Annotated in this window: 54 protein-coding genes and 1 pseudogene (2 of these 55 running past the window's edge); 30 read left to right on the top strand and 25 right to left on the bottom strand. The window is 51.6% G+C overall.

The window, feature by feature from the left end; genetic code table 11:
- Positions 1-833, top strand: the 3' portion of a protein-coding gene (lipA, locus tag HEM79_RS05985; RefSeq protein WP_038355248.1) for a lipoyl synthase. 133 nt of this gene lie to the left of the window's left edge; the window shows 833 of its 966 coding nt (coding positions 134-966); its start codon lies off the left edge, out of view; its stop codon occupies positions 831-833.
- 98 nt (positions 834-931) lie between these two features.
- Here lipA and tatE read toward each other — a convergent pair whose 3' ends face one another.
- Complete coding sequence (gene tatE / locus HEM79_RS05980; protein ID WP_000503931.1) at positions 932-1,135, bottom strand: twin-arginine translocase subunit TatE; 204 nt, start codon at positions 1,133-1,135, stop codon at positions 932-934.
- A 128-nt stretch (positions 1,136-1,263) separates the two neighbouring features.
- Positions 1,264-2,052: a deaminated glutathione amidase gene (locus HEM79_RS05975; protein ID WP_176242975.1), complete on the bottom strand. Its 789-nt coding sequence runs from the start codon at positions 2,050-2,052 to the stop codon at positions 1,264-1,266.
- A gap of 92 nt (positions 2,053-2,144) precedes the next feature.
- On the opposite strand from HEM79_RS05975, the gene crcB reads away from it, so the two are divergent.
- The gene (gene crcB, locus HEM79_RS05970) at positions 2,145-2,528 is read left to right on the top strand and encodes a fluoride efflux transporter CrcB (RefSeq protein ID WP_000939749.1); all 384 of its coding nucleotides are present in this window, start codon (positions 2,145-2,147) and stop codon (positions 2,526-2,528) included.
- A 53-nt stretch (positions 2,529-2,581) separates the two neighbouring features.
- Here crcB and cspE read toward each other — a convergent pair whose 3' ends face one another.
- Positions 2,582-2,791 (bottom strand): transcription antiterminator/RNA stability regulator CspE, encoded by a 210-nt coding sequence (gene cspE / locus HEM79_RS05965; RefSeq protein WP_000034825.1) that lies wholly within the window; start codon positions 2,789-2,791, stop codon positions 2,582-2,584.
- Between the two features lie 146 nt (positions 2,792-2,937).
- Positions 2,938-3,404: pseudogene (gene pagP, locus HEM79_RS05960) on the bottom strand (lipid IV(A) palmitoyltransferase PagP).
- A 564-nt stretch (positions 3,405-3,968) separates the two neighbouring features.
- On the opposite strand from pagP, the gene dcuC reads away from it, so the two are divergent.
- Positions 3,969-5,354 (top strand): anaerobic C4-dicarboxylate transporter DcuC, encoded by a 1,386-nt coding sequence (gene dcuC, locus HEM79_RS05955; protein ID WP_000955045.1) that lies wholly within the window; start codon positions 3,969-3,971, stop codon positions 5,352-5,354.
- 38 nt (positions 5,355-5,392) lie between these two features.
- Here the strand turns inward: dcuC and dpiA are convergent, their stop codons facing one another.
- A complete protein-coding gene (dpiA, locus tag HEM79_RS05950) occupies positions 5,393-6,073 on the bottom strand; it encodes a two-component response regulator DpiA (RefSeq protein ID WP_000126492.1) in 681 nt (226 codons plus the stop codon).
- Positions 6,042-7,700, bottom strand: a complete 1,659-nt coding sequence (dpiB, locus tag HEM79_RS05945) for a sensor histidine kinase DpiB (protein ID WP_021550414.1) — start codon at positions 7,698-7,700, stop codon at positions 6,042-6,044. The genes dpiA and dpiB overlap by 32 nt, the downstream gene beginning before the upstream one ends.
- A 378-nt stretch (positions 7,701-8,078) precedes the next feature.
- Here dpiB and citC point away from each other — a divergent pair, with 378 nt between their 5' ends.
- From citC to uspG, 11 genes are all read left to right on the top strand, one after another.
- Positions 8,079-9,137 carry a [citrate (pro-3S)-lyase] ligase gene (citC, locus tag HEM79_RS05940; protein WP_137325865.1) on the top strand — a complete coding sequence of 353 codons (1,059 nt, stop codon included), beginning with the start codon at positions 8,079-8,081 and terminating at the stop codon, positions 9,135-9,137.
- Positions 9,138-9,151: 14 nt separating this feature from the next.
- Positions 9,152-9,448: a citrate lyase acyl carrier protein gene (citD, locus tag HEM79_RS05935; RefSeq protein WP_000700703.1), complete on the top strand. Its 297-nt coding sequence runs from the start codon at positions 9,152-9,154 to the stop codon at positions 9,446-9,448.
- Entirely contained in the window at positions 9,445-10,353 is a 909-nt protein-coding gene (citE, locus tag HEM79_RS05930) for a citrate (pro-3S)-lyase subunit beta (RefSeq protein WP_000622357.1), read from the top strand. The genes citD and citE overlap by 4 nt, the downstream gene beginning before the upstream one ends.
- A 10-nt stretch (positions 10,354-10,363) precedes the next feature.
- Positions 10,364-11,896 carry a citrate lyase subunit alpha gene (gene citF / locus HEM79_RS05925; protein WP_000192233.1) on the top strand — a complete coding sequence of 511 codons (1,533 nt, stop codon included), beginning with the start codon at positions 10,364-10,366 and terminating at the stop codon, positions 11,894-11,896.
- A gap of 3 nt (positions 11,897-11,899) precedes the next feature.
- Positions 11,900-12,451 (top strand): citrate lyase holo-[acyl-carrier protein] synthase, encoded by a 552-nt coding sequence (gene citX, locus HEM79_RS05920; protein WP_176242976.1) that lies wholly within the window; start codon positions 11,900-11,902, stop codon positions 12,449-12,451.
- A complete protein-coding gene (gene citG, locus HEM79_RS05915; protein ID WP_176242977.1) occupies positions 12,426-13,304 on the top strand; it encodes a triphosphoribosyl-dephospho-CoA synthase CitG in 879 nt (292 codons plus the stop codon). Before citX ends, citG begins: the two co-directional genes overlap by 26 nt.
- Positions 13,305-13,354: 50 nt before the next feature.
- Positions 13,355-14,818, top strand: a complete 1,464-nt coding sequence (citT, locus tag HEM79_RS05910; RefSeq protein WP_000050310.1) for a citrate/succinate antiporter CitT — start codon at positions 13,355-13,357, stop codon at positions 14,816-14,818.
- Between the two features lie 113 nt (positions 14,819-14,931).
- Entirely contained in the window at positions 14,932-15,738 is an 807-nt protein-coding gene (rna, locus tag HEM79_RS05905) for a ribonuclease I (RefSeq protein ID WP_010355769.1), read from the top strand.
- A gap of 229 nt (positions 15,739-15,967) precedes the next feature.
- Positions 15,968-16,378 (top strand): nucleoside diphosphate kinase regulator, encoded by a 411-nt coding sequence (gene rnk / locus HEM79_RS05900; RefSeq protein WP_016159108.1) that lies wholly within the window; start codon positions 15,968-15,970, stop codon positions 16,376-16,378.
- A 142-nt stretch (positions 16,379-16,520) separates the two neighbouring features.
- Positions 16,521-16,610: a small membrane protein YldA gene (yldA, locus tag HEM79_RS22980; RefSeq protein WP_016159109.1), complete on the top strand. Its 90-nt coding sequence runs from the start codon at positions 16,521-16,523 to the stop codon at positions 16,608-16,610.
- A 123-nt stretch (positions 16,611-16,733) separates the two neighbouring features.
- Positions 16,734-17,162, top strand: coding sequence for a universal stress protein UspG (gene uspG, locus HEM79_RS05895; RefSeq protein WP_010352343.1), 429 nt, complete (start codon positions 16,734-16,736; stop codon positions 17,160-17,162).
- Positions 17,163-17,281: 119 nt separating this feature from the next.
- Here uspG and ahpF read toward each other — a convergent pair whose 3' ends face one another.
- Together ahpF and ahpC are read right to left on the bottom strand one after the other, a co-directional pair.
- Positions 17,282-18,847, bottom strand: a complete 1,566-nt coding sequence (gene ahpF, locus HEM79_RS05890; protein ID WP_176242978.1) for an alkyl hydroperoxide reductase subunit F — start codon at positions 18,845-18,847, stop codon at positions 17,282-17,284.
- Positions 18,848-18,975: 128 nt separating this feature from the next.
- Positions 18,976-19,539, bottom strand: coding sequence for an alkyl hydroperoxide reductase subunit C (ahpC, locus tag HEM79_RS05885; RefSeq protein WP_000052804.1), 564 nt, complete (start codon positions 19,537-19,539; stop codon positions 18,976-18,978).
- A 373-nt stretch (positions 19,540-19,912) separates the two neighbouring features.
- Between ahpC and dsbG the strand changes: the two genes are divergently transcribed.
- The 4 genes from dsbG (at position 19,913) to HEM79_RS05865 (ending at position 23,736) form a co-directional block, all read left to right on the top strand.
- Entirely contained in the window at positions 19,913-20,659 is a 747-nt protein-coding gene (gene dsbG / locus HEM79_RS05880) for a thiol:disulfide interchange protein DsbG (protein WP_176242979.1), read from the top strand.
- A 208-nt stretch (positions 20,660-20,867) separates the two neighbouring features.
- A complete protein-coding gene (citR, locus tag HEM79_RS05875; RefSeq protein WP_000002458.1) occupies positions 20,868-21,773 on the top strand; it encodes a DNA-binding transcriptional repressor CitR in 906 nt (301 codons plus the stop codon).
- A 140-nt stretch (positions 21,774-21,913) separates the two neighbouring features.
- Positions 21,914-23,134, top strand: a complete 1,221-nt coding sequence (locus HEM79_RS05870) for a phosphoadenosine phosphosulfate reductase (protein WP_000029786.1) — start codon at positions 21,914-21,916, stop codon at positions 23,132-23,134.
- On the top strand, positions 23,107-23,736 hold the full coding sequence (locus HEM79_RS05865) for an IbrB-like domain-containing protein (protein ID WP_000528560.1): 630 nt from the start codon (positions 23,107-23,109) through the stop codon (positions 23,734-23,736). Before HEM79_RS05870 ends, HEM79_RS05865 begins: the two co-directional genes overlap by 28 nt.
- Here HEM79_RS05865 and ybdL read toward each other — a convergent pair whose 3' ends face one another.
- The gene (ybdL, locus tag HEM79_RS05860; RefSeq protein ID WP_176242980.1) at positions 23,737-24,897 is read right to left on the bottom strand and encodes a methionine-oxo-acid transaminase; all 1,161 of its coding nucleotides are present in this window, start codon (positions 24,895-24,897) and stop codon (positions 23,737-23,739) included.
- A 108-nt stretch (positions 24,898-25,005) separates the two neighbouring features.
- On the opposite strand from ybdL, the gene hcxA reads away from it, so the two are divergent.
- Positions 25,006-26,094, top strand: a complete 1,089-nt coding sequence (gene hcxA / locus HEM79_RS05855; protein ID WP_176242981.1) for a hydroxycarboxylate dehydrogenase HcxA — start codon at positions 25,006-25,008, stop codon at positions 26,092-26,094.
- 9 nt (positions 26,095-26,103) lie between these two features.
- Here hcxA and HEM79_RS05850 read toward each other — a convergent pair whose 3' ends face one another.
- The 7 genes from HEM79_RS05850 to entC all read right to left on the bottom strand — a co-directional run bounded on the left by HEM79_RS05850 (position 26,104) and on the right by entC (position 33,558).
- Complete coding sequence (locus HEM79_RS05850; protein WP_000460431.1) at positions 26,104-26,301, bottom strand: YbdD/YjiX family protein; 198 nt, start codon at positions 26,299-26,301, stop codon at positions 26,104-26,106.
- A gap of 142 nt (positions 26,302-26,443) precedes the next feature.
- Positions 26,444-28,549, bottom strand: coding sequence for a pyruvate/proton symporter CstA (cstA, locus tag HEM79_RS05845; RefSeq protein WP_001043161.1), 2,106 nt, complete (start codon positions 28,547-28,549; stop codon positions 26,444-26,446).
- Between the two features lie 180 nt (positions 28,550-28,729).
- On the bottom strand, positions 28,730-29,143 hold the full coding sequence (entH, locus tag HEM79_RS05840; protein ID WP_000637953.1) for a proofreading thioesterase EntH: 414 nt from the start codon (positions 29,141-29,143) through the stop codon (positions 28,730-28,732).
- Between the two features lie 2 nt (positions 29,144-29,145).
- A complete protein-coding gene (gene entA, locus HEM79_RS05835) occupies positions 29,146-29,892 on the bottom strand; it encodes a 2,3-dihydro-2,3-dihydroxybenzoate dehydrogenase EntA (RefSeq protein ID WP_176242982.1) in 747 nt (248 codons plus the stop codon).
- On the bottom strand, positions 29,892-30,749 hold the full coding sequence (gene entB / locus HEM79_RS05830; RefSeq protein WP_001007144.1) for an enterobactin biosynthesis bifunctional isochorismatase/aryl carrier protein EntB: 858 nt from the start codon (positions 30,747-30,749) through the stop codon (positions 29,892-29,894). Before entB ends, entA begins: the two co-directional genes overlap by 1 nt.
- Positions 30,750-30,762: 13 nt before the next feature.
- Positions 30,763-32,373 (bottom strand): (2,3-dihydroxybenzoyl)adenylate synthase EntE, encoded by a 1,611-nt coding sequence (entE, locus tag HEM79_RS05825; protein ID WP_176242983.1) that lies wholly within the window; start codon positions 32,371-32,373, stop codon positions 30,763-30,765.
- A gap of 9 nt (positions 32,374-32,382) precedes the next feature.
- Positions 32,383-33,558, bottom strand: coding sequence for an isochorismate synthase EntC (entC, locus tag HEM79_RS05820; RefSeq protein WP_176242984.1), 1,176 nt, complete (start codon positions 33,556-33,558; stop codon positions 32,383-32,385).
- Between the two features lie 188 nt (positions 33,559-33,746).
- On the opposite strand from entC, the gene fepB reads away from it, so the two are divergent.
- Positions 33,747-34,712, top strand: coding sequence for a Fe2+-enterobactin ABC transporter substrate-binding protein (fepB, locus tag HEM79_RS05815; RefSeq protein ID WP_176242985.1), 966 nt, complete (start codon positions 33,747-33,749; stop codon positions 34,710-34,712).
- A gap of 74 nt (positions 34,713-34,786) precedes the next feature.
- Here fepB and entS read toward each other — a convergent pair whose 3' ends face one another.
- Positions 34,787-36,037 carry an enterobactin transporter EntS gene (gene entS / locus HEM79_RS05810; RefSeq protein ID WP_176242986.1) on the bottom strand — a complete coding sequence of 417 codons (1,251 nt, stop codon included), beginning with the start codon at positions 36,035-36,037 and terminating at the stop codon, positions 34,787-34,789.
- A gap of 110 nt (positions 36,038-36,147) precedes the next feature.
- On the opposite strand from entS, the gene fepD reads away from it, so the two are divergent.
- Genes fepD through fepC form a run of 3 tightly spaced genes read left to right on the top strand, consistent with a single transcriptional unit; the run spans position 36,148 to position 38,953 of the window.
- Positions 36,148-37,152 (top strand): Fe(3+)-siderophore ABC transporter permease, encoded by a 1,005-nt coding sequence (fepD, locus tag HEM79_RS05805; protein WP_176242987.1) that lies wholly within the window; start codon positions 36,148-36,150, stop codon positions 37,150-37,152.
- A complete protein-coding gene (gene fepG, locus HEM79_RS05800) occupies positions 37,149-38,141 on the top strand; it encodes an iron-enterobactin ABC transporter permease (protein WP_000640922.1) in 993 nt (330 codons plus the stop codon). The genes fepD and fepG overlap by 4 nt, the downstream gene beginning before the upstream one ends.
- Positions 38,138-38,953: an iron-enterobactin ABC transporter ATP-binding protein gene (gene fepC / locus HEM79_RS05795; RefSeq protein ID WP_000140655.1), complete on the top strand. Its 816-nt coding sequence runs from the start codon at positions 38,138-38,140 to the stop codon at positions 38,951-38,953. Before fepG ends, fepC begins: the two co-directional genes overlap by 4 nt.
- Here fepC and wzz(fepE) read toward each other — a convergent pair.
- The 4 genes from wzz(fepE) to fes form a co-directional block, all read right to left on the bottom strand.
- Entirely contained in the window at positions 38,950-40,083 is a 1,134-nt protein-coding gene (gene wzz(fepE) / locus HEM79_RS05790; protein WP_176242988.1) for an LPS O-antigen length regulator Wzz(fepE), read from the bottom strand. The genes fepC and wzz(fepE) overlap by 4 nt on opposite strands.
- Before the next feature lie 214 nt (positions 40,084-40,297).
- A complete protein-coding gene (gene entF / locus HEM79_RS05785) occupies positions 40,298-44,179 on the bottom strand; it encodes an enterobactin non-ribosomal peptide synthetase EntF (RefSeq protein WP_176242989.1) in 3,882 nt (1,293 codons plus the stop codon).
- Positions 44,176-44,394: an MbtH family protein gene (locus tag HEM79_RS05780; protein ID WP_176242990.1), complete on the bottom strand. Its 219-nt coding sequence runs from the start codon at positions 44,392-44,394 to the stop codon at positions 44,176-44,178. Before HEM79_RS05780 ends, entF begins: the two co-directional genes overlap by 4 nt.
- 2 nt (positions 44,395-44,396) lie before the next feature.
- Entirely contained in the window at positions 44,397-45,599 is a 1,203-nt protein-coding gene (fes, locus tag HEM79_RS05775; protein ID WP_176242991.1) for an enterochelin esterase, read from the bottom strand.
- Positions 45,600-45,841: 242 nt separating this feature from the next.
- On the opposite strand from fes, the gene fepA reads away from it, so the two are divergent.
- Together fepA and entD are read left to right on the top strand one after the other, a co-directional pair.
- Entirely contained in the window at positions 45,842-48,082 is a 2,241-nt protein-coding gene (gene fepA / locus HEM79_RS05770) for a siderophore enterobactin receptor FepA (protein ID WP_021550399.1), read from the top strand.
- 174 nt (positions 48,083-48,256) lie between these two features.
- On the top strand, positions 48,257-48,877 hold the full coding sequence (gene entD / locus HEM79_RS05765) for an enterobactin synthase subunit EntD (RefSeq protein WP_176242992.1): 621 nt from the start codon (positions 48,257-48,259) through the stop codon (positions 48,875-48,877).
- Positions 48,878-48,999: 122 nt separating this feature from the next.
- Here the strand turns inward: entD and hokE (HEM79_RS05760) are convergent, their stop codons facing one another.
- The gene (gene hokE / locus HEM79_RS05760; RefSeq protein ID WP_000956467.1) at positions 49,000-49,152 is read right to left on the bottom strand and encodes a type I toxin-antitoxin system toxin HokE; all 153 of its coding nucleotides are present in this window, start codon (positions 49,150-49,152) and stop codon (positions 49,000-49,002) included.
- Positions 49,153-49,503: 351 nt separating this feature from the next.
- On the bottom strand, positions 49,504-49,656 hold the full coding sequence (gene hokE, locus HEM79_RS05755) for a type I toxin-antitoxin system toxin HokE (protein ID WP_000956467.1): 153 nt from the start codon (positions 49,654-49,656) through the stop codon (positions 49,504-49,506).
- A 452-nt stretch (positions 49,657-50,108) separates the two neighbouring features.
- On the opposite strand from hokE (HEM79_RS05755), the gene HEM79_RS05750 reads away from it, so the two are divergent.
- From HEM79_RS05750 to ybdG, 5 genes are all read left to right on the top strand, one after another.
- The gene (locus HEM79_RS05750; protein WP_176242993.1) at positions 50,109-51,227 is read left to right on the top strand and encodes a YbdK family carboxylate-amine ligase; all 1,119 of its coding nucleotides are present in this window, start codon (positions 50,109-50,111) and stop codon (positions 51,225-51,227) included.
- Positions 51,228-51,292: 65 nt separating this feature from the next.
- Positions 51,293-51,541, top strand: a complete 249-nt coding sequence (locus HEM79_RS05745) for a DUF1158 domain-containing protein (protein WP_176242994.1) — start codon at positions 51,293-51,295, stop codon at positions 51,539-51,541.
- Positions 51,542-51,605: 64 nt separating this feature from the next.
- Positions 51,606-51,974, top strand: coding sequence for an MmcQ/YjbR family DNA-binding protein (locus tag HEM79_RS05740; RefSeq protein WP_176242995.1), 369 nt, complete (start codon positions 51,606-51,608; stop codon positions 51,972-51,974).
- Between the two features lie 92 nt (positions 51,975-52,066).
- On the top strand, positions 52,067-52,720 hold the full coding sequence (nfsB, locus tag HEM79_RS05735; protein ID WP_021550396.1) for an oxygen-insensitive NAD(P)H nitroreductase: 654 nt from the start codon (positions 52,067-52,069) through the stop codon (positions 52,718-52,720).
- 111 nt (positions 52,721-52,831) lie between these two features.
- Positions 52,832-54,079, top strand: a complete 1,248-nt coding sequence (ybdG, locus tag HEM79_RS05730) for a mechanosensitive ion channel YbdG (RefSeq protein WP_176242996.1) — start codon at positions 52,832-52,834, stop codon at positions 54,077-54,079.
- Between the two features lie 79 nt (positions 54,080-54,158).
- On the opposite strand, the gene pheP is transcribed toward ybdG, so the two are convergent.
- Positions 54,159-55,535: a phenylalanine transporter gene (gene pheP / locus HEM79_RS05725; protein WP_176242997.1), complete on the bottom strand. Its 1,377-nt coding sequence runs from the start codon at positions 55,533-55,535 to the stop codon at positions 54,159-54,161.
- 101 nt (positions 55,536-55,636) lie between these two features.
- A protein-coding gene (gene cusA / locus HEM79_RS05720) for a Cu(+)/Ag(+) efflux RND transporter permease subunit CusA (RefSeq protein ID WP_176242998.1) crosses the window boundary here: on the bottom strand, positions 55,637-57,671 show its 3' portion. 1,109 nt of this gene lie beyond the right edge of the window; the window shows 2,035 of its 3,144 coding nt (coding positions 1,110-3,144); its start codon lies beyond the right edge, outside the window — the gene reads right to left on this strand; it ends in the stop codon at positions 55,637-55,639.

The following is a 57,671-nucleotide window of genomic DNA, read 5'->3' as shown; positions in this document are numbered from 1 at the left end:
TTCCTGCAGACTCTACACGTATCCAGGGCATCAAAGCCGCAATGCGCAAAAATGGCCTGCATTCTGTCTGCGAGGAAGCCTCCTGCCCTAACCTGGCAGAATGCTTCAACCACGGTACAGCAACGTTTATGATCCTCGGCGCTATTTGTACCCGCCGTTGTCCGTTCTGTGACGTTGCCCACGGTCGCCCGGTAGCTCCGGATGCCAATGAGCCGGTGAAACTGGCGCAGACCATTGCCGATATGGCGCTGCGTTATGTGGTTATCACCTCCGTTGACCGTGACGACCTGCGCGATGGCGGTGCCCAGCACTTTGCGGATTGCATTACTGCCATTCGGGAAAAAAGCCCGGAAATCAAAATTGAAACTCTGGTGCCGGATTTCCGTGGTCGTATGGATCGCGCGCTGGATATTCTGACCACCACGCCGCCAGACGTGTTCAACCACAACCTGGAAAACGTGCCACGTATTTACCGTCAGGTACGTCCGGGCGCGGATTACAACTGGTCGCTGAAACTATTAGAACGCTTTAAAGAAGCTCATCCGGAAATCCCGACCAAATCTGGTTTAATGGTGGGTCTGGGCGAAACCAATGAAGAAATTATTGAAGTGATGCGCGATCTGCGTCGTCATGGTGTGACCATGTTAACGCTGGGGCAATATTTGCAGCCAAGCCGCCATCACCTGCCGGTTCAACGTTACGTTAGCCCGGATGAGTTCGACGAAATGAAAGCCGAGGCACTGGCGATGGGCTTTACCCATGCTGCATGTGGCCCGTTTGTCCGTTCTTCCTACCACGCCGATTTGCAGGCGAAAGGGATGGAAGTTAAGTAATCCTGTAATAATTACTTACATCTGTCTGATAAAAACCCGCTATCTGAAGCGGGTTTTTTTATCGAACAAGATATTGAGGGAGCGTCCTGCTCGCCACGTCACTCTTTATGAGAGAGCTTTTCAGCCTGAAGATCAACGTCTGCGCCTTTCTTCGCCGCAGCATCGTCATCATTCATCGCTTTCTTGAATCCTTTGATAGCCGCTCCAAGGTCTCCGCCCAGCGTACGTAACTTCTTAGTCCCAAACAGCAGAACGACCAGTGCCGCAACTACCAGCAGTTTGGTAATACTAATCTCACCCATAGATACCTTCTTGACATAAAACCGGCAACAGAACGCGCCTTAAAAACCAGAGAATATTAACGGTCATTCGACGCGCGCACACAATAGCAATCTGTAACAAGGTGAATCAAGCGCCGAATAAAAAAACATCATAATAATTGCGGTGGCGCAAACCGTCGGTTGTTTAAGACGGGGAGTTGTGCACGAACCTGACGCACGCGTTCAGGTGTCACTTCCGCCATGATTAAGGCCGGCATTTCTGCCGCCGCCGCAATGGTGACGCCAAAGGGATCGATAATCCGGCTTTGCCCGATATTTTTGTTCCCGCACTCCCCTGCCGCCACCATATAACAGGTGGTATCCAGAGCACGAGCGGCAAGCAACGTTGACCAGTGATGCTCTTTGAGCGGTCCGCGAACCCAGGCTGCCGGAAGGACCAGGATTTCTGCTCCCTGTATGGCCTGTGCCAACGCCAGCTCCGGAAAGCGTAAGTCATAGCAGGTCATCAGCCCAACTTTCATGCCTTCGACCTCCAGTAACGGGGCTATTTCATTACCCGCATCAACATGACGCGACTCCTGAATGGAGAACGCATCATAAAGATGCAATTTGGCATAACGAGCGACAATTTTTCCCGCCTGAAGAACCACCAGCATATTCCATGCGCGCCCCGGCGCAGAGGGAACATGAATCGTCAGAATCGTCGTCATCATGTTACGTTTACTTTCCCGCAATAAACGCCCGATAAATTGGCCTTCCAGCAGCTGCGCTGATTTAACAGATAGATCCGGATCATGATCGTCTCGCGCCAGCAAGGCTTCCGGCAGGACAAACAACGAGACGTCGTTTTCCGCCGCCTGCGCCATCAACGAGGCGCAAATTTCAGCGTTCTTTTCCCACACGGATGTAACAGCAAACTGTCCTGCGGCAACCAGCATTACCACCTCCTGTCAGAGTCGTAAAATTCGCCAACGACGATTATTCGGCGTTACACTTATCACTCATACAAATCAAATAGCAGGATTTTGCAGTGTTACAACTCCTTTTAGCAGTTTTTATTGGCGGTGGTACGGGAAGCGTGGCGAGATGGCTGTTAAGTATGCGATTTAACCCGCTGCATCAGGCGATTCCTTTGGGAACACTGACAGCAAACCTGATCGGCGCATTCATCATAGGTATGGGATTTGCCTGGTTCAGTCGGATGACAAACATTGATCCAGTGTGGAAAGTGTTAATCACCACCGGATTTTGTGGCGGGTTGACAACCTTCTCAACATTTTCAGCAGAAGTGGTGTTTTTATTGCAGGAAGGGCGTTTTGGCTGGGCATTACTGAACGTCTTCGTAAACCTGTTAGGTTCTTTTGCCATGACAGCACTGGCTTTCTGGTTGTTTTCAGCATCAACTGCACACTAAAGACCAAAAAAAACCCGCTGATTAAGCGGGTTTTGAATTCTTGCTGACGTATCTTACAGAGCGATTACGTTTGCAGCAGAAGGGCCTTTGGCACCGTTAGTGATTTCGAACTCTACGCGCTGACCTTCAGCAAGAGTTTTAAAACCATTAGTCTGGATTGCAGAGAAGTGTACGAACACATCTTTGCTGCCGTCTTCCGGAGTAATGAAACCGAATCCTTTGGACTCATTAAACCACTTAACGTTACCTTTAATCTTAGACATCAAAATTACCTTTACATGAAAAATAGACACAAATGCTGTGTCGGTTACCAGTACACCAATTGTGGTACGCTTTGTCCAGTGCAACTTTGCTAAAAAGTGATAAAAGTCGCGTTATTTTTGGTGATACTTGCCTTACACTATGATTTTTAAGGGTTTTGCAAAAACATAACTTGTCTAAAACTGAAACGCATCCAGGCAAAGTAAACATTGCCATTGTCGCAGGTGCCAGGAATACAGGTCATCTGAAAAGTAGCCAGCCCATAGCCTACAGAAACCAATGGCAGTAACACCGGGACAGGTATGTCGTTCCCGTTAGCACGCGCCGTTACGTACAAACCGTACCCGTTACCTTTCTCATCTCAACGCAACTGAGCCAAACCGCTACCCCACGATTTTTCGTTATAGCGATCGTTTTTTCTTTGTCGTAAGCGAAAAGTGAATACCGGGTGATGGCGGGAATATACAATTCATAATGTTCTGGCTGCTGCCAGGTTTTACCGAGACTCTATCTAAATGTGGTAATCCATAGCTCCGTGCCAGCAGAAACTTCGCCAACACGGATTAGCGCAATAAAAACAAGAGGAATTACGGCAATACATTTACTTGCGCCCATTAGTGACCATAAAATATTTATCAAAAATCCACTATCAGCATAGCTAAACTAAAATAAGCAAACCTTAATTACTCCAACCTAAAGAACAAACTTAATATTTAATAGCGTTATAAAAGAAAATATCATCAAATTATTTCGGAGACTTAATCGGTATTTTCCTTTCATATAGCCGCTTAATCAAAAATTTTCGTCCTGACATGGTTCGCAACCAACAAAAAATCTTATTTTTTAATCACATGCAATAATAACCCAGCAAGCCAATATCCATTACACTACCAGCACGCGTATAAAGAAAGTCATTTTCTACGTAAAAAACAATCCTCCACCAAAACAATTAACAAAACCGCATCAATTACTTATCAATTAGCACACATAATCATATTAATAAATACCAGTCATAAAAATGCATTTTGTTATTCAGGTATAAAAAACAAAAACACCAATGTCTTAATGGTAGCTTTTCTTGATTTTAATCAGCATTCGCCCCCCATTTATTCGGCATATTTTCTCTTTAGTCTTAGGAATTTGTTATTATTTATCTTGGAGTCTGGAACAGGAAAAATTATGCTGACATTCATTGAGCTCCTTATTGGAGTTATGGTTATTGTGGGTGTAGCTCGCTACATCATTAAAGGGTATTCCGCCACCGGGGTATTATTTGCAGGTGGTCTGTTATTGCTGATTATCAGTGCCATTATGGGGCACAAAGTTTTACCTGCCAGCCAGACTTCAACGGGCTACAGTGCCACGGATATCGTTGAATACATTAAAATATTGCTGATGAGTCGCGGTGGCGACCTTGGCATGATGATTATGATGCTGTGTGGTTTTGCCGCTTATATGACCCATATCGGCGCAAATGATATGGTCGTCAAGCTGGCGTCAAAACCGCTACAGTACATAAATTCCCCTTACCTGCTGATGATTGCCGCCTATTTTGTTGCCTGCCTGATGTCACTGGCAGTTTCCTCCGCAACGGGCCTGGGCGTTTTACTGATGGCAACGTTGTTCCCGGTCATGGTGAACGTGGGTATTAGTCGCGGCGCGGCAGCTGCCATTTGCGCCTCACCGGCGGCGATTATTCTCGCACCAACTTCCGGTGATGTGGTGCTGGCGGCGCAGGCTTCCGAAATGCCGTTAATTGACTTCGCCTTCAAAACGACGCTGCCTATCTCAATTGCCGCAATTATTGGCATGGCGATTGCCCATTTTTTCTGGCAGCGTTATCTGGATAAAAAAGAGCACATCTCTCATGAAATGTTAGATGTCAGCGAAATCACTACCACCGCTCCCGCGTTTTACGCCATTCTGCCGTTCACACCGATCATTGGCGTGCTATTTTTTGACGGCAAATGGGGTCCGCAATTGCACATCATCACCATTCTGGTGATATGTATGCTGATTGCCTCCGTTCTGGAATTTATTCGCAGCTTTAATACTCAAAAAGTCTTTTCTGGCCTCGAAGTGGCTTATCGCGGCATGGCTGATGCCTTCGCTAACGTGGTAATGCTATTAGTTGCTGCGGGGGTATTTGCCCAGGGACTTAGCACCATCGGTTTTATCCAGAGCCTGATCTCAATCGCTACTTCGTTTGGTTCAGCGAGCATTATCCTCATGCTGGTGCTGGTTATTCTGACGATGCTGGCGGCGGTGACTACGGGTTCCGGCAATGCGCCATTCTATGCATTCGTTGAGATGATCCCGAAACTGGCGCACTCTTCTGGTATTAACCCGGCATACCTGACTATTCCAATGCTACAGGCGTCAAACCTGGGTCGCACGATTTCGCCTGTCTCTGGCGTGGTGGTTGCGGTTGCCGGGATGGCAAAAATTTCGCCTTTTGAAGTGGTTAAACGCACCTCGGTGCCGGTGCTTGTTGGGCTGGTGATTGTCATCGTGGCTACAGAGTTGATTGTACCCGGTACAGCCGCCGCAGTTACAGGTAAGTAATTCTCCTTGCCGGAGGCGTGCTTCCTCCGGCACTCTCTTCAGCCACTGTGGTAAATGCGCTGCGGCCTGCCAACTTTGCCGTGAACAATTTCAGCAATAATAAGATGGCGGCTGGCGCAATATTCAAGATAACGTCTGGCGGTAGTGCGACTGATGGTCAATGCCTGCGCTACCGTCTCCGCCGTATGTTGCACACCTGGCTCTTTGAAAAGTTTCCGCACTGCGTTAAGTGTCAACGCATCAATACCAGTCGGAAGATCGTCCTTCGGTTCGCCACGCGCATAAGCGTTAAACATCTCATCAATTTGCTTCTGACTGGCACTATCAATGCTTTCCAGCATATGTTTACGCTGGCGAAAACGGGTCAACGTCTGTCCCAGGCGCTCATAAGCAATTGGTTTTATCAGATAATCAAACACACCACAGCGTACTGCTTCAGACACCGTTTCCATATCGCTGGCAGCAGTAGTAAACACCACGTCACCAGGATAATGCGCTTGCACCAGTTCATGCAGTAAATTAATTCCCCTACCGTCAGGGAGATAGTTATCCAGCAAGATAAGCCCCGGCTTAAAACGCTCGATCATCATTCGGGCCTGCGCCAGGTTTCCCGCCAGCAATATCTGACTGAATCCGGGAATGTGACGAATATATTCCGCATGCATCTCTGCCAGCGGCGTTTCGTCCTCAACGATCAATAGAGTTAATGGAGCTGTCATTAGGTTTCACTTTCGGAATATAGATTGAAAATAAAGTACCGCAGGGGTCATTCTCTTCAAGAGTGATAACGCCACCGCAGCGCGTTACATAGCTGGCAATAAGATACAACCCAATGCCATGCTCACCGGGTTCATCAGCACGCGTACTGACGCCCTGCTCAAATATTTTGTCGCGCAGAGCCTCTGGGACGCCGCAACCCTGATCGGCGACTTCAATCACCACATCATCGCCTTCATCACTCAAATATAATTCGACGATCTTATTCCCTTCATCGCTGCGCAAACTGGCTTCGAAGGCGTTATCGAGTAAGTTGCCCACAATCGCCGCAAACTCAGTGCTGTCCAGCCCTGGCGGCAGTTGAGAAAGCTGGCTACCGGGGACGATTGTCATTTTTAGCCCCAGTTCGCGGGCGCGCTGTACTTTACCAAACAACAGCCCCGCCACCTGGCGATCGGCAAAGGCTTCGCGCAGGCTGTCAATAAGCTGTTGCTGAGCCTGAGACTCCCCCTGAACCATCGCCAGCACGCGATCATACTCTTTCATCTGCAACAGACCATTGAGCGTAGACATCCAATTGAGATGTTCATGACGCAATGTGCGCAGGCTTTCGACATATTGTTTAATTTGCGTCAGTTGTGCGTTAAGGGTGGAAATTTCGTCTTTACTACGAAAGCTGATAATTGCCCCCAGCAAATCATCACCAGAACGAATAGCCTCCCGATTAGCAATGACGCTCAGGCCGTTAAAATTTGTCACCACATCCTGGCGTTTTTCATCAATCTGCTCGGTGAAGAAATCGGCGGGTCTGACCACCTCTGCAATGGGTCTGCCCAGCCACTGCCGCCCCGGGGAACTCAGCCCCAGCATTTTTCTTGCGTTACGGTTGATGGCGGTTATGTCACCGTGCGGGTCTACTGCAATCAGCCCTTCATAAACCGAACTAAACAGCGCCTCCTGCTGACGAACAACGCGCGCAATTTGCTTCGGTTCCATCCCCATCATCTGGCGGCGGATATGTGCGGCTAAGAACCACGACAACAGCATCAGAATACCCAGCAGCACGACAAATACGCCGGCCATTGGTAATAAAAATTCGGCACGCCAGCTATCAATTTTACTGACAAGGTAACCCACCGACACCACGCCGATGACTTTGCCATCATCATCAAAGATTGGTGTTTTGGCACGCATCGCCATACCAATTGACCCTTTCCCGGTGATGAAGTAGCTCTCCCCTTTCTCCAGCGCGCCGGGTTTGGTGAACTGCATGGGATAACCAATTTTCTCGGGATTAGGATGATAAAGGCGGATCGAGTTACGGTCACCTATCACCACGTAGTCAAAATCAGTATCTCTTTGCAATTTATTGGCGATGGTCGCCAGCCGTTTGTAATTACGCGCTTTAACTGCCGTGATGATGCTGTCATTGGAGGCAATAATTTTCGCCTGATTCATTGCCATATCGCGCACATGAAGCGTTAAATAGTCCTCAAAACTGGCCGTGAAATATTGTGCCAGTGCTGCAATGACAAATATTGAGAACACCAGAATCAGCAGGAAGATACGCAACGGAAATGCCAGTCGTTCGAAAAAAGCAAACTGTTTATTCTCATTAAACTGCAACATTGTTTTCCTTGCGGGGTAAACCCTGTCTTTTGGTGAATGTAATTAAAATGTTGAATCTCGATATATAAAAATCAAATATGATCGTGGCAAAATTCATTCATTAAATCAATTAAATAACTTAAAACCATGCACTAATCCGCAATTACATTAATTAAAAAACTTAAAACCATTAAATAAATAAAAAACCACTAACTCTATGTGAAATAAATCAAAATTTCACGCCGCAATACTCCTTAGGATGTATGGCAAAAGGAGAAACAGATATACCTCGCTCGCTGCCCTTTCTCCCAACTGAAAATAAAAGGTTACCAACTTGCAACACTGAATAACATTCATTGCAAATTGATAACAACACATACCTTCAGGATATGACTTATTATGTTCGGCAATGATATTTTCACCCGGGTAAAACGTTCAGAAAATAAAAAAATGGCAGAAATTGCCCAATTTCTGCATGACAATGATTTGAGCGTTGACACAACAGTCGAAGTATTTATTACCGTAACCCGCAATGAAAAGCTTATCGCTTGCGGTGGAATCGCCGGAAATATTATTAAGTGCGTCGCTATCAGCGAATCTGTTCGCGGTGAAGGACTGGCGCTGACATTAGCCACCGAACTGATAAACCTCGCCTATGAACGGCACAGCACGCATCTGTTTATTTATACCAAAACCGAATACGAGGCGCTGTTCCGCCAGTGCGGTTTTTACACGCTGACCAGCGTACCAGGCGTGATGGTGTTGATGGAAAACAGTGCCACACGTCTGAAACGCTATGCCGAGTCACTAAAAAAATTTCGTCATGAAGGGAACAAAATTGGCTGCATTGTGATGAACGCCAATCCCTTTACTAACGGTCACCGTTATCTGATTCAACAGGCAGCGGCACAGTGTGACTGGCTGCATCTGTTTTTAGTCAAAGAAGATTCTTCGCGCTTTCCCTATGAAGACCGGCTGGATCTGGTGTTGAAAGGCACCGCCGATATTCCGCGCCTGACCGTGCATCGCGGCTCCGAATACATCATCTCCCGCGCCACGTTCCCCTGCTACTTCATTAAAGAACAGAGCGTCATTAACCATTGTTACACCGAAATTGATCTGAAGATTTTCCGTCAGTACCTCGCTCCCGCACTGGGCGTTACCCATCGCTTTGTTGGTACTGAACCTTATTGCCGCGTGACCGCCCAGTACAACCAGGATATGCGCTACTGGCTGGAAACACCGACTATCTCCGCACCGCCCATTGAACTGGTTGAAATTGAGCGGCTGCGTTACCAGGAGATGCCGATATCCGCTTCCCGGGTACGCCAACTGCTGGTGAAAAACGATCTCACGGCTATCGCGCCGCTGGTTCCGGCAGCCACGCTGCATTACTTGCAGAATCTGCTTGAACACTCCCGTCAGGACGCGGCAGCTCGTCAAAAGACCCCCGCATGAGAAACAGGTGAAAAATGAAAATAAACCAGCCCGCCGTTGCAGGCACCCTTGAGTCTGGGGATGTGATGATACGCATCGCCCCGCTCGATACGCAGGATATCGACCTGCAAATCAACAGCAGCGTTGAGAAACAGTTTGGCGATGCGATTCGCACCACCATTCTGGACGTTCTCGCCCGCTATAACGTGCGCGGCGTACAGCTGAATGTCGATGACAAAGGCGCACTGGACTGCATTTTACGTGCACGACTGGAAGCCCTGCTGGCGCGCGCCAGCGGTATCCCGGCTCTGCCATGGGAGGATTGCCAATGATTTCCGCTTCGCTGCAACAACGTAAAACCCGCACCCGCCGCAGCATGTTGTTTGTGCCTGGCGCTAATGCCGCGATGGTCAGCAACTCTTTCATCTACCCGGCAGATGCCCTGATGTTTGACCTCGAAGACTCCGTGGCGCTGCGTGAAAAAGACACCGCTCGCCGCATGGTTTACCACGCACTGCAACATCCTCTGTATCGCGACATTGAAACCATTGTGCGTGTAAACGCGCTGGATTCCGAATGGGGCGTTAACGACCTGGAAGCCGTCGTTCGCGGTGGCGCAGACGTTGTGCGTCTGCCGAAAACTGACACCGCTCAGGATGTGCTGGATATCGAAAAAGAGATCCTGCGTATTGAAAAAGCCTGTGGACGTGAACCGGGCAGCACCGGTTTGCTGGCGGCGATTGAATCTCCGCTGGGTATTACCCGTGCGGTAGAAATCGCTCACGCATCTGAACGTTTAATCGGTATCGCGCTGGGTGCGGAAGACTACGTGCGCAACCTTCGTACAGAACGCTCACCGGAAGGTACGGAACTGCTGTTCGCTCGCTGCTCCATTTTGCAAGCCGCGCGCTCTGCCGGTATCCAGGCGTTCGATACGGTCTATTCCGACGCTAACAATGAAGCCGGATTCCTGCAAGAAGCCGCACATATCAAACAACTGGGCTTTGACGGCAAATCGCTGATCAACCCGCGTCAGATTGATCTGCTGCACAACCTCTACGCACCAACCCAGAAAGAAGTGGATCACGCACGCCGCGTCGTAGAAGCCGCTGAAGCCGCCGCTCGCGAAGGCCTCGGCGTGGTTTCCCTGAACGGCAAGATGGTTGACGGTCCGGTTATCGATCGTGCTCGTCTGGTGCTCTCCCGCGCAGAACTTTCCGGCATCCGCGAAGAATAAGGCAATCAAAATGACGCAGAAAATTGAACAATCTCAACGACAAGAACGGGTAGCGGCCTGGAATCGTCGCGCTGAATGCGATCTTGCCGCTTTCCAGAACTCGCCAAAGCAAACCTACCAGGCTGAAAAAGCGCGCGATCGCAAACTGTGCGCCAACCTGGAAGACGCTATTCGTCGTTCTGGTTTAAAGGACGGCATGACCGTCTCCTTCCACCACGCTTTCCGTGGCGGTGACCTGACCGTCAATATGGTGATGGACGTCATCGCGAAGATGGGCTTTAAAAACCTGACCCTGGCATCCAGCTCTTTGAGCGACTGCCATGCGCCGCTGGTAGAACATATTCGTCAGGGCGTAGTAACCCGCATTTATACCTCTGGTCTGCGCGGCCCACTGGCGGAAGAAATTTCCCGTGGTCTGCTGGCTGAACCGGTACAAATCCACTCTCACGGTGGTCGTGTGCATCTGGTACAGAGCGGTGAACTGAATATCGACGTGGCTTTCCTCGGCGTCCCGTCCTGTGATGAATTCGGTAATGCCAACGGCTACACCGGTAAAGCCTGCTGCGGTTCTCTCGGCTATGCGATGGTCGATGCCGACAACGCAAAACAAGTCGTGATGCTCACCGAAGAACTGCTGCCTTATCCGCATAACCCGGCCAGTATTGAACAGGATCAGGTCGATCTGATCGTCAAAGTCGATCGCGTTGGTGATGCCGCAAAAATCGGCGCAGGCGCGACCCGTATGACCACTAACCCGCGCGAACTGCTGATTGCCCGCAGCGCAGCAGATGTGATTGTCAACTCCGGCTACTTCAAAGAAGGTTTTTCCATGCAGACCGGCACCGGCGGCGCTTCGCTGGCAGTCACCCGTTTCCTGGAAGACAAAATGCGTAGCCGCGATATTCGCGCCGACTTCGCCCTCGGCGGTATTACCGCAACGATGGTTGATCTGCATGAAAAAGGGCTGATCCGCAAACTGCTGGATGTGCAGAGCTTTGACAGCCACGCTGCGCAATCGCTGGCTCGTAACCCGAATCACATCGAAATCAGCGCCAACCAGTACGCCAACTGGGGTTCGAAAGGCGCATCGGTTGATCGTCTCGACGTGGTGGTACTGAGCGCGCTGGAAATTGATACCCAGTTCAACGTCAACGTGCTGACCGGCTCTGACGGCGTACTGCGTGGCGCTTCCGGTGGTCACTGCGATACCGCAATTGCATCCGCCCTTTCCATCATCGTCGCACCGCTGGTGCGCGGTCGTATTCCGACCCTGGTGGATAACGTGCTGACCTGCATCACCCCTGGCTCCAGCGTCGATATCCTGGTTACCGACCACGGTATCGCCGTTAACCCGGCACGCCCGGAACTGGCAGAGCGTCTGCAGGAGGCGGGCATTAAAGTGGTTTCCATTGAGTGGCTGCGCGAACGCGCGCGTCTGCTGACCGGTGAACCACAGCCGATTGAATTCACTGACCGCGTCGTTGCCGTCGTGCGTTACCGCGATGGCTCGGTGATTGATGTTGTACATCAGGTGAAGGAATAAGCCATGCACCTGCTCCCTGAACTCGCCAGCCACCATGCGGTTTCGATTCCCGAGTTGCTCATCAGCCGGGATGAAAGGCAAGCACGGCAATACGCCTGGCTCAAGCGCCATCCTGTTCCACTGGTCTCCTTTACCGTGGTTGCGCCTGGGCCGGTTAAAGACAGCGAGGTCACACGCCGGATTTTTAATCATGGCGTGACTGCCCTGCGTGCTTTAGCCGCAAAACAGGGCTGGCAAATTCAGGAGCAGACTGCACTGGTTTCCGCCAGCGGGCCGGAGGGCATGTTGAGCATTGCCGCACCGGCTCGCGACCTCAAGCTCGCAACCATTGAGCTTGAGCATAGTCATGCTCTCGGGCGTTTGTGGGATATCGATGTCCTGACGCCCGAAGGCGAAATTCTCTCCCGCCGCGATTATTCGCTGCCGCCTCGCCGCTGCCTGTTGTGCGAGCAAAGTGCGGCTGTTTGTGCGCGTGGAAAAACGCATCAACTGACCGATTTACTCAACCGTATGGAGGCGCTGCTGAACGATGTCGATGCCTGCAACGTCAACTAAAACCACAAAGCTTGCGACGTCATTAATCAATGACTATGCCCTTCTGGGCTGGCGCGCCATGCTGACTGAAGTCAATCTGTCACCGAAACCCGGTCTCGTGGATCGCATTAACTGCGGTGCGCACAAAGATATGTCACTGGAAGATTTCCACCGTAGCGCGCTGGCGATTCAGGGCTGGTTACCACGTTTCATTGAATTTGGTGCCTGTAGTGCAGAAATGGCGCCAGAATCGGTACTCAGCGGATTACGCCCAATTGGTATGGCCTGCGAAGGCGATATGTTCCGCGCTACCGCAGGTGTAAACACCCATAAAGGCAGTATTTTTTCTTTAGGGCTGATATGTGCGGCAATTGGTCGTTTGCTTCAGCTCAACCAGCCGGTAACGCCCAAAACCGTTTGTGCGACGGCGGCCAGTTTTTGCCGTGGTCTGACCGATCGCGAACTGCGCACCAATAATCCACAACTAACGGCAGGCCAACGGTTATATCAGCAACTTGGTCTTACCGGTGCGCGCGGTGAAGCCGAAGCGGGCTACCCGCTGGTTATCAACCGCGCCCTCCCGCATTACCTCACTCTGCTGGATCAGGGGCTGGATCCTGAACTGGCATTGCTCGATACCTTGCTCCTACTGATGGCGATTAACGGCGATACCAACGTCGCATCGCGCGGTGGCGAAGGGGGCCTGCGCTGGCTACAGCGCCAGGCGCAAACACTATTGCAAAAAGGGGGCATCCGAACCCCCGCCGATCTCGATTATCTCCGGCAGTTCGACAGGGAGTGTATCGAACGAAATCTCAGTCCAGGCGGCAGCGCCGACCTGCTGATTCTTACCTGGTTTTTAGCACAGATTTAAAAATTTAAACACTTGATAAATTTGGAAATATTAATTTTCGGAGAACCCGTATGTCTTTAGCAAAAGATAAGATATGGAAATTATTGGCCCCACTGGTGGTGATGGGCGTCATGTTTCTTATCCCTGTACCCGACGGTATGCCGCCGCAAGCATGGCATTACTTCGCCGTGTTTGTGGCAATGATTGTCGGCATGATCCTCGAGCCAATTCCGGCAACAGCGATCAGTTTTATTGCAGTGACGATTTGCGTTATTGGCAGTAATTACCTGCTTTTTGACGCCAAAGAATTAGCTGACCCCGCTTTTAATGCCCAAAAACAGGCGCTGAAATGGGGACTGGCTGGTTTTTCCAGTACCACTGTCTGGCTGGTATTTGGCGCATTTATCTTTGCATTAGGGTATGAAGTTTCCGGATTAGGCCGTCGTATTGCCCTTTTCCTGGTAAAATTCATGGGTAAACGCACGCTGACGTTGGGTTATGCAATTGTCATTATCGACATTCTGCTGGCGCCGTTTACTCCGTCTAACACCGCACGTACCGGGGGTACGGTTTTCCCGGTCATTAAAAACCTGCCACCGCTGTTTAAATCATTCCCGAACGATCCGTCTGCACGTCGCATTGGCGGTTATTTAATGTGGATGATGGTCATCAGTACCAGTCTGAGTTCCTCCATGTTTGTCACCGGTGCAGCACCAAACGTGCTGGGTCTGGAGTTCGTCAGCAAAATTGCCGGTATCCAGATTAGCTGGTTGCAGTGGTTCCTCTGCTTCCTGCCAGTTGGGGTTATCTTACTTATCATTGCGCCGTGGCTTTCCTACGTGCTGTACAAACCGGAAATCACACACAGTGAAGAAGTGGCAACCTGGGCGGGTGATGAACTAAAAACCATGGGTGCGCTGACACGCAGAGAGTGGACGCTGATTGGTCTTGTTCTGCTCAGCTTAGGTTTGTGGGTATTTGGTAGTGAAGTCATTAACGCCACTGCAGTTGGCCTGCTGGCAGTTTCGCTGATGCTGGCGCTGCACGTTGTGCCGTGGAAAGACATTACCCGCTATAACAGCGCATGGAACACGCTGGTCAACCTGGCAACACTGGTTGTTATGGCTAATGGCCTGACCCGTTCTGGCTTTATCGACTGGTTCGCCAGCACCATGAGTACGCATCTGGAAGGTTTCTCACCAAACGCAACGGTGATTGTACTGGTTCTGGTCTTCTACTTTGCTCACTACCTGTTTGCCAGCCTCTCTGCGCATACCGCAACCATGCTGCCGGTCATTCTGGCCGTCGGTAAAGGTATTCCGGGCGTACCGATGGAACAACTGTGTATCCTGCTGGTTCTGTCTATCGGTATCATGGGCTGCCTGACGCCATATGCAACCGGTCCAGGGGTTATTATTTACGGCTGCGGCTATGTGAAATCGAAAGATTACTGGCGTCTTGGCGCTATCTTCGGGGTGATTTATATTGCCATGCTGCTTCTGGTAGGCTGGCCGATTCTCGCCATGTGGAACTAATACGTTCGTCAAACGCTGAATAAATCATCACGCCCGCCAGGTAACCCCACCTGGCGGGCTTTTTTATGATTTAATAGATAGTATTCAGTGTATGTATGAGTCCCACACCCATTATGAAAGCATTCTGGCGTAACGCCGCTTTACTGGCGGCTTCTCTGCTCCCCTTATCTTCTGTCAACGCCGCTGCGTTGCAGGCAAAACAGTATGGCGATTTTGACCGCTATGTCCTGGCTCTCTCCTGGCAAACAGGATTTTGCCAGAGCCAGCACGATCGAAATCGTAACGAACGGGATGAATGTCGCCTGCAAACCGAAACGACCAACAAAGCCGATTTTCTGACCGTTCATGGTCTGTGGCCGGGGTTGCCAAAATCAGTTGCAGCGCGTGGCGTTGATGAACGCCGCTGGATGCGCTTCGGCTGCGCCACTCGTCCAATCCCGAACTTGCCGGAAGCTCGCGCCAGCCGGATGTGTTCCTCACCGGAAACCGGGTTATCGCTGGAAACCGCAGCTAAACTGAGTGAAGTTATGCCGGGGGCTGGCGGACGCTCTTGTCTGGAACGTTACGAATACGCGAAACATGGTGCCTGTTTTGGTTTTGACCCGGACGCTTATTTCGGCACGATGGTGCGTCTGAATCAAGAAATTAAAGAGAGCGCAGCCGGAAAATTCCTCGCGGATAACTACGGAAAAACCGTGAGCCGCAGTGACTTTGACGCCGCCTTTGCCAAAAGTTGGGGGAAAGAGAACGTCAAAGCGGTCAAGTTAACGTGCCAGGGTAACCCGGCGTATTTGACTGAAATCCAGATTTCGATAAAAGCTGACGCCATCAACGCACCGCTCTCAGCAAACTCATTCTTACCACAACCACACCCTGGCAACTGTGGCAAAGCCTTTGTGATTGATAAAGCGGGTTATTAATAATCAAATCTGTAAAACGTCGTAGCGCGTTTTACATAAAACATGATGATTAATATATATACATAATGCGCTGCATTGAGGAATTACCTGAATGTGACGTATATCACTTCAAAGAGTGAGCAACAGTCAGTATCATCATATGAGTTAAACCCTCGCCGCCTGACGGTGAGGGTTTTCTTTTGGGTATGTTTATCTGCGACACTCGCAGTACCAACGACATGGAGTAAAAATGTCCAGACCAACTATCATCATTAACGACCTGGATGCCGAACGCATCGATATTCTGCTGGAGCAACCCGCCTATGCCGGTTTGCCAATCGCCGACGCGTTAAACGCAGAGTTGGATCGCGCCCAAATGTGTTCGCCTGAAGAGATGCCACACGACGTGGTGACAATGAACAGCCGGGTTAAATTCCGCAATCTTAGCGATGGCGAAGTGCGTGTGCGCACACTGGTGTATCCGGCCAAAATGACCGACAGCAATACTCAGCTTTCCGTGATGGCTCCGGTGGGTGCCGCACTGCTGGGACTTCGCGTTGGCGATACCATTCACTGGGAACTTCCGGGCGGCACCGCAACCCACCTTGAAGTGCTGGAACTCGAATACCAGCCTGAAGCCGCTGGCGACTACTTGCTTTAATCCCATCTGCACAAGCGTTTACTCGCTTTGCCCAGAGGATGCATCCGCATCCTCTTTCTGTTCAAATATCAACCAGACTTATCATTTTGCTCTTCCCCGCTACGTTCTAATCTGAACAGGTTATCAACCTGCGGACTCCATTATGAGTGAAGCTCTTGGTATTACAGTGTTTTATATTTTCATCGCGGCAATACTCGTTGTCGCGGTGCTATACCTTGAGCAACACTGGTAGTGTTTATGTGAATATATTTCACCAATCAATACTTAATAGATATAAAATCAACGTCGCAAATCACATAACTGCAATCAATAATGTGATGTTATGTATTCATGCAACAGCAAGGAGAGAATGCTTATGTACAAAACAATCATTATGCCGGTAGACGTATTTGAAATGGAATTAAGCGACAAAGCCGTTCGTCATGCTGAATTTCTCGCCCAGGATGATGGTGTAATTCATTTACTCCATGTATTACCTGGCGCCGCAAGCCTTAGTCTGCACCGTTTTGCTGCCGATGTGCGTCGTTTCGAAGAGCATTTGCAACATGAGGCGGAAGAACGCCTACAGACAATGGTTGGTCATTTCAATATTGATCCCTCCCGTATCAAACCACATGTCCGCTTTGGTAGCGTGCGGGATGAGGTGAACGAGTTAGCCAAAGAACTGAATGCAGATGTAGTGGTTATCGGTTCGCGTAATCCATCAATTTCAACCCATCTGTTAGGTTCTAACGCTTCCAGCGTGATCCGCCATGCTAATCTGCCTGTATTAGTCGTTCGTTAACAGATTAACGTATTTATGATGCCCTGCCCGGAGCAATCCCGGCAGGGTTTTTTATAACGAAAAAAAGCCGCCAGGTTTGACCCCGGCGGCTAACAATTGCAGGTGAATCTTACTTCTTCTTATGCAGTTTTGGTGCGAATCAGGTAGTCAAAGGCGCTCAGAGAGGCTTTAGCACCTTCGCCAGTGGCGATGATGATCTGCTTGTACGGAACAGTCGTACAGTCACCGGCAGCAAACACACCTTTAACGCTGGTTTCGCATTTCGCATCGATGATTACCTCACCCATGCGGTTACGTTCTACTGCGCCTTCCAGCCAGTTAGTGTTCGGCAGCAGACCGATCTGGACGAAAATACCGGCCAGTTCGATGTTGTGAATATCACCGCTCACACGGTCACGGTATTCCAGACCAACAACTTTGCTACCGTCACCTTTTACTTCAGTAGTTTGCGCGTTCAGAATGATATCGACGTTTTTCAGGCTGCGCAGTTTGTCCTGCAATACCTGGTCTGCCTTCATTTCTGGCGCAAATTCCAGCAGGGTTACGTGTTCAACAATACCTGCCAGGTCGATTGCCGCTTCGACACCGGAGTTACCGCCGCCGATGACCGCTACGCGTTTGCCTTTAAACAGCGGGCCGTCGCAGTGCGGACAATAAGTCACGCCTTTGGTGCGATACTGATCTTCGCCCGGAACGTTCATGTTGCGCCATTTTGCACCGGTCGCCACGATAATGCTGCGTGCTTTCAGTACCGCGCCGGAAGCTGTTTCAATCTGATGCAGGCCGCCTTCAACTGCTGCCGGGATTAGTTTGCTGGCGCTCTGGCTGTCGATCACATCAACGTCGTATTCATCAACGTGAACTTTCAGTGCACCTGCCAGCTTCTGCCCTTCGGTCTTCGGTACAGAAATGTAGTTTTCGATATCAACGGTATCGAGGATCTGACCGCCAAAACGTTCGCCCATCAGACCGGTACGAATGCCTTTACGTGCGGAATAAATGGCCGCCGCTGCACCCGCCGGGCCGGAACCGACGATTAATACGTCATAAGCATCACGCTTGTTCAGCTCTTCTGCCGCACGTTTTTCCGCGCCAGTATCAATTTTGGCGACGATTTCGGAAATAGTCATGCGGCCCTGACCAAACTCTTTACCATTCACGAACACTGCCGGAACGCCCATCACATTGCGATCGGTGATTTCGTTCTGGAACGTACCGCCATCAATCGCCGTGTGCTTAATGCGCGGGTTCAGTACGCTCATCAGGTTCAGCGCCTGCACCACGTCCGGGCAGTTATGGCAGGAGAGCGAATAATAAGTTTCAAATTCAAAATCACCGTCGATATGGCGAATCTGCTCCAGCAGAGATTGTGCTTCTTTCGACGGATGACCACCGGTCCACAGCAGCGCCAGTACCAGCGAGGTAAACTCGTGACCCAGCGGAGAACCTGCAAAACGCGGCCCCTGGTTGGAACCTGGATTGGTGATCAGGAATGACGGCTTACGCACCGGCAAGCTGTTATCTTCTTTAAAGGTGACTTTGTCTGACAGTTCAGCGATTTCAGCCAACAGTTCCTTGATTTCTGCCGATTTTGCGCTGTCATCCAGCGTGGCAATTAACTCAACAGGCTTTGTCAATTTCTCAAGGTAAGCCTTGAGTTGAGTTTTCATATTTGTGTCGAGCATGTTTATCTCCTGGGCTTTAAACATCATCATGCAAGCGGCCTCATCGGCTACCTGGATGCAGCTTGCATCATGGTGCGGGGAAGAAAATCGGGTGCCGCAGCACCCGATTAATTACGCGATTGCGGAACTTAGATTTTACCAACCAGGTCCAGAGACGGAGCCAGAGTTGCTTCACCTTCTTTCCATTTAGCCGGGCAAACTTCACCTGGGTGAGAAGCCACGTACTGTGCTGCTTTGATTTTACGCAGCAGATCAGACGCGTCACGGCCAATGCCTTCAGCGGTAACTTCGATAGCCTGGATGATACCCTGCGGGTCAACAACGAAGGTAGCACGGTCAGCCAGACCTTCATCTTCACGCATGTTGTCGAAGTTACGGGTCAGGGCGCCAGTCGGGTCGCCGATCATCGCATATTTGATTTTAGCGATGGTTTCAGAGCTGCTGTGCCATGCTTTGTGGGTGAAGTGAGTATCGGTAGATACTGCGTATACGTCTACGCCCAGTTTCTGCAGTTCTTCGTAGTGGTCAGCAACGTCGCCCAGTTCGGTCGGGCATACGAAAGTAAAGTCAGCCGGGTAGAAGAAGAAGACGCTCCAGCGGCCTTCGGTATCTTTTTCGGTGATTTCAACGAATTCGCCGTTTTTGAATGCCTGGTTTTTAAAAGGTTTAATTTTGGTGTTAATCAAGGACATCTATACTTCCTCCGTGTTTTCGATGTGATGTAAGGTAACCAATTTTTGCCGATTCGGCTAATGCGTTTCCATTATCAAATCGATAAGTTTTACCTTACAACCTTCGTAAGACAACTTTGTGAACTTTGCACCGCCAGCGGCGATAAAAAGTAAAAAGGGTCCCCTTTCCAGGTGACCGCATAACCTGAACTACCCTTTGGTATCTTCAGCGCCTGTTCAACAGGCTGCGGTGTTGCAATGATGATCGCAACGACGAGAGGGATTACAACACCCTCATAAACAAAGGGCAATCATCTGACATAAGGTCTTAACTATGACAGTGATAGGTTAAGCCTTTTATTGTGTATTTGCACTGAACGAAAAGGACAAAGCAATGTTAAAAAAGATAATTTTGTTTACCCTACTCCCAGGACTTGCTTACGCCGAAGAGCTTCCTGCGCCCGTTAAAGCGATTGAAAAACAGGGGATTACGATTATCAAATCGTTCGATGCACCTGGCGGCATGAAAGGTTATCTGGGGAAATATCAGGACATGGGGGTCACTATCTACCTGACGCCCGACGGCAAACATGCCATATCTGGCTATATGTACAACGAAAAGGGAGAGAACCTCAGTAACGCCCTTATTGAAAAAGAGATTTACGCACCTGCCGGACGCGAAATGTGGCAACGCATGGAACAATCAAGCTGGTTACTTGACGGTAAAAAAGATGCACCAGTCGTGGTTTATGTTTTTGCCGATCCTTTCTGCCCGTATTGCAAACAATTCTGGCAACAAGCGCGCCCATGGGTTGATGCCGGTAAAGTACAAATCCGTACCCTACTGGTTGGCGTGATAAAACCCGAAAGCCCAGCCACTGCGGCGGCAATCCTTGCGTCTAAAGATCCGGCAAAAACGTGGCAAGAGTATGAAGCATCAGGCGGCAAGTTAAAGCTGAACCTCTCCGGGAGCGTGGGCCCGGAACAGATGAAAATTCTAAGTGCCAATGAGGCGTTGATGGACGAACTGGGGGCAAATGTCACACCTGCGATTTATTACATGAGTCCAGAGAACACATTGCAGCAGGCTGTCGGGTTACCGGATCAAAAGACCTTAAATATTATTATGGGAAATAAATAGCATTCATTTTATGGATAACTGGAATAGTTCACTCCTTTTCAGTTATCCATAAAATCGCAAGTATTGTTCACCCCGCTCATATCAACTATGGTATTTTAGAAAAACTTAATCGTAAATTAAGTAAAACAACATAATATATATAAATACATAAAGCCATATCATTGACTTGATGAATATTATGAGAACAAGCATATGAATGGAGCGCATCATGGCTAATCTTTACGACTTAAAAAAATTCGATTTGAACTTGCTTGTCATTTTTGAATGCATATACCAACATCTTAGCATTAGCAAGGCCGCAGAATCGTTATATATAACCCCTTCTGCGGTGAGTCAGTCTTTACAACGTCTACGTGCACAATTTAATGACCCCTTATTTATTCGCTCCGGGAAAGGTATTGCACCAACAACGACAGGGTTAAATTTGCATCATCACCTTGAGAAAAATCTCAAGAACCTTGAGCAAACCATCAACATTGTCAATAAAGCAGAACTGAAGAAAAAATTTATTATTTATGGCCCGCAACTCATCTCTTCAACCAACAGTAGCCTTTTGATCGGATGTCTGCGACAAGACACAGCCGTAGAAATTGAACATCATGACATCATGATGTCAGCAGAAAGCGCCGAAGATTTATTGACTTATCGCAAAGCAGATCTGGTCATCACATTAATGCCGGTCATCAGTCGCTCGGTGAGCTGTATGCCTTTTCAGTCGATACGAAACACGCTTATCTGTAGCGCATCCCATCCGAGAATAACGGAACACAGTAGCCGCGAAGAAATTCTTGATGAAGAGTTCACTTCTCTGACATCGAAAGCACCTGGCCTTGAAGATTTTCAGATGGAAATAGAAGCGATTCTTACAAACCGAAAAATAGCATTCCGTAGCTCTTCACTGTTTACTATTGTCAATACTATTGCGGTTACCGATTTACTGGGCATTGTGCCCTTCGAATTATATCGTAGCTATCAAAAAAACCTTCAATTAAAACAAATAAAGATAGAACAGAATCTACCGTCTAATACACTTTATATTTCCTATAATAAATCATCATTAAACAACCTGAGTTTCTCTCGTTTTATTGATCGTTTGAATGACAACTTATGTTAAACATCTGCCGGCATGGATAATATTCGTCATAAAAATTCAGCATGTGAATATAAAATAAGATACCTCATTTTAATTTATTAATATTATAATCAGGAAACTATCGCACTTTTCTCACGGTCACGTTAAGAGAGCGTCTTCAGATGTCCATTTATAAAATCCCGCTACCTCTCAATATCCTGGAAGCAGCACAAGACCGTATCACCTGGACACTTAATACTCTGCCTCGCGTATGCGTCTCTTTTTCTGGTGGTAAAGATTCTGGCTTAATGCTCCATTTGACCGCAGATCTGGCCAGAAAAATGGGAAAAAAAATACACGTCCTGTTTATCGACTGGGAAGCTCAGTTTTCTTGTACGATTGACTATGTTCAATCGCTACGTGAGCAGTATGCCGATGTTATCGAAGAGTTTTATTGGGTAGCACTACCGCTAACAACGCAAAATTCATTATCCCAATATCAACCCGAATGGCAGTGCTGGCAGCCTGATATTGAATGGGTTCGTCAGCCGCCAGAAGATGCGATAACCGATCCAGCATTTTTCTCGTTTTATCAATCAGGCATGACCTTTGAACATTTTGTGCGTGAATTTGCCGAATGGTTTTCACAACATCGTCCAGCCGCAATGTTAGTCGGTATCCGTGCCGACGAGTCTTATAATCGTTTCGTCGCCATTGCCAGCTTAAATAAACAACGTTTTGCTGACGATAAACCGTGGACCACCGCCGCACCAGGTGGTCATTGTTGGTATATTTATCCCATTTACGACTGGAAGGTGGCCGATATCTGGACCTGGTATGCTAAACACCAGACTCTATCTAACCCTTTGTATAACCTGATGTACCAGGCTGGCGTCCCTCTGCGTCATATGCGAATCTGCGAACCTTTTGGTCCAGAGCAACGGCAAGGTTTGTGGCTATATCATGTTCTTGAACCTGACCGATGGGCCGCAATGTGCGCCAGGGTCAGTGGCGTAAAAAGCGGTGGAATTTACGCTGGCCATGACAATCAATTTTATGGTCATAGGAAAATCCTTAAGCCCGACCATTTAGACTGGCAAGAATATGCCTTATTACTGCTTAATAGTATGCCGGAAAAAACGGCTGAACATTATCGCAATAAGATTGCTGTTTATTTGCACTGGTATCAAAAAAAAGGCATCGAGATCCCTCAGACACAGCATGGAGATATTGGCTCAAAAGATGTCCCTTCCTGGCGACGTATCTGCAAAGTATTGCTCAACAATGATTATTGGTGTCGGGCATTATCATTCAGCCCCACAAAAGCCAAAAATTATCAACGTTATAACGAACGGATTAAAGGAAAACGTCAGGAATGGGGAATACTATGCAGCAGCGATTAACGCAGGATTTAACTCAATTTCTCGCCAGTCTGGCGGAAGAAGATCGCATTAAGGCGATCAATGAGATCAGAACGGCGATCCATCAAGTAAGTCCATTTCGCGACGAACCGGTAGATTGTGTTTTGTGGGTTAAGAACACCCAACTCACTCCCAATGATTACAATCCGAATAACGTCGCGCCGCCAGAGAAACGATTACTGCAAAAATCAATTGAGGTCGATGGTTTTACCCAGCCAATTGTGGTGACCAACACACGAGCCAGCACACTTGAAATTGTTGATGGTTTTCACCGTCATGAAATTGGCAAAGGCTCTAACACGTTAAAATTGCGATTAAAAGGGTATTTACCGGTCACCTGCCTGGAAGGAACACGTAACGAACGTATCGCTGCAACTATTCGCCACAACCGGGCGCGCGGTCGCCACCAGGTCACGGCAATGTCAGAAATTGTTCGTGAACTCAGCCAGTTAGGTTGGGACGACAATAAAATCGGCAAAGAGTTGGGAATGGACAGCGACGAAGTGTTGCGCCTGAAGCAAATTAACGGCCTGCAAGAACTGTTTGCCGACCGTCAATATTCCCGCGCCTGGACTGTCAAATAACTAAAGCTGGCGCAGGCGTTCAGCCGCCGCCAGCAGCGTCGATTCCTTCTTGGCAAAACAGAGACGAATCAGTTTATGCGGGAAGGGATCGGCGCAAAACACCGATAGCGGAATCGCCGCTACGCCGTGCTCCCGCGTCAGCCACTGGCAAAACTCAACATCATCCAGCGTAGACACGGCGCTGTAATCCACCAGCAAAAAGTATGTGCCTTCACACGGTAAAATCTCCAGCCGACTCTCGCTTAACGCGTTCACCAGAATATCGCGCTTCTGGCGATAAAAGTCCGGTAATGCAAGATAATGTTCAGGATTTTCCCGCAGCATATCGGCAAGCGCCAGTTGTCCGGGGGTGTTGACCGAAAAGGTCAGATACTGATGTACCTTGCGAATTTCGGCACTGATGGGCGCTGGCGCAACGCAATACCCCACTTTCCAGCCGGTCATGTGATAGGTCTTGCCAAACGATGACACCGCCACCGCCCGCTCACGCAATTGCGGATGCGTCAGCACGCTGGCATGACCCGGCTGTGAAAAGTTGATGTGCTCGTAAACTTCATCGCTAATGACAAAAATCTCACGATCGGCAATTGCCTGCCACAAAGCGGCAAAATCAGCCTGCTGCCAGACGGTGGCGCTGGGATTATGCGGCGTGTTGAGGATCACCAGCCGGGTGCGCTCGCCCAATAGCGCAGCAAATTCTTGCCAGTCAACGCGAAAATGCGGCGGCTGTAGCGCAATGCGTTTCACGATCCCACCTGATAGCGCAATGGCAGGCGCATAACTGTCATAACTGGGGTCGAAACAGATAACTTCATCGCCACTACGTACCAGCGCGGTAATCGCCGCGTATAACGCCTCCGTCGCCCCTGCTGTTACGGTGATATCGCTGTCAGCATCCGGTTGATAGCCATACAAACGTTCCGTTTTCTGAGCAATCGCCTCGCGTAGTGCCTGTACGCCGGTCATTGGCGCGTATTGATTTGCGCCCTGGGCAACGTGATACGCCAGTCGCTCCTGTAAATAGCGCGGACCATCAAAATCAGGAAAGCCTTGCGACAGGTTAATCGCCTGGTGTTGCTGCGCCAGCTTGCTCATCTGGGTGAAAATGGTAGTGCCAAGTTGTGGAAGTTTGCTTTGTGGAATCAGAGGGTTATTTGTCATTTTTATTGTGCCTGACGAAGTTGCGTGTTGAAGGCACTATAACACGATGCTAGTATTTGGCAATCAAGACGTTTAGATGTCTAAATAAAACAATAAGGACAACACAACATGCCTCACAATCCTATCCGCGTCGTCGTCGGCCCGGCTAACTACTTTTCACATCCCGGAAGTCTCAATCATCTGCATGATTTTTTCACGACTGAACAGCTTTCTCGCGCTGTGTGGATTTATGGTGAACGTGCCATTGCTGCGGCGCAAACCAAACTTCCACCTGCGTTTGAACTGCCAGGAGTAAAGCATCTTTTGTTTCGCGGTCATTGCAGCGAAAGCGATGTGCAACAACTGGCGACACAGTCTGGTGACGATCGCAGCGTAGTAATTGGCGTCGGCGGCGGTGCACTGCTCGACACCGCGAAAGCCCTCGCCCGGCGTCTCGGTCTGCCGTTTGTTGCCGTTCCAACGATCGCCGCTACCTGCGCCGCCTGGACACCGCTCTCCGTCTGGTATAACGATGCCGGACAGGCGCTACATTATGAAATTTTCGACGACGCCAATTTTATGGTTTTGGTGGAACCGGAGATTATCCTCAATGCGCCGCAAGAATATCTGCTGGCGGGGATCGGCGACACGCTGGCGAAATGGTATGAAGCGGTGGTGCTGGCTCCGCAGCCAGAAACTTTGCCGCTAACCGTGCGTCTGGGGATCAATAACGCGCAGGCCATCCGCGATGTTTTATTAAACAGTAGCGAACAGGCGCTTGCCGATCAGCAAAATCAGCAGTTAACGCAATCATTTTGCGATGTGGTGGATGCAATTATCGCTGGTGGCGGAATGGTCGGCGGTCTGGGCGATCGTTTTACGCGTGTGGCGGCGGCTCATGCCGTGCATAACGGTCTGACTGTGTTGCCGCAAACCGAGAAGTTTCTTCACGGCACCAAAGTCGCTTACGGCATTCTGGTGCAAAGCGCCTTGCTGGGTCAGGATGATGTGCTGGCGCAATTAACCAAGGCGTATCAGCGTTTTCATCTGCCGACCACGCTGGCGGAGCTGGATGTGGATATCAATAATCAGGCAGAGATCGACAAAATGATTGTCCATACTTTGCGTCCGGTGGAGTCCATTCATTATCTGCCAGTTACGCTGACATCAGATACGTTGCGGGCAGCGTTAGAAAAAGTGGAATCGTTTAAAGCCTGACGAACAAATTTAGCAGCAGCGCGCACCGCCTTTCCCACCGTAGCGCGCGTCCTGCCGCTCGCGGAAAAACTCTTCATAGGTCATCGGCGTCTGATCGGGATGGTTAACCCGCATATGTTCGACATAGTTGTCGTAATCAGGCATACCAATCATCAGCTTCGCCGCCTGACCTAAATATTTTCCGGCTTTTGCCAGTGAATCAAACATCAATACCTCCGGTAATCAGATTGCTGAGAGAGTGCATTAATAGCTATCAACGCGCTCGGTCAGTCTCCTCGCCCCACCGGGGAGAGGATTAGGGTGAGGGGGAACCATCGGCACTATACCAACATTCCCCCTCACTCTGACTTTAGTGCGCGCCTTTTGCCTGCGCCACGATCTCCTCGACATTTTCTGGCATCGGCTCATACGGCGTTTCTTTCGCCGTTGGCTTCGGCTCTTTCAATGCCGCCAGCGCCGTTTTAATCGAGAACAGCGCCAGAACCACCACAACCACCATAAAGAAGATGGTCAACCCGGCATCCAGACGGTTGTTGAACACCAGTTGCGCCAGTTGTGACTCAGTATACTGCGACGGAATGTTGCCGCTGTCGATCATTGCCTGGAACTTATTGGCAATGGCCAGGAAGCCGACTTTCGCATCCGGGCTGAACGCTTTCTGCCAGCCTGCGGTCAGGGTACAAATCAGCAGCCAGGCCGTTGGCACCAGCGCCACCCAGGCGTAACGTTGACGTTTCATTTTGAACAGTACTACGGCACAGAGCATCAGCGCCATCCCTGCCAGCATCTGGTTGGCAATACCAAACAGCGGCCACAGGGTGTTAATACCGCCCAGCGGATCGACCACGCCCTGATGCAGGAAGTAGCCCCACGCCAGCACACACAGCGCCGTTGCCAGCAGGTTCGCAGGCAGAGAATCCGTCCGTTTCAGACCCGGAGAAACCACACCCAGCAAATCCTGCAACATAAAGCGCGCAGCACGCGTACCCGCATCTACCGCCGTCAAAATAAACAGTGCTTCAAACAAAATGGCGAAGTGATACCAGAACGCCACATCCATCATGCCGCCCAGCGCACCGTGCAGAATGTAGGCCATCCCCACCGCCAGCGTTGGTGCACCACCCGCACGGGAAATGATCGACTGTTCACCGACTTCGCTGGCAATCTGGTTTAACGTATCCGGGGTTATCGCAAAGCCCCAGCTACTCACCACCTGCGCCGCAGAAGCCACGACATCCGTCGTACCCGCCGGAGCCAGCACCGCCATCGGACTGTTCATAGCGAAATACACGCCCGGATCGATGATACAGGCAGAAACCAGCGCCATAATCGCCACGAAGGATTCCATTAACATCCCACCGTAGCCGATAAAGCACGCCTGACCTTCGTTCGCCAGCATCTTCGGCGTGGTGCCGGAAGAGATCAGCGCATGGAAGCCAGACACCGCACCACAGGCGATGGTGATAAACAGGAACGGGAACAGGTTACCGGTCCATACCGGGCCAGTGCCATCGACAAATTTGGTCAGCGCAGGCATGGTCAGCGTCGGGCGCATAATCAAAATGCCTACCGCCAGCCCAACGATAGTCCCGATTTTCAGGAAGGTAGAGAGGTAGTCACGCGGAGCCAGCAGCAACCACACTGGCAGCACCGCCGCCACAAAACCGTATCCCACCAGCATCCAGGTTAGCTGCACGCCGGTAAAGTCAAAGTACGGTGCCCAGGTCGGACTTTCTGCCACCCAGCCGCCAGAGATAATGGCGAAAATCAGGAACACCAGGCCAATCACCGACACTTCACCAATGCGACCTGGACGCAGATAGCGCAGGTAGATCCCCATGAACAGCGCCAGCGGAATGGTAAACGCAACGGTATACGTTCCCCACGGGCTATGAGTCAGGGCTTTCACTACTATCATCGCCAGCACTGCAAGGATAATGACCATGATCATAAAGCAGGCTACCAGCGCAATCACCCCGGCGGTTGGCCCCATCTCTTCTTTGACCAGCTCACCCAGCGAGCGACCGTCACGGCGCGTGGAAACAAACAGCACCATGAAATCCTGTACCGCACCGGCGAGAACCACCCCGGCAAGCAGCCAGATCATCCCCGGCAGGTAGCCCATTTGCGCTGCCAGCACCGGCCCCACCAGCGGGCCTGCGCCGGCAATGGCCGCAAAATGGTGACCGAACAGCACTTTCTTGTCCGTCGGCACATAGTCCAGCCCGTCGTTATGGCGCACCGCTGGCGTCATACGCGTCGGGTCAACCGCCAGCACATTTTTGGCGATATACAGACCATAAAAACGATAAGCGATCAGATAGATACAGACCGACGCCACCACAATCCACAGCGCGTTGATCTGTTCCCCACGATTTAAAGCAATGTATCCCAGAGCAAATGCTCCCATTACAGAGAGCACTGTCCAGACGAGGTATTTCCCTGATTTGTTCATAATTGTTATCCGTGTGCGTGTCCATAGAGATGTTACATTTTGTTTCTATAACATCTTTGCGGAATTTAACAACGCGATAACCAAACAAATAAGAGTTAAAACCAATAATTAACTTAACAATGTTAACTCGATCACTCCGTTAACCGAGTTTTCCTGCAATCTCATTTAATTCTGTCGGGTTCATCCCAAAACTGCCGTACCCAGCCGACAAGTGCAGCAACGCCGCCCCTGTTCATCGAAAACAACGATTTCCCAACTCTGATTTTGCCGCCCAAGATGCAGCGGCTGGCAGACGCCGCGCACCTTTCCCTCAGACACCGGACGATGATGCGTGGCGTTCAGCTCCGTGCCTACCACGCACTGACCGTCGCGAGTCATCATAAATCCGGCCATCGATCCCAGCGTTTCCGCCAGCGCCGCCGACGCACCGCCATGCAGCAGGCCAAACGGCTGATGAGTACGGGTATCAACCGGCATTTCGGCTTCCAGCACATCATCGCCCAGGCGGGTATAAACAATTCCCAGATGCGCCACCATTGTGTTGTCGCTGGTGGCGTTGAGTTCGTCGAGCGTTAAATGGCGTTTCCAGATCATGCTTATGCTCCCAGCGTTGAGCCGCCATCCACCACGATATCCTGTAGCGTGATATGGCTGGCGAGGTCAGAGGCAAGGAACAAAATCGTGTTGGCGATCTCCTGCGGACAGGCAATTTTCCCCAGAGGAATGCCGAGTTTAAACTGCTCGCCAAAGCCACGAATACGCTGTTCTTCGGCATCATCGCTCACCCACAGCGTGCGTTGCATATCGGTGTCGGTGGAACCAGGGGAAACCACATTACAGCGCACGCCGCTACCCGCCAGTTCCAGCCCAACGCTCAACGCCAGGCTTTTCAGCGCCGCTTTCGACGCACCGTAAGCACTCATACCAATACGCGGCGTATGTGCAGCGTCGGACGCTACCGTAACAATCGCCCCGCCCCGCTGACGGCGAAACTGGTTCATGGTTTGCTGAAACAGGTTAAATGCGCCGCCAACGTTGACCGCAAAGGTCTGCTGCCAGTCTTCTTTGCTGAGCTGATCGGTCGCGCCCATGCGTAAAATTCCCGCCGCATTGACCAGCACGTCCAGTCGCTCCGTTTCAGCTAACAATCGCTGACATACCTGCGCCACCTGCCCGGCGTCGGCTACATCCATCACTTCGGTCGCAAAGGGATATTGCTCCTGAGTGAACGCTTGATCAAAACCTGTAACTTTCGCTCCCGCTTCAACAAATGCCAGCGCCGTGGCGTAGCCGATACCTTTCCCCGCACCGGTTACCCAGACATTTTTGCCGCTGAAATCCATTATTTCACCTCGCGGGAGAGCAGTTTCCACCAGGCGTCGATGGTCGGGTTTTTCGCCAGCATGACAAAATCGATATCGCCATGCACTTTGCGCCAGCGCGCCGCCAGCGCCATCATGCGCACTGAATCCAGACCGTAGTCGATCAGGTTGTCGTCATCGAACGGCTCATCGGATTCATCCAGCAGCGGCAGGATCACCTCACGCAGCGCCGCTTTGCTGGCGGGAATTGGCGTCGGCAGCAGTTCCTCGGTCATCACCACCCGACCAGAACGCCCGGCAACATATTTCAGCGACATCAAATGCTCGTCACGGCTGAAATCGGCCAGCGCATCCGCCACCATAAACGGTTTGATATCACGCATAAACGCGTCGGTCGCGGTGGTCATGCAGCCAATATGCGCGTACACCCCGGTGATAATCAGTTGGTTACGTCCGCTCTCTTTCAGCATTTGCTCCAGCGGGGAGCGATGAAACGCACTGTAGCGCCACTTCACCAGCACCGTATCGTCGGCATCCGGCGTCAGGCGATCCACCACCTTTTGCTGTTCCGGCGAACGGGTCAGGCCAGGCCCCCACATATCATTCAGCAGCGCCCGATCTTCATCGCTCTGCTCTTTCGGCTGCGCGGTGTAATAAACCGGAATATTGTGCTGTTTGCAGTAGTCACGCAGCGCCGCAATATTCGCGATCACCTGTTCCATCATCGGGCAGTTCTCGCCCCAGAAGCTGACGAAATAATCCTGCATATCATGGATTAACAACGCGGCACGTTGCGGTTCAAATGCCCAGTCGACTTTATTTTGCGGAATATCGTGAGACTCCGGCAGTGCGTAAGCCTGTAATTTTGGAATAGCCATCGTGTTCTCTCCTTCAGGCTGATGCGCGTGACGCCAGCCACTGACGTAATTGTTTTTTATCGACTTTCCCGACCGCCGTCAGCGGAAGTGAATCCACACACTCCACGCGATCCGGTAATTTAAATTCGGCAATACCCTGTTCACGCAGAAAACGACGCACCTGCACTGCACGCAGCGGCTCTTTCACCACCAGATAAGCACAGCTTTTTTCGCCCATCAGCTCATCTTCCATGCTCACCAGTGCGGCGTAGATCACCGCCGAATGGCGCAGCAGCAGGTTTTCGATCTCTTCGGCAGCGATCTTCTCGCCGCCACGATTGATCTGATCTTTCTCGCGCCCCTGCACGGTGATGTAACCGTCTGGATCAATGGAGATCAGATCGCCGGAACAGTAAAAACCGTTGGCATCAAAGGCGCTGGCATTGTGCTGCGGGCTTTTGTAATAGCCACGAAAGGTGTACGGTCCGCGCGTCATCAGGCGTCCAACTTCCCCTTGCGGCAGTGGATTTCCGTCAGCATCGGCGACCCACACTTCATCATCCGGACACATTGGGTAGCCCTGGGTATGGATAATTTTCTCCGCGCTATCATCAAGACGGGTGTAGTTCACCAGCCCTTCCGCCATGCCGAACACCTGCTGCAACTGGCAGCCAATCTCTGCGGGAATACGCGCCGCAAGCGTGGCAGAAAGACGCGCACCGCCGACCTGTAACAGTTTTAGCGAGGCAAGCTGCGCCCTGCTTTCACCTTCAGCCAGCGCCTGTAACCACAGGCTTACCGCCGGCGGCACCAGCGCGGTGACGTTGACCTGATGTTTTGCAATCAATGGGAAGCAGAGCGTGGCGCTGGGATCGGCCGCCAGAACGACAGTGCCGCCAGCGAGAAATACGCCCAGCGATCCTGGTGAACTCATGGCGTAGTTATGAGCCGCCGGAATCGCGCACAGATAGCGAGTCTGTTGCGTGAACTGACAAATCTCGACGCTACGGCGCACGCTGTAATAATAGTCGTTATGGGTACGCGGGATCAGTTTCGGTGTGCCGGTGGTGCCGCCGGAAAGCTGGAAATAGGCCACTTCATCGGCAGGTGACGGCGTGGCAGTAAAATCTTCTGCCGGATGGTTAATCGCATCCTGCAAATTGTGCTCGCCGCTGTCGTTGTGCAGTTGCACCACACGAATAGAGGAATGTTCTGTGACGAAAGTATTGAGGAAATCATCCCCGCTAAATAGCGCATGTTGGCGATCGGCAATCAGTAACGCCGGTTCAATCTGGCTGGCATAGGCGTTCAGTTCACTACGCTGATGGCTGAACAGCGCCAGCACCGGCGCGACGCCCAGTTTCAGCAGCGCGAAAAAGGTAATGTACAGTTCAGCGACGTTACCCAACTGTACCAGCGCGGTTTCACCAGGTTTAATGCCCTGACGGCGCAAACTACACGCGAGGTTATCCGCCGCCTGATTCAGTTCCCGATAACTCAACTGACGCTCGCCGTCGATAACCGCGATGCTGTCACTCGCGGCGTGGCGGGTCAGAATGTCAGTCAGCGGCAAATCCTGCCAGTAGCCTTTTTCCCGATAGCGACGGGCAAACTCTTCCGGCCAGCGGGTGAATGGGATGCTCATCCTCGCTCCTTAATGCAATCCAAAAACGTTCAACATGGTAGAAAGTTTGACGCCGGTTTCGCGCCATTCGCTAAGTGGTGATGACGCAGGCACAATCCCCGCTCCGGCAAACAGACGCACCTGATTTTTCCGCAGCTTCGCGCAGCGGATGGTCACCACCCACTCACCGTTACCTTCGCTGTCGCACCAGCCGACAATGCCGCCAAACAGTTCGCGGTCGAACGGCTCCAGTTCAGCAATCACTTTGGTTGCTGCCTGATGCGGGAAACCGCTCAGCGCGGGGGTCGGATGCAGCAGACAGGCCAGAGTCAGTGCGTTTTCTTGCGAATTAGCTTTACCTTCAAAGGGTGTTGCGAGATGCCACAGCGTCGGCGTGGTGATCAGTTGTGGAGAGGAAGGAACGTGTAACTCACTGCTGCGCTCGCGTAGCACCTCTTTCATCGCCTGGGTCACCAGTTCATGTTCATGGCGATCTTTTTCCGACGCCAGCAGTCGATTTCCCGCTTCTCTGTCCAGCACTTCATCCGGCTGACGGCGCGCGGAACCGGCTAACGGAATGGAGCTAAAACGCTCGCCGTCTTTACGTAGCAGCAGTTCCGGGCTGGCCCCCAGCAGGACGCCACCATCAGCCAGCGGGACATGGAAGTTGTAACTAACCGGGTTTTGCGCGATCAATCGTTCCAGCAGTACACCGCTGTCAATGGCGGCGTCGGTGGTGATATCAATCAACCGTGATAACACCACTTTGTCGACCTGCGGCGTGGCAGTAAGTGCGGCGGCGCGGGCGACCATCTGTTCAAACGTGGCTTGTTCTGGAATTGCCTGGCGTTCCACCACGTTCAGCGCCTGGCTGCGGGTGAAACGGCGCGCGGAAGCTTGTTTTTCTTTGCGGGAGAATGGCTGCCAGGATTCGGGAATATACAGCGACGAAGGCTGACGTGGATCGAAGGGAATCGCCCCGACCATCACCGGATTTTTGATGCCCTGCGCTTTGGCATCGGCAAACAGCGCGGCGAGTTTTTGCTGAAAGGGACTGTCGGGTGAATCCCCGTTCACAGCCGGTTCATCGAAGCGGGTGAAACATCCTGACGTCGTAAAACTGCGGTACGGCGACATAAAGAAAAAGCGATTGGGCGCAAGTGTTGCCATGGTCTGCTGTACTTCCTCAGCCAGTGACGTATCCATATCATCCTCCACAAAATGATAAAGGCTTTAATAATGATTATCATTTATATTTTCGGTCGCTAACCTAAAAGCAAACGCGCACTATGTCAACTCTTGAGGTAACGCAATCTGCAACTCGGGGTTGCATCTGGTTGTGGTTACAATGAAAATGAGAAGCATTAACTTCATTAATAACAGGAAGCTGATTTGTGAGACTCGCCTCGCTCTACCGCAACGCCCTTCTATTAACAGGACTTTTGCTTTCAGGAATAGCCGCAGTTCAGGCTGCCGACTGGCCGCGTCAGATTACTGACAGCCGTGGCACTCATACCCTGGAAAGCCAGCCGCAGCGTATTGTTTCCACCAGCGTCACCCTGACCGGCTCACTGCTGGCGATTGATGCTCCGGTGATCGCCAGCGGCGCGACCACGCCAAATAACCGCGTCGCGGATGACCAGGGCTTTTTACGCCAGTGGAGCAAGGTGGCGAAAGAACGCAAACTGCAACGGCTCTATATCGGCGAACCGAGTGCAGAAGCCGTTGCCGCGCAAATGCCGGATCTGATTTTAATTAGCGCAACCGGCGGTGATTCGGCGCTGGCGCTGTATGATCAGCTTTCCACCATCGCCCCGACATTAATCATCAATTACGACGACAAAAGCTGGCAGTCGCTGTTAACGCAGCTTGGCGAAATTACCGGGCATGAGAAACAAGCGGCAGAGCGGATTGCACAGTTTGATAAGCAACTGGCGGCGGCGAAAGAGCAAATCAAATTACCGCCGCAGCCAGTAACTGCCATTGTTTATACTGCTGCCGCGCACAGTGCCAATCTCTGGACGCCGGAATCAGCACAAGGGCAGATGCTGGAACAACTCGGCTTTACGCTGGCGAAGTTGCCCGCAGGGTTAAACGTCAGCCAAAGCCAGGGCAAACGCCATGACATCATTCAGCTTGGTGGGGAAAATCTGGCGGCAGGGTTAAATGGCGAGTCACTATTCCTGTTCGCCGGTGATCAGAAAGACGCCGATGCTATTTATGCCAATCCGCTGCTCGCGCACCTGCCTGCAGTACAAAACAAGCAGGTTTATGCGCTGGGAACCGAGACGTTCCGACTGGATTACTACAGCGCCATGCAAGTGCTGGACAGGCTTAATTCACTGTTTAAAAAAGGTTGATAAAACATACGATTAGAGCACAAACAGTCCCCTCTCCCTTCCGGGGTTAGGGTGAGGGGAAAATGCACCTTTAACTAATTCTCAGACGCTGCCGCTTGTGGCGGCGTCTGGCGAAAACGCCGCAACTCCACCAGCACCAGCAGCAACAACACGCCGATAATCAACAAACCAAAACCGCTCGCGCTTGCGGAAGCAACCGGTGTCATCATCGCCCCCAGACCGCCCAGCAGCGCCGCGCCTATGGCATCGCCCGTCACGTTCTGCGCCGTCCACAAACCGTTAATCCGCCCTAACATTGCTTCCGGAGTTTGCGTTTGCAGCATTGTGTATTGCAGCAACGAACTAACCGCGCTCAGCCAGCCGAAAAGCGCCAGACAAACCACACCTAAAATCCACATCGGCATCAGGCCAAACAGACCAATGGCGAGGAACGATCCCAACGTGGAGAGCAGCATCAATAACCCTGGTCGCGGGCTATGCGCCAGCTTTCCGCTGGTTAACGCGCCAATAGCCGCACCGAGCGGGATCGCCGCATAGAGAAAACCAATCTGTGCCGCCGACATCTGCCAGTTGTCAGCCAGCGCCGGATACAGTACCCGCACCGCACTCGCCATCGTCAATAAACCACCCAGCAGCGCAATTCCCCCCACCAGCGGGCTGGCGAGCAGAAAACGAAACGCTGCCAGAAGCGATTTCAGCGGATGCTCACGCGGCTGCTGCGGCGGTGGCAGCGCCGGAAGGCTTAACAACGGCAGCAGGGTAATAAACGTTCCCGCCGCCGCCAGCCCGTAGTTCCAGGCTACGCCGCCAGTCGCCAGCAGTAAACCGCCAATCATGGGCGAAATCACCGATCCCAGGCGCACGGTCAACATGGTGATCGCCCCGGCCTGCATTAAGTTTTCACGCCCTACCAGTGCAGGTGTCGCCGCCAGTAGCGCCGTAACGCCAAGCGATGCGAAAAAACCATCCCATAATCCGAGTAAATAGATTGCCAGCAGTGATGGCTCCGGCAGCAGCGCATTCAAACACAGGCCAATAAAACCAATGCCACAAGTGCCGCGCGCCAGCAGAATCACTTTTTTGCGCTCATAGCGATCTGCCAGCACGCCGCCAACCATCAGGCCAACAAACATCGCGCTGCCGGTGAGCGTCACCGAAAGCCCCACCTGCCAGGTAGAATGCGTCATCATCTGGATCTGCACCGGCACCGCGACGCCGAGCAAACCCAGAGAAACAATAGAGATAAAACGAGCGAGGAATACTGCGCGAAACGCCGGGTGCGTTTTCAACAGGCTGAGGTTAAGCAGCCAGGATTGTTTATTCATTACAATGCCTTGCCATCAAATATTTTAAATACCTATTCTTAGGCTGCACATGCTAACATATCCAAATAAGATCGATAACGATAATTAATTTCATTATCATGGAAGTTCGTATGTCTGGTTCTGTTGCCGTGACACGCGCCATTGCCGTGCCCGGATTGCTGTTATTACTGATTATCGCGACGGCATTAAGCCTGCTCATTGGGGCAAAATCACTCCCCGCCTCCGTCGTGCTGGAGGCCCTCTCCGGCACCTGCCAGAGCGCCGACTGCACCATCGTGCTCGACGCGCGACTGCCGCGCACCCTTGCCGGATTGCTGGCAGGCGGTGCGCTTGGTCTTGCCGGGGCGTTAATGCAAACCCTCACCCGAAACCCACTTGCCGACCCTGGTTTGCTTGGCGTGAACGCCGGAGCCAGCTTTGCCATTGTGCTGGGCGCGGCGCTGTTTGGTTACTCATCCGCGCAGGAACAACTGGCGATGGCCTTCGCTGGTGCGCTGGTGGCCTCATTGATTGTTGCCTTTACCGGTAGCCAGGGCGGCGGGCAGTTAAGTCCGGTGCGTTTAACCCTGGCGGGCGTGGCGCTGGCGGCGGTGCTGGAAGGGCTGACCAGCGGTATCGCCCTGCTTAATCCTGACGTCTACGATCAACTGCGTTTCTGGCAAGCCGGTTCGCTGGATATTCGCAATCTACACACCTTAAAAGTGGTGCTGATCCCGGTGCTACTCGCCGGAGCAACCTCGCTATTACTGAGCCGCGCGCTGAACAGTTTGAGCCTCGGCAGCGACACCGCGACGGCGCTGGGCAGCCGCGTGGCGCGGACACAGTTGATTGGTCTGCTGGCGATTACCGTGCTTTGCGGAAGTGCGACGGCGGTGGTCGGCCCGATTGCCTTTATTGGCCTGATGATGCAGCACATGGCGCGCTGGCTGGTAGGTGCCGATCATCGCTGGTCGCTGCCCGTCACGCTACTTGCTACCCCTGCCCTGCTGCTGTTTGCCGATATCATCGGGCGGGTGATTGTTCCCGGCGAGCTGCGCGTTTCTGTGGTCAGTGCGTTTATTGGTGCGCCGGTGCTAATCTTCCTCGTGCGACGTAAAACGCGAGGTGGCGCATGATTTACGTCTCTCGCCGATTAATCATCACCTGTTTGCTGTTGATAACTGCCTGTGCGGTAGCAAGTGTTTGGGGATTACGCAGTGGCACCGTGCCACTGGAAACCTCGCAGGTATTCGCCGCGCTGATGGGTGACGCACCACGCAGTATGACGATGGTGGTCACCGAATGGCGTTTACCGCGCGTGCTGATGGCGCTGTTGATTGGCGCGGCGCTGGGCGTCAGCGGCGCGATTTTTCAGTCGTTGATGCGTAACCCGCTCGGCAGCCCTGACGTAATGGGCTTTAACACCGGAGCGTGGAGCGGCGTACTGGTGGCGATGGTGCTGTTTGGTCAGGATCTGACAGCTATCGCGCTGGCAGCAATGGCAGGCGGTATTGTCACTTCTCTACTGGTCTGGCTGCTTGCATGGCGCAACGGCATCGACACATTTCGGCTGATTATTATCGGCATCGGCGTTCGCGCCATGCTGGTGGCCTTTAATACCTGGCTATTGCTGAAAGCGTCTTTAGAAACGGCACTAACCGCAGGATTATGGAATGCCGGATCGCTTAACGGCCTGACGTGGACAAAAACCTGGCCTTCCGCGCCAATCATTATATTGATGCTAATTGCCGCCGCCTTGTTGGTACGCCGGATGCGCTTGCTGGAGATGGGCGATGATACCGCCTGCGCGCTGGGCGTCAGCGTCGAACGCTCGCGTCTGTTAATGATGCTGGTGGCGGTGGTGCTTACCGCTGCGGCAACGGCCCTGGCGGGGCCGATTTCCTTTATTGCTTTAGTCGCGCCGCACATTGCCCGGCGCATTAGCGGCACCGCTCGCTGGGGGCTGACCCAGGCGGCGCTGTGCGGGGCGCTGTTACTGCTGGCGGCCGATCTCTGCGCCCAACAACTGTTTATGCCGTATCAACTTCCGGTTGGCGTCGTTACCGTCAGCCTCGGCGGTATTTACCTTATCGTCTTGTTAATTCAGGAGTCTCGCAAAAAATGACCGAATCAGTAGCCCGTTTGCGCGGCGAACAGTTAACCCTGGGATATGGCAAATATACCGTTGCGGAAAATCTGACTGTAGAAATTCCTGATGGTCACTTCACGGCAATTATCGGACCAAATGGCTGCGGTAAATCCACATTACTGCGTACCTTAAGCCGCCTGATGACGCCTGCCCACGGGCATGTCTGGCTGGATGGCGAACAGATTCAACATTACGCCAGTAAAGAGGTCGCACGCCGGATTGGTCTGCTGGCGCAAAACGCTACCACGCCGGGCGATATCACCGTGCAGGAGCTGGTGGCGCGTGGTCGTTATCCACATCAACCGCTGTTTACCCGCTGGCGCAAAGAAGATGAAGAAGCGGTAACGAAAGCGATGCAGGCCACAGGAATTACCCATCTGGCGAATCAAAGCGTGGATACCCTTTCCGGTGGGCAACGGCAGCGAGCGTGGATCGCCATGGTGCTGGCACAGGAAACGGCGATTATGCTGCTCGACGAGCCGACCACCTGGCTGGATATCAGTCATCAAATTGATTTACTGGAGTTATTAAGCGAACTGAACCGCGAGAAAGGCTATACGCTGGCGGCGGTGCTGCACGATCTTAATCAGGCCTGTCGCTACGCCAGCCATTTGATTGCGCTGCGGGAAGGAAAAATTGTCGCTCAGGGGGCGCCGAAAGAGATTGTCACTGCTGAATTGATCGAGCGTATTTACGGTCTGCGCTGCATGATTATTGACGATCCGGTAGCCGGAACGCCATTAGTGGTGCCGCTCGGACGAACGGCACCATCAACCGCCGTGATTTAAACTAACCGATCTTCCATCATGGCATCCTGTTTTCTGGATGCCATTGCATGATGTAAGAGCACACTGCCACAAGCAACCATACCGCCGATCAAGGCGGAAAGGATCACAATAATCGCTTTTCCTGAACCGTCTTTTTTCACCGGCAAGGATGGACGCAACTGATATTTAAATGGCGGAAAAGTAACATCGTTGACATTTGCTTTTGTTAATTGATCGACAAGATATTGACGATTACGTAATTCAACGTTCAGTTCCGCAACATCGGTGACTGATTTTTCAATTTCAAGTTTACGTTCAATACCGTCTGCGCCGAGAGAAATAGAAAAATCAGGGTCATCTTTAACAGCCTGACCATTACTATAAACAGGCTTTTTAATTCCTGCCGCATTGGCAATATCCAGTGAATAATTGAGCCGCTGAATATTTGCATCAAGCTGGTTTTTCGTTTTAATGCGATCCTGAGCCAGTTTTTCTTTTTCAAACTGGGTTCTGATTTCCAGTTTATTACGTATGTTTTCTATCGACTCTTTCACCACCAACGTTGAGATATAATCGATATAACCAGCCAATACTGTCTGCGCTTCTTCACTGGTTGGCGCAGTGAAACTTAATGTCCAGGAGGTATACAACGCGGGCTCATCTTTTTTCTTACTGGCGTTGTCATCAACCGCTTTCATTTTTTCGCTCAATGTAACAATAGCGCGATGCAGCTCCTGTTCATCAATCTTCGCCTCTTTTAATTGATCCATGACATAAGGTGATGAACGCAGATAGTCTTCCAATAAACTCACAGACTGAAATTTCTTGATAAACAGGTTAAACACACCGTTGCGATCGATATTGGCATCCAGATCCAGCACGCGGAGTTTGGTGAAGACCTTCTCCAGATCTTGCCACTGGACAGCCTCTGCGGGCGTGATAACTGCCGAGCTGGTCCATTTTTGCGGCAAAATGAAAGACACCAGTAACCCAATACAGGCAAAGGCTAAAGCCACCGCTATTACCCGCGTTTTTGCGTACCACAAAACTTCGATAAGTTTAAGTAAATCAATTTCATTATTACTGGGCGACGCCAGATGATAATCGGGAAAATGAGAATCGCTTCCCTGCTTAATATTCAGTGATGACATGCGATATGACCTGAAATGAGTCCAATAAGATTAAATCTCCACGGCGCTCACTTTATCAGTTAGCAAGAATTATCCGAAGCTGAACTTTGTAAATTCCCCTCACCGAACACAACATTAAGCGTGTTTTCAGAGAAGCAACTGAGGATTCATCATAATAATAAATAATAAAATCCACAATCATTTACAGTAATTATGGATTTTATTTAAGATAAAGTTATTTTTTTAGCGTCGCCAAAATAATTGGTCCAATTTTTTCAAACGCCATTGGCGAGATAATATCCACATGCGCACAATCTAAACGATAAATATCCAGCTCAGCTACCCACGGCGACCAGGCGCGTTCAGGACTCATACCTTCCTGAAGTGTACGTTCGGCAACAAACAGCGTCGCTTTGCCATCAAACGGTACGCTATGGGCAGTGGTCAACAAGCGCACTGCATCAGCGTAGTTGCCTTCAATAGTGGTAAACAGCTCCGTCGACGCACTCCCTTGCTGAGCAGCCAGGAAGGCTTCGCGCTCGCGGTTAATCTCCGCCAGCACTTCCGGGTCCAGACCGTTAGCTTCTTTTTCCTGCCAGTTTTGCGTTTCTGGCGGCCAGGTATCCAGCAAGCCAAGAAATGCCACCTGTTCGCCACGGGCACGCAACCGCGCTGCAATCCCCTGCGCCAGCGTACCGCCCAGCGAATAACCCAGCAGGTAATAAGGGCCGTGAGGTTGTTGTTCAAGTAACGTGGCCAGATGCGCTTCACAGACTTCATCCAGGTTTGCCGCCGTCTGCATAGATCCATGAGGGCGCGGCGACTGAATGCCGATAATCGACCATTGAGGATCGAGATAACGCGAGAGCACACTAAACTGCCAGGCAAAACCAGACGCAGGATGGAAACAGAACAGCGTCGGGCCATTACCTTCACGCAACGGCAGAATGGTTTCGAATCCCATGTGCCGGGAGCTGTCTTCTTCACCATCAATAATCGTTGCCAGTTTGGCGACGGTTGACGCGACCATCACCTGCCCCGGCGTCACCTGGCGGGCAAACTGCCGACTTAACTGCGCCGCCAGTTTCATTGCCAGTAGTGAATGACCGCCAAGAGCGAAGAAATCAGCGTCGGCATCCTGCACATCACAGCCCAGCAATGACGAGAACGCCCCGGCGATAATCATTTCGCTGCCCGCTTTCGGCGCTCGTCCCGGCGTTTTTGCTTTCAATTCCGGCAACGGTAAAGCTTTACGATCCAGCTTGCCATTGGCGCTAAGCGGCAACTGCGGAAGTTGCAGCAGAACGACGGGCACCATATGCGGTGGCAACGTTTCGCGCAACTGCGCCTGTAATGCGCTGGTATCCAGCGGCAGGCCTGATTGCGACACCAGATACCCGACCAACTGGCGCGCGTCGCCGCCGGTTGCTGCCGCCTGGTTAATCACACAGGCGTGGGTAACCGCCTGCTCGACATCCGGCAGCGCCTGCATTACGCGGTCGATTTCGCCCAGTTCAATACGCTGACCACGAATTTTTAGCTGATCGTCACTACGCCCGAGGTATTCCACCGCGCCATTTTCCAGCCAACGAGCAACGTCTCCGGTACGGTACATGCGTTCACCAGGAGCGAAAGGGTCGGCAATAAAGCGGCTGGCGGTCAGATCGGGTCGTCCAAGATACCCTTGCGCCAGTTGAATGCCAGTGAGATAGAGATCGCCCGCCACACCCGGCGGCACCGGATGCATCATCGCATCAAGAATACGCAGCCCCGTGTTCCACACCGGATAACCAATTGGCACGCTGCTGCCGCGTACTTGTGCCAGTTCCTCGCCAAAAGCCGGATACCAGCTAACATCCACCGCTGCCTCCGTTGGGCCATAAAGATTATGTAACGGCGCGCCGGTTAACTGTTGCCATTCGCGGCATAAATCGACCGGTAACGCTTCACCGCTACAGAAAACCTGTTTCAACGTCGCACAACTTTTCCGGGCAGTTTCCGGTGTCAGTGAAGCAACAAACGCCGCCAGCATCGAGGGAACAAAGTGCGTGGTCGTCACGCCATATTCGGCAAAGAATTGTTGCATAGCGAGCGGATCGCGGTGCGCCTCTGGCTCTGCCATCACCAGTTTCGCCCCCGCAATAAACGGCCAGAAAAACTCCCACACCGAGACATCAAAACTGCACGGCGTTTTTTGGGCAACGATATCTTCGCCTGTAAGCGGATAGTGGCTTTGCATCCATAACAGGCGGTTGACGATAGCCGTCTGCCCGACCATTACCCCTTTCGGCCTGCCGGTTGAACCAGAGGTAAAGATGATATAAGCCGTGTGGTGCGGTTGTGAAAGTTGCAGCGGCGCACTGCCCTGTGGAGTAAGCGGGGCGTTATAGCAAAGGCTGGTTAAATTGGGAACATCGCTAAAGCGCGGCAGTTGATCGTCTGTGGTAATTAACAGCGACGGACGCGCATCTTCCAGCATCATTTTCAGACGATCGTCCGGATAACCCGTATCCAGCGGTAGCCAGGCCGCACCTGCTTCAACTATCGCATGTAGCGCCAGGGTCAAAAAGACCGAGCGCGGTAGCGCCACCGCCACGCTGTCGCCAGGTTTAACGCCGCGCTCACGCAGCAGATTCGCCAGCGCCACCACCTGTTCACGCATCTCCCGATAGCTGAACTGATAATGAGCGTCAGCCAGTGCCGGAGCATCCGGCGTTTTGGCTGCCTGTTCTGCCACCAGCGCGCTCAGCGTGGTTTCAGGGATTTCTACCTGTGTGGCGTTGATCTGCGCCAACTGTGCATACTCACCTGGCAACATAGTATCGACATCGCCGCACAACAGCGCCGGATTCGCGGCGAACTGGGCAATCAACATTTTCAGGCGTTCGGCGTGCTGGATTAACGTTGGCTCATCGTAACGCTGTTTATTGGCGAGGATCTCAATACTCAAACCACCGTGTTCATCCGGGAACAGCGCCAGTTCAAGGTCATTAACCGGACCGGTTGCCAGAGTGTGGGTTTGCGCCTGAACCCCCGGAATATCCAGTTGGTAATCAAATACCTTGATATTGAGTACCGGACCGAACAGCGGTTCCTCTCCTGCCGCTCGCCCACTGTCACGGACAATTTGTTCGGCGTCGTAGCGTTGATGGCGGCGCATTTTTTTCAGTTGTGCCGCCAGTCGGGTTGCCAGTTGTGACAGCGTTTCTTGCGCTTCAATGTGAATACCCAACGGTAAAACGTTGAGCACGGGGCCGGTGGCCGTCAGCGCCGCCGATCCCATTCGACGCATAAAGATGAATCCGGCGGCGTAGTCCATGCGGTTGCACAATCGCCCCAGCCATAAAGCCGCCAGCGCAAGAGCTAAATCGGTACGTTGTACGTTTGGCAGTTGGGCTGCCAACTGGCGGAATTCTCCGTCGGTAAATTCCAGTTTCAGGCGCAGAATATCTGCCGAGGCGCCGCGCCCCGCTAAAGGTGCAGACGAAAGTGACGCAGGTGGCGGCAGTTGGCGACGCTGTTCCGCCCAGAATGCCGCATCACGCTGCCAGGCCTCGCTTTCGCGGTACTGCTGGTACTCTTCCACCACTTCAGCGAAAGGCGTAAACGGCGAAGCGGGCGTTGGTTCGCCACGCAGCCACGCACAGTAAATATTGGCGATCTGGCGGGTAATGGCCGGGAAACTGAAGCCATCGACCAGCAAATGGTGATAACGCTGATACCAGTACCAGCGGTTATCCGCCACCTGAATTAACTGATGAAAGACCAGCGGTTTACCGCTATCGACGCGCAGGTTTTGTTGCAAATCGGCTTGCATTAATGCCTGCGCAGTACCATGCGGATCAATATTGGTTCGCAGGTCGATAATTTCTGGCTGTTCAAACGTCAGCGCATCATCGACCCATTGCCAGACTTCACCGTTATCTTCCGTAAAACGCATCCGCAACGTATCCGCTTGTGCTAATCCGGCAACCACCGCGCTGGCCAGCAGCGGTGCATCAACATCTCCGGTTAACTCAACGTAATGCGCTACGCTCCAGGCAGAGGGTAAATCTGACAGTTTTTCTGCCATCCAGATGCCGGGTTGCGCCGCAACTAAAGGTAAATGCTGGCTCATTGCGCCTCCTGCTGCCGGGTAAAATTCGTCGGTGTCAGGGTACGCCAGTGGGCTTCCAGCCATTGCTGGCAGGACGCCTGTGACTGCGGCTGACACACAACGTCCCAGCCTGTCGGTAAGGTGCATTGTTGCGGCCACAGACTGAATTGCCCCTGCGCATTGCGCAAAATGTAAAACGCTCCCTGTGGATCATCGAAGGGATTACTGAATGCCATATTCAACTCCTGTCATGGAAAAGTGGTTGCCAGAGGTCAATTAGCCCCTGCATCAAGCCACCGCGCCAACAAAGTGCATCATGTCCGCCGTCAACCTGACGCCAGAAAATGGATTCTTTTATAGGATATAGTTGCGCATACAGCGCCTGGTTAGCTCGCATAATCATCGGTTCGCGAATCCCTGCCTCCAGCACAATACGCAGACCTTCGGCGCTAACTTCACCAGCTTTAAGCTGTTCAAGTAACACGCCCTCTTGCTGCCCGCCCCGATGCGGCCACCAGTACGATCCTGACTGGCTTAATACACAGCCAAAGCGTTCAGGCCAGTGTAGTCCGGCATACAGCGCGGAAAGTCCACCAAAACTTTGCCCGGCGACAACAGTGCTATCGGCGCGATCGCTAAAAGGGGCAATAGCTTTCACCATGGGTAATAACTCTTGCTGTACTGCCAGCCAGAAATCCGCATTACACGGAAGTTCGCGGGCACGGTGCGTGGTGTCGATGGCGTCAATCAACACATACACGGCGGGAGGAAGCTGCTGACGACGGGTCAGCGAAGTTAACGCAGGCCAGACGGGCATACTTTGCGCCCAAAATTCACCATCGAGCAGAATAGCTAACGGACGCTCTTCGACTGGCGCATCGCCGGTGGTAAAAATCCATACACGACGTGAATTTCCCAACCGTTCACTTTTCCAGGTTATTTCTTTCGCTGAGTTAGCGGGGGCTTGCGGACAATCCCAGCCGGGTTGCAGGGGCGCTTGCGGCATTTCGAGTGCGGAAACAGCGTGCCCTCGCCCTCCTTTCCAGCTTTGCGGATTCAGCGGATCGGCTATCGCCTGGGGTAATAGTTTTCGCCAGCCTTCGCGTAATTCGAGGCGATCGGGTGATGGTGCAGAAAAAATGTCATCGCGTTCGGTGGGAATAAAACAGTAGCTGCCGCGCCAGTTAGCACTGAGTTGTGTCGTCCACTGCCAGACGTTGGTGCCTGCAATGCGCTGCATCGACTGGGGCTGGCTGTTCTGATGGTGATCGGTAACGCCAGTGATATAAACCCATACGCGCTTTACCGTCGAGCGGTCTTCAGAACCTTGAGGGTCACGCCACCAGAAAGTGACCTGATATATTTCGTCATTAAGACGCTGCCATTCCGGGCCATGTTTCGACAGCCACCAGCTCTCACTTCCCACGTTTAACGCCGTCACACCATAACCCCATGTTTACTGTGCAATTTTTTATTGATTACAGAAATACATTGATAATATTATTGATAACTATTTGCATTTGCAATAGCGTATTGGCGCGCCATGTCAAGCGCGCACATTAATTAACCAACTGCACTGCGTGTCTTTCAGGATCAAAGGTTTTCGCGGTAGCGGGAGGCGTCATGCTGATGACGACCATGCCCGACAGTTGCAATTCGTGGCAAAAATGCAGGAATAAAACAATGAACAAGAAGATTCATTCCCTGGCCTTGTTGGTCAACCTGGGGATTTATGGGGTAGCGCAGGCACAAGAGCCAACCGATACCCCTGTTTCACATGACGATACCATTGTCGTTACCGCCGCCGAGCAGAACTTGCAGGCGCCTGGCGTTTCGACCATCACCGCAGATGAAATCCGCAAAAACCCGGTTGCCCGCGATGTATCGGAGATTATCCGTACCATGCCAGGCGTTAACCTGACCGGTAACTCCACCAGCGGTCAGCGTGGTAATAACCGCCAGATTGATATTCGCGGCATGGGCCCAGAAAACACGCTTATTTTGATTGACGGTAAACCGGTCAGCAGCCGCAATTCGGTGCGTCAGGGCTGGCGCGGCGAGCGCGATACCCGTGGTGATACCTCCTGGGTGCCGCCGGAGATGATTGAACGTATTGAAGTTTTGCGTGGCCCGGCGGCTGCACGTTATGGCAACGGCGCGGCGGGCGGCGTGGTTAACATCATTACCAAAAAAGGCAGCGGTGAGTGGCACGGTTCCTGGGATGCTTATTTCAACGCCCCAGAACATAAAGAGGAAGGCGCCACCAAACGCACCAACTTCAGCCTGACCGGTCCGCTGGGCGATGAATTCAGTTTCCGCTTGTATGGTAACCTCGACAAAACCCAGGCCGACGCGTGGGATATCAACCAGGGCCATCAGTCCGCGCGTGCCGGAACCTATGCAACTACCCTACCAGCCGGGCGCGAAGGGGTGATCAACAAAGATATTAACGGCGTAGTTCGTTGGGACTTCGCGCCTCTGCAATCGCTGGAACTGGAAGCGGGTTACAGCCGCCAGGGCAACCTGTATGCAGGCGATACCCAGAACACCAACTCCGACGCTTATACCCGCTCTAAATACGGCGATGAAACCAACCGTCTGTATCGCCAGAACTACTCGCTGACCTGGAACGGTGGCTGGGATAACGGAGTGACCACCAGTAACTGGGTGCAGTATGAACACACCCGCAACTCGCGTATTCCGGAAGGTCTGGCGGGCGGCACCGAAGGGAAATTTAACGAAAAAGCGACACAGGATTTCGTCGATATCGATCTTGATGACGTGATGCTGCACAGCGAAGTTAACCTGCCGATTGATTTCCTCGTTAACCAGACGCTGACGCTGGGTACGGAGTGGAATCAGCAGCGGATGAAGGATTTAAGTTCCAACACCCAGGCGTTGACCGGGACGAATACCGGCGGTGCTATTGATGGTGTGAGTGCCACCGACCGTAGCCCATATTCAAAAGCAGAAATTTTCTCGCTGTTTGCCGAAAACAACATGGAGCTGACTGACAGCACCATCGTGACACCGGGACTGCGTTTCGATCATCACAGTATTGTTGGCGATAACTGGAGCCCGGCGCTGAACATATCGCAAGGTTTAGGCGATGACTTCACGCTGAAAATGGGCATCGCCCGTGCTTATAAAGCGCCGAGTCTGTACCAGACTAACCCGAACTATATTCTCTACAGTAAAGGTCAGGGCTGCTATGCCAGCGCGGGCGGCTGCTATCTGCAAGGTAACGATGACCTGAAAGCGGAAACCAGCATCAACAAAGAGATTGGTCTGGAGTTCAAACGCGACGGCTGGCTGGCGGGCGTCACCTGGTTCCGTAACGATTATCGCAATAAGATTGAAGCGGGCTATGTGGCTGTAGGGCAAAACGCAGTCGGCACCGATCTCTATCAGTGGGATAACGTGCCGAAAGCGGTGGTTGAAGGTCTGGAAGGATCGTTAAACGTACCGGTTAGCGAAACGGTGATGTGGACCAACAACATCACTTATATGCTGAAGAGTGAAAACAAAACCACGGGCGACCGTTTATCGATCATCCCGGAATATACGTTGAACTCAACGCTGAGCTGGCAGGCACGGGAAGATTTGTCGATGCAAACGACCTTCACCTGGTACGGCAAGCAGCAGCCGAAGAAGTACAACTACAAAGGCCAGCCAGCGGTTGGCCCGGAAACCAAAGAAATCAGTCCGTACAGCATTGTGGGTCTGAGCGCGACCTGGGATGTGACGAAGAACGTCAGTCTGACTGGCGGCGTGGACAACCTGTTCGACAAGCGTTTGTGGCGTGCGGGTAATGCCCAGACCACAGGTGATTTGGCAGGAGCCAACTATATCGCGGGTGCCGGGGCGTATACCTATAACGAACCGGGACGTACGTGGTATATGAGTATTAATACTCACTTCTGATGCTAACGTCAGATTGTTGACAAAGTGCGCGTCGTTCATGCCGGATGCGGCGTGAACGCCTTATCCGGCCTACAAAAATCTTGCCAATTCAATATATTGCAGGATAGTGTAGGCCTGATAAGCGTAGCGCATCAGGCAGTTTTGCGTTTGTCATCAGTCTCTAATATGGTCGACATGAAAACTACGCATACCTCCCTCCCCTTTGCCGGACATACGCTGCATTTTGTTGAGTTTGAGCCGGCAAGTTTTTGTGAGCAGGATTTACTCTGGCTGCCGCATTATGCGCAACTGCAATATGCCGGACGTAAACGCAAAGCCGAACATTTAGCCGGACGGATTGCTGCTGTTCATGCTTTAAGGGAATTTGGCTTTAAGAACGCCCCCCCTGTCGGTGAACGTCGCCAGCCACTTTGGCCTGCCGGGTTATACGGCAGTATTAGTCACTGCCAGACTACGGCATTAGCTGTGGTATCCCATCAACCAACAGGTATTGATATCGAAGAGATTCTCTCTGCACAAGCAGCGGAAGAGCTGAAAGACAGCATTATGACACCAGCAGAATACGAGCCGCTTGTAGCCAGCGATTTACCCTTTTCTGTGGCGCTTACACTGGCATTTTCAGCGAAAGAGAGTGCGTTTAAGGCAAGCAAGTTACAGACAGATCAAGGTTTTCTGGATTATCAAATAATTAACTGGAATAAACAGCAGATCATCATTCGTCGAGAGGATGAGAAGTTTGCTGTGCACTGGCAGATAAAAGAAAAGAGAGTCATCACGCTGTGCCAACACGATTAATTGACAATACCCGGTGCGATTCGCCCGCAGCCATTGCTGACTGCGGGCGAAAGTGTAAAGCAGGTGCCTTACCATTCCTGACCTGACAACCGGATATGCGGGGATTGCTCCCCACACAGCGGCTACTTCTTCGGTTCGTAAGCGAGAACAGCCCTGAACTCAATATTACGTTCCTTCACCGTAAACTCACACAGCGAGTCTCCGACCAGAAGCGTAAATCCCAGCACCGTTAAACACAGCACTATGACTGCCACAAGGGCATATTTCGTCAGCATGTTTATATTGCCTCCATGCGAAGAAGGGACTACCATCCAAATTGTCTGGTTTGGAGTGGCAGCCCCAGAGTGTGATAGAAATATCGTCCTGGGGCTTCATCTTTCCAGACCTCAGAGTTAACCTGAAACTGGAAAGCTTCAGGCACCCACCGTTATCTTACCCTGCCTTAATAAAATAGCTGTTTATTTATACAGTAAATCCTGTTCCGGACTTCGGCCGGCAAAACTCATCATTGCCTTAAAACGAGATCGCCCGCAGCCATTGCTGACTGCGGGCGAAAGTGTAAAGCAGGTGCCTTACCATTCCTGACCTGACAACCGGATATGCGGGGATTGCTCCCCACACAGCGGCTACTTCTTCGGTTCGTAAGCGAGAACAGCCCTGAACTCAATATTACGTTCCTTCACCGTAAACTCACACAGCGAGTCTCCGACCAGAAGCGTAAATCCCAGCACCGTTAAACACAGCACTATGACTGCCACAAGGGCATATTTCGTCAGCATGTTTATATTGCCTCCATGCGAAGAAGGGACTACCATCCAAATTGTCTGGTTTGGAGTGGCAGCCCCAGAGTGTGATAGAAATATCGTCCTGGGGCTTCATCTTTCCAGACCTCAGAGTTAACCTGAAACTGGAAAGCTTCAGGCACCCGCAGCTATCTTACCCTGCCTTAGCAAAATGGCTGTTTATTTATACAGTTAATCCTGTTTCGGACTTCTCACTACTCATTTGATCAACCGAAGCTAAGCCAGTTTTTTTCTGCTCGCCCCAATCGTCAAAATTCTTCGCCGCCAGCCAGCTCTGCCACTACTGGTCACTTTGCAAAAGTAGCCAAATTGCTTCAGTAGCAATCAGTTCACCACCACCAAAAAAAGAAACATTCCAGAACTTCCGCATCTCGCCCTGCCGCTGCCACTTCTATACTGGAATGAAAATGCCAACATAAGAGAAACCTATGCCATTACCTGAGTTTCATATTTCTGAACCTTTTACCCTCGGTATTGAACTGGAAATGCAGGTGGTTAATCCGCCAGGCTATGACCTTAGCCAGGACTCTTCAACGCTGATTGACGCCGTTAAAAATCAGGTCACTGCCGGGGAAGTGAAGCACGATATCACCGAAAGTATGCTGGAGCTGGCGACAGATGTTTGCCGTGATATCAACCAGGCCGCCGGGCAATTTTCAGCGATGCAGAAAGTCGTTTTGCAAGCTGCGGCAGATCATCATCTGGAAATTTGCGGTGGTGGTACGCATCCGTTTCAGAAATGGCAGCGTCAGGAGGTGTGCGATAACGAGCGTTATCAACGGACGCTGGAAAACTTCGGCTATCTTATTCAGCAGGCGACGGTTTTTGGTCAACACGTGCACGTTGGCTGTGCCAGTGGCGATGACGCTATTTATTTGCTGCACGGCTTATCGAGGTTTGTGCCGCACTTTATCGCCCTTTCTGCCGCATCGCCGTATATGCAGGGAACGGATACACGTTTTGCCTCCTCACGACCGAATATTTTTTCTGCCTTTCCCGATAATGGTCCAATGCCGTGGGTCAGTAACTGGCAACAATTTGAAGCCCTGTTTCGCTGCCTGAGTTACACCACGATGATCGACAGCATTAAAGATTTGCACTGGGATATTCGCCCCAGCCCCCATTTTGGCACGGTGGAGGTTCGGGTGATGGATACCCCGTTAACCCTTAGCCATGCGGTAAATATGGCGGGATTGATTCAGGCCACCGCCCACTGGTTACTGACGGAACGCCCGTTCAAACATCAGGAGAAAGATTATCTGCTGTATAAATTCAACCGTTTCCAGGCCTGCCGTTATGGTCTGGAAGGCGTCGTTACCGATCCGCACACCGGCGATCGTCGACCACTAACGGAAGACACCTTGCGATTGCTGGAAAAAATCACCCCTTCTGCACAGAAAATTGGGGCATCGAGTGCAATTGAAGCACTGCACCGCCAGGTTATCAGCGGTCTGAATGAAGCGCAGCTGATGCGAGATTTCGTCGCCGATGGCGGCTCGCTGATTGGACTGGTGAAAAAGCATTGTGAGATTTGGGCTGGAGACTAAGCTGAGAATTGCGTTACGCAGAAATATCCCCGACAATGGTGTTTTAACTTACATTTAACAATGTTATGAAACACCCCTTAGAAACCTTGACTACCGCAGCAGGCATTTTGCTGATGGCTTTCCTCTCTTGCCTGCTGCTGCCCGCCCCTGCGCTGGGGCTGACGCTGGCACAAAAACTAATGACCAAGTTCCATTTAATGGATCTTAGCCAGCTTTACACATTGTTATTTTGTCTGTGGTTTTTAGTGCTGGGCGCTATTGAATATTTTATTCTTAGATTTATCTGGCGACGCTGGTTCTCGCTGGCGGATTAAACGTCGATTATCGCCGTACTTCGCGGCATACTTTGCTTATTCTCCTTCGCCTTAAGGAACGTTTATGGATAAGCAATCACTGCACGAAACGGCGAAACGCCTTGCCCTTGAGTTACCCTTCGTCGAGCTTTGCTGGCCGTTTGGCCCAGAGTTCGATGTCTTTAAAATTGGCGGCAAGATTTTTATGCTGTCGTCGGAGCTGCGCGGCGTCCCCTTCATAAATCTGAAGTCCGATCCACAAAAATCCCTGTTAAATCAGCAGATATATCCGAGCATTAAGCCTGGGTATCACATGAATAAAAAGCACTGGATTTCGGTGTATCCCGGCGAGGAAATCTCTGAATCGTTGCTCAGCGATCTGATCAACGACTCATGGAATTTAGTGGTTGATGGCTTAGCTAAACGCGATCAAAAAAGGCTGCGCCCTGGTTAAAACGGAAATCTATAGAGCATTTTTCTCGCTTACCATTTTACTTTGATCCTTGTAATCTGCTGGCACACAAACATCTTTCACAAGGAGTCTTTATGGATATCATTTCTGTCGCCTTAAAGCGTCATTCCACTAAGGCATTTGATGCCAGCAAAAAACTTACCCCGGAACAAGCCGAGCAGATCAAAACCCTGTTGCAGTACAGCCCATCCAGCACCAACTCCCAGCCATGGCATTTTATTGTGGCCAGCACGGAAGAAGGTAAAGCGCGTGTCGCTAAATCCGCCGCCGACAATTACGTGTTCAACGAACGTAAAATGCTTGATGCCTCGCACGTCGTGGTGTTCTGCGCGAAAACCGCAATGGACGATGCCTGGCTGAAGCTGGTTGTTGACCAGGAAGATGCCGATGGTCGCTTTGCCACGCCGGAAGCCAAAGCGGCGAACGATAAAGGCCGTAAGTTCTTCGCCGATATGCACCGTAAAGATCTGCATGATGATGCAGAGTGGATGGCAAAACAGGTTTATCTCAACGTCGGTAACTTCCTGCTGGGCGTTGCTGCACTGGGTCTGGACGCGGTGCCAATCGAAGGTTTTGACGCGGCGATCCTCGATGAAGAATTTGGTTTGAAAGAGAAGGGTTACACCAGTCTGGTGGTCGTGCCGGTAGGCCATCACAGCGTGGAAGATTTTAACGCTACCCTGCCGAAATCTCGTCTGCCACAAAGTATCACCTTAACTGAAGTGTAATTCTCCTTTATAGCCGGGAACTGATCCCGGCTATTTCACATCAGATTCTCCTGATTTGCATAACCCTGTTTCAGCCGTCATCATAGGCCGCTGTTGTATACAGGAGACGTTATGCAGAATTTAATATCCCAGGTTGAAGATTTAGCGGGTATTGAGATTGATCACACCACCTCAATGGTGATGATTTTCGGTATTATTTTTCTGACCGCCGTTGTAGTGCATATTATTTTGCACTGGGTGGTACTACGTACCTTCGAAAAACGCGCCATTGCCAGTTCACGGCTGTGGCTGCAAATCATTACCCAGAATAAACTATTTCATCGTTTAGCTTTTACCCTGCAGGGGATTATCGTCAATATTCAGGCGGTATTCTGGCTGCAAAAAGGCACCGAAGCGGCTGATATTCTGACCACCTGCGCGCAGTTGTGGATCATGATGTATGCGCTGCTTTCAGTCTTCTCGTTGCTGGATGTTATTTTAAATCTGGCACAGAAATTCCCGGCAGCAAAACAGTTACCGCTAAAAGGGATATTTCAGGGGATAAAGCTGATCGGCGCGATTCTGGTCGGCATATTGATGATCTCACTGCTGATTGGTCAGTCACCGACCATTCTGATCAGTGGTCTTGGCGCAATGGCTGCCGTGCTGATGTTGGTATTTAAAGATCCGATTCTTGGTCTGGTGGCAGGTATTCAGCTTTCCGCGAACGATATGCTGAAACTGGGCGACTGGCTGGAAATGCCGAAATACGGCGCGGATGGCGCGGTGATCGATATTGGTTTAACCACCGTCAAGGTGCGTAACTGGGACAATACCATTACCACTATTCCCACCTGGTCTCTGGTTTCTGACTCCTTTAAAAACTGGAGCGGAATGTCAGCCTCTGGTGGACGACGCATTAAACGCAGTATCAGTATTGATGTCACCAGTATTCGCTTTCTTGATGAAACCGAAATGCAACGGCTGAATAAAGCGCATCTGTTAAAGCCTTATTTAACCAGCCGACATCAGGAAATTAATGAGTGGAACCGCCAGCAAGGGTCTACGGAGTCAGTATTAAATCTGCGCCGAATGACAAATATTGGAACCTTTCGTGCCTATCTGAACGAATATCTACGTAACCATCCACGTATTCGTAAAGATATGACCTTAATGGTACGTCAGCTTGCACCGGGCGATAATGGTTTACCGCTTGAGATATATGCGTTTACCAATACCGTAGTGTGGCTGGAATATGAAAGCATTCAGGCTGATATTTTCGACCATATATTTGCCATCGTCGAAGAGTTTGGTCTGCGACTTCATCAGTCGCCAACCGGCAATGATATTCGCTCTCTGGCGGGTGCATTTAAGCAATAATTAAAAAACCGCTCTCATCGAATGGATGAGAGCGGCTTCGGATGGTTGACATCGTTTTGTCGGATGTAGCGTGAATGCCTTATTTCCGACGCAACGTTTTAAACGCCACAAACAGGAACACAATCCACACCGGCAGCAAAATTGCTGACAAGCGCATATCATCCATCGTGCACATCAGCACCAAAATCATGCCGAGGAAGGCAATGCAAAGATAGTTGCCGAACGGATAGAGCAGTGCCTTAAACTGTGTTTCTCGCCCCTGACGTCGCATCTCTGCACGAAAACGCAGATGCGCCAGGCAGATCATAATCCAGTTCAGCAGCAGCGTTGCTACCACCAGCGCCATCAGCAAACCAAACGCTTTTTGCGGCAGCAGATAGTTAATCAACACCACCAGTGAGGTGATCGCTCCGGAAAGCATCAACGAGTTGATCGGCACGCCGCGACGGCTAACACGGGTAAGGAACTTCGGCGCATTCCCCTGTACAGAGAGGCCAAACAGCATCCGGCTGTTGGAGTAAACTCCGCTGTTATATACCGACAGCGACGCCACCAGAATGACGAAGTTCAGCGCAGAAGCTACCACGTTGCTGTCGAGATTATGGAAAATCATCACAAACGGGCTACTGTTGGATTTCACTTCCACCCACGGGTAGAGCGCCAGTAAAACCACCAGTGAACCGATATAAAACAGCAGGATACGATAAACCACCTGATTTACCGCTTTCGGAATGCTTTTTTCCGGATCGCGCGCTTCAGCGGCAGTAATCCCAATCAGCTCCAGACCGCCGAAGGAGAACATAATCACCGCCAGCGACAAAATCAGCCCATTCCAGCCAGTGGCAAAGAAACCACCGTAGCGCCAGAGGTTGTCGATACTGGCTTTCTCGCCGCCGTGACCAGAGAACAGCAGCCACAGGCCAAAACCGATCATGCCGATAATCGCCAGCACTTTAATCAGCGCGAACCAGAACTCAGTTTCACCATACAAGCGCACGTTCACCAGGTTAACGGCGTTGATGATAATAAAGAAGGCAGCAGCCCAGATCCAGGTGGGAACATCCGGGAACCAGTACTGCATATAGATGCCCGCAGCGGTCAGCTCTGCCATTCCCACCAGCACAAACATCACCCAGTAGTTCCAGCCGGAGAGGAAGCCCGCAAACGGTCCCCAGTATTTATAGGCAAAGTGGGCAAACGAACCGGATACCGGCTCTTCAACCACCATCTCACCGAGCTGGCGCATAATCAGGAAAGCGATGATCCCGGCAACGCCGTAGCCCAGCAATACAGCCGGCCCCGCCATCTGAATCGCCGGACCAATGCCAAGAAACAGACCAGTACCAATAGCGCCACCCAGCGCAATTAGCTGAATATGACGGTTATGTAATCCCCGATGAAGCGTCGGTTCTTGATTCGACGCAGTATCTTCCGATACGGTTGACGCGTTTTTCACGCCTTTCCCCTGTGTGTCTTTTTTATTGAGGGGCTCCTTTTAACATTTAGTGCTGGTCGTCGCAAGACACAATCCACACAGTTAAACCGGGTATCCTGCTTTTATTTCCGTACCCGATGCCGATGCAACCACATCAGCTTATACGCCGCCGGGATAATAAACAGCGACAGCAAAGGTGCGGTGATCATGCCGCCAATCATCGGCGCGGCGATACGGCTCATCACTTCGGAACCCGCCCCCGTTCCCCACAGAATCGGCAGCAGACCGGCGATAATCACCGCCACCGTCATCGCTTTCGGGCGCACGCGCAGTACCGCGCCGTGATACAACGCCTCATCCAGTTTCTGCTCGCTAAAGGTCTGCGGGTTATCCAGCAACGGCTCTGCCTCTATGGCGTGACGTAAATACATCAGCATCACCACGCCAAACTCGGCGGCGACCCCGGCGAGAGCGATAAAACCGGTGCCCGTCGCGACGGAAAGATGAAAGCCCATCCACCACAGCAACCAGATGCCCCCCACCAGCGCAAACGGTACGCTGCTGATAATCAGTAACGCTTCCCCCACGCGACGGAACGCCAGATACAACAGCACGAAGATGATCATCAACGTCATCGGCACCATGAGTTTCAGCTTATGGTTGGCGCGCTCCAGTAGCTCGAACTGCCCGGAGAATGCCACGCTGGTGCCCGGTTTTAACTGCACTTTTTCAGCTATCGCTTTTTGCAAATCGTGAACCACCGACACCATGTCACGATCGCGGGCATCGATATAAATCCAGCTCGTCGGGCGCGCATTTTCGGTTTTCAGCATCGACGGTCCGGTAGAGACTTTAACGTCGGCCACGTCTGCCAGGGTGATTTGCTGCTTCATCGGCGTCAGGATCGGCAACTGGCGCAGCGCCTGCGGACTATCGCGCCAGCTTTGCGGATAACGCAGATTAATTGGATAACGGGCAATTCCTTCCACCGTTTCGCCAACCATCGCCCCACCCACCGCAGAGGTGACAAACAACTGCACATCCGCCACCGTCATACCGTAACGCGCGGCTTTTTCACGGTTAATCTCAATATTGATATAGCGCCCACCTTCCAGACGTTCGGCAAGAGCAGAAGCCACGCCTGGCACCGTTCGCGCAACTTCTTCAATTTGCTCCGCCATCGCGTCGATATCCGCCAGCACATTGCCGGACACTTTAATGCCGATGGGGCTTTTAATGCCGGTTGAGAGCATATCAATACGGTTACGAATTGGCGGCACCCACAGATTCGCCAGCCCCGGTAGCCGCACGGTGTTATCCAGCTCTTCGATGATTTTGTCCATCGTCATGCCAGGCCGCCACTGATCCTGCGGCTTAAGCTGGATGGTCGTTTCTACCATCTCCAGCGGAGCGGAGTCGGTGGCAGTTTCCGCTTTCCCGGTTTTGCCAAACACCCGCGCCACTTCCGGTACGCTCATAATCAGCTTGTCGGTTTTTTGCAGCATACTCGCTGCTTCCGACGCGGAAATCCCCGGCAGCGTCGATGGCATATACAGAAGATCGCCTTCATTGATCTGCGGTAAAAATTCCCCGCCAACTTTATTCAGCGGCCAGAGAACCGTCAGCACCGAAAGCGCCGCCACCAGCAGCGTGGTTTTCGGCCAGTGCAGTACTTTCAGCAACAGCGGATGGTAAATACGAATCAAAAAGCGATTGAGCGGATTACTGCTTTCTGGCGGAATTTTGCCACGGATCCAGTAGCCCATCAGAATGGGGATCACCACGATCGCCAGCAGCGCCGCGCCTGCCATGGCATAAGTTTTGGTGAACGCCAGCGGACCAAACAGACGCCCTTCCTGCCCTTCCAGAGTGAAGATTGGGATAAACGACAACGTGATAATCAGCAGACTGATAAACAGCGCCGGCCCCACTTCCACAGATGCATCGGTGATCACCTGCCAGCGCGTTTTATTATCCAGCGTGGCGTCAGGATGCTGGTGCTGCCACTCTTCCAGCCTTTTATGGGCATTCTCGATCATGACGATAGCGGCATCGACCATCGCCCCGACGGCAATCGCAATACCGCCCAGCGACATAATATTGGCATTCAGCCCCTGGAAGTGCATGACAATAAAAGCAATACACAACCCCAGCGGC

The organism is Escherichia sp. 93.0816, assembly GCF_013368855.2.
Taxonomy (GTDB): Bacteria; Pseudomonadota; Gammaproteobacteria; order Enterobacterales; family Enterobacteriaceae; genus Escherichia; species Escherichia ruysiae.
Note: the sequence above shows the minus strand (reverse complement) of the source record. Positions and strands in the feature narration are given on the sequence as shown.

Coding starts and splice junctions, on each gene's coding strand:
- dcuC (WP_000955045.1), top strand. CDS start 3,969: ATGCTGACATTCATTGAGCTCCTTATTGGAGTTATGGTTATTGTGGGT.
- entF (WP_176242989.1), bottom strand. CDS start 44,179: ATGAGCCAGCATTTACCTTTAGTTGCGGCGCAACCCGGCATCTGGATG.
- citD (WP_000700703.1), top strand. CDS start 9,152: ATGAAAATAAACCAGCCCGCCGTTGCAGGCACCCTTGAGTCTGGGGAT.
- entD (WP_176242992.1), top strand. CDS start 48,257: ATGAAAACTACGCATACCTCCCTCCCCTTTGCCGGACATACGCTGCAT.
- rnk (WP_016159108.1), top strand. CDS start 15,968: ATGTCCAGACCAACTATCATCATTAACGACCTGGATGCCGAACGCATC.
- uspG (WP_010352343.1), top strand. CDS start 16,734: ATGTACAAAACAATCATTATGCCGGTAGACGTATTTGAAATGGAATTA.
- hokE (WP_000956467.1), bottom strand. CDS start 49,152: ATGCTGACGAAATATGCCCTTGTGGCAGTCATAGTGCTGTGTTTAACG.
- fepD (WP_176242987.1), top strand. CDS start 36,148: ATGTCTGGTTCTGTTGCCGTGACACGCGCCATTGCCGTGCCCGGATTG.
- citF (WP_000192233.1), top strand. CDS start 10,364: ATGACGCAGAAAATTGAACAATCTCAACGACAAGAACGGGTAGCGGCC.
- dsbG (WP_176242979.1), top strand. CDS start 19,913: ATGTTAAAAAAGATAATTTTGTTTACCCTACTCCCAGGACTTGCTTAC.
- HEM79_RS05745 (WP_176242994.1), top strand. CDS start 51,293: ATGAAACACCCCTTAGAAACCTTGACTACCGCAGCAGGCATTTTGCTG.
- fepA (WP_021550399.1), top strand. CDS start 45,842: ATGAACAAGAAGATTCATTCCCTGGCCTTGTTGGTCAACCTGGGGATT.
- yldA (WP_016159109.1), top strand. CDS start 16,521: ATGAGTGAAGCTCTTGGTATTACAGTGTTTTATATTTTCATCGCGGCA.
- citX (WP_176242976.1), top strand. CDS start 11,900: ATGCACCTGCTCCCTGAACTCGCCAGCCACCATGCGGTTTCGATTCCC.
- ahpC (WP_000052804.1), bottom strand. CDS start 19,539: ATGTCCTTGATTAACACCAAAATTAAACCTTTTAAAAACCAGGCATTC.
- hcxA (WP_176242981.1), top strand. CDS start 25,006: ATGCCTCACAATCCTATCCGCGTCGTCGTCGGCCCGGCTAACTACTTT.
- nfsB (WP_021550396.1), top strand. CDS start 52,067: ATGGATATCATTTCTGTCGCCTTAAAGCGTCATTCCACTAAGGCATTT.
- HEM79_RS05750 (WP_176242993.1), top strand. CDS start 50,109: ATGCCATTACCTGAGTTTCATATTTCTGAACCTTTTACCCTCGGTATT.
- entB (WP_001007144.1), bottom strand. CDS start 30,749: ATGGCTATTCCAAAATTACAGGCTTACGCACTGCCGGAGTCTCACGAT.
- HEM79_RS05870 (WP_000029786.1), top strand. CDS start 21,914: ATGTCCATTTATAAAATCCCGCTACCTCTCAATATCCTGGAAGCAGCA.
- fepG (WP_000640922.1), top strand. CDS start 37,149: ATGATTTACGTCTCTCGCCGATTAATCATCACCTGTTTGCTGTTGATA.
- cspE (WP_000034825.1), bottom strand. CDS start 2,791: ATGTCTAAGATTAAAGGTAACGTTAAGTGGTTTAATGAGTCCAAAGGA.
- tatE (WP_000503931.1), bottom strand. CDS start 1,135: ATGGGTGAGATTAGTATTACCAAACTGCTGGTAGTTGCGGCACTGGTC.
- entE (WP_176242983.1), bottom strand. CDS start 32,373: ATGAGCATCCCATTCACCCGCTGGCCGGAAGAGTTTGCCCGTCGCTAT.
- entH (WP_000637953.1), bottom strand. CDS start 29,143: ATGATCTGGAAACGCCATTTAACGCTCGACGAACTCAACGCCACCAGC.
- citE (WP_000622357.1), top strand. CDS start 9,445: ATGATTTCCGCTTCGCTGCAACAACGTAAAACCCGCACCCGCCGCAGC.
- ahpF (WP_176242978.1), bottom strand. CDS start 18,847: ATGCTCGACACAAATATGAAAACTCAACTCAAGGCTTACCTTGAGAAA.
- citG (WP_176242977.1), top strand. CDS start 12,426: ATGTCGATGCCTGCAACGTCAACTAAAACCACAAAGCTTGCGACGTCA.
- HEM79_RS05975 (WP_176242975.1), bottom strand. CDS start 2,052: ATGCTGGTTGCCGCAGGACAGTTTGCTGTTACATCCGTGTGGGAAAAG.
- dpiA (WP_000126492.1), bottom strand. CDS start 6,073: ATGACAGCTCCATTAACTCTATTGATCGTTGAGGACGAAACGCCGCTG.
- rna (WP_010355769.1), top strand. CDS start 14,932: ATGAAAGCATTCTGGCGTAACGCCGCTTTACTGGCGGCTTCTCTGCTC.
- cstA (WP_001043161.1), bottom strand. CDS start 28,549: ATGAACAAATCAGGGAAATACCTCGTCTGGACAGTGCTCTCTGTAATG.
- HEM79_RS05850 (WP_000460431.1), bottom strand. CDS start 26,301: ATGTTTGATTCACTGGCAAAAGCCGGAAAATATTTAGGTCAGGCGGCG.
- dpiB (WP_021550414.1), bottom strand. CDS start 7,700: ATGTTGCAGTTTAATGAGAATAAACAGTTTGCTTTTTTCGAACGACTG.
- ybdL (WP_176242980.1), bottom strand. CDS start 24,897: ATGACAAATAACCCTCTGATTCCACAAAGCAAACTTCCACAACTTGGC.
- hokE (WP_000956467.1), bottom strand. CDS start 49,656: ATGCTGACGAAATATGCCCTTGTGGCAGTCATAGTGCTGTGTTTAACG.
- HEM79_RS05740 (WP_176242995.1), top strand. CDS start 51,606: ATGGATAAGCAATCACTGCACGAAACGGCGAAACGCCTTGCCCTTGAG.
- citT (WP_000050310.1), top strand. CDS start 13,355: ATGTCTTTAGCAAAAGATAAGATATGGAAATTATTGGCCCCACTGGTG.
- ybdG (WP_176242996.1), top strand. CDS start 52,832: ATGCAGAATTTAATATCCCAGGTTGAAGATTTAGCGGGTATTGAGATT.
- HEM79_RS05865 (WP_000528560.1), top strand. CDS start 23,107: ATGGGGAATACTATGCAGCAGCGATTAACGCAGGATTTAACTCAATTT.
- citR (WP_000002458.1), top strand. CDS start 20,868: ATGGCTAATCTTTACGACTTAAAAAAATTCGATTTGAACTTGCTTGTC.
- entC (WP_176242984.1), bottom strand. CDS start 33,558: ATGGATACGTCACTGGCTGAGGAAGTACAGCAGACCATGGCAACACTT.
- citC (WP_137325865.1), top strand. CDS start 8,079: ATGTTCGGCAATGATATTTTCACCCGGGTAAAACGTTCAGAAAATAAA.
- entA (WP_176242982.1), bottom strand. CDS start 29,892: ATGGATTTCAGCGGCAAAAATGTCTGGGTAACCGGTGCGGGGAAAGGT.
- entS (WP_176242986.1), bottom strand. CDS start 36,037: ATGAATAAACAATCCTGGCTGCTTAACCTCAGCCTGTTGAAAACGCAC.
- HEM79_RS05780 (WP_176242990.1), bottom strand. CDS start 44,394: ATGGCATTCAGTAATCCCTTCGATGATCCACAGGGAGCGTTTTACATT.
- fepC (WP_000140655.1), top strand. CDS start 38,138: ATGACCGAATCAGTAGCCCGTTTGCGCGGCGAACAGTTAACCCTGGGA.